53 protein-coding genes and 4 tRNA genes (1 of these 57 cut by a window edge) are annotated in these 56,509 nt (G+C 68.2%); 45 read left to right on the top strand and 12 right to left on the bottom strand.

Features of this window, described 5'->3' with window-relative positions:
• Positions 1–221: 221 nt before the first annotated feature.
• The gene (ruvX, locus tag PGN12_15190; GenBank protein ID MEH3105229.1) at positions 222–686 is read right to left on the bottom strand and encodes a Holliday junction resolvase RuvX; all 465 of its coding nucleotides are present in this window, start codon (positions 684–686) and stop codon (positions 222–224) included.
• 126 nt (positions 687–812) lie between these two features.
• Positions 813–1,916 carry a DUF3089 domain-containing protein gene (locus PGN12_15185; protein MEH3105228.1) on the bottom strand — a complete coding sequence of 368 codons (1,104 nt, stop codon included), beginning with the start codon at positions 1,914–1,916 and terminating at the stop codon, positions 813–815.
• 134 nt (positions 1,917–2,050) lie between these two features.
• Between PGN12_15185 and gatC the strand changes: the two genes are divergently transcribed.
• Both gatC and gatA read left to right on the top strand, forming a co-directional pair.
• Complete coding sequence (gene gatC / locus PGN12_15180) at positions 2,051–2,338, top strand: Asp-tRNA(Asn)/Glu-tRNA(Gln) amidotransferase subunit GatC (GenBank protein ID MEH3105227.1); 288 nt, start codon at positions 2,051–2,053, stop codon at positions 2,336–2,338.
• Positions 2,338–3,822: an Asp-tRNA(Asn)/Glu-tRNA(Gln) amidotransferase subunit GatA gene (gene gatA / locus PGN12_15175; protein MEH3105226.1), complete on the top strand. Its 1,485-nt coding sequence runs from the start codon at positions 2,338–2,340 to the stop codon at positions 3,820–3,822. Before gatC ends, gatA begins: the two co-directional genes overlap by 1 nt.
• 47 nt (positions 3,823–3,869) lie before the next feature.
• Here gatA and PGN12_15170 read toward each other — a convergent pair whose 3' ends face one another.
• On the bottom strand, positions 3,870–4,922 hold the full coding sequence (locus tag PGN12_15170; protein ID MEH3105225.1) for a glycosyltransferase family 61 protein: 1,053 nt from the start codon (positions 4,920–4,922) through the stop codon (positions 3,870–3,872).
• Positions 4,923–5,050: 128 nt separating this feature from the next.
• Here PGN12_15170 and gatB point away from each other — a divergent pair, with 128 nt between their 5' ends.
• Positions 5,051–6,508 (top strand): Asp-tRNA(Asn)/Glu-tRNA(Gln) amidotransferase subunit GatB, encoded by a 1,458-nt coding sequence (gatB, locus tag PGN12_15165; GenBank protein ID MEH3105224.1) that lies wholly within the window; start codon positions 5,051–5,053, stop codon positions 6,506–6,508.
• Entirely contained in the window at positions 6,505–6,918 is a 414-nt protein-coding gene (locus tag PGN12_15160; GenBank protein ID MEH3105223.1) for a GFA family protein, read from the top strand. Before gatB ends, PGN12_15160 begins: the two co-directional genes overlap by 4 nt.
• A 177-nt stretch (positions 6,919–7,095) precedes the next feature.
• On the opposite strand, the gene PGN12_15155 is transcribed toward PGN12_15160, so the two are convergent.
• Both PGN12_15155 and PGN12_15150 read right to left on the bottom strand, forming a co-directional pair.
• Complete coding sequence (locus tag PGN12_15155) at positions 7,096–7,296, bottom strand: hypothetical protein (protein ID MEH3105222.1); 201 nt, start codon at positions 7,294–7,296, stop codon at positions 7,096–7,098.
• Positions 7,297–7,309: 13 nt separating this feature from the next.
• Positions 7,310–7,471, bottom strand: coding sequence for a hypothetical protein (locus tag PGN12_15150; protein ID MEH3105221.1), 162 nt, complete (start codon positions 7,469–7,471; stop codon positions 7,310–7,312).
• Positions 7,472–7,577: 106 nt separating this feature from the next.
• Between PGN12_15150 and PGN12_15145 the strand changes: the two genes are divergently transcribed.
• The 7 genes from PGN12_15145 (at position 7,578) to PGN12_15115 (ending at position 15,717) form a co-directional block, all read left to right on the top strand.
• Positions 7,578–7,662, top strand: a tRNA-Leu gene (locus PGN12_15145).
• 58 nt (positions 7,663–7,720) lie between these two features.
• Positions 7,721–9,406 carry a trigger factor gene (gene tig / locus PGN12_15140; protein ID MEH3105220.1) on the top strand — a complete coding sequence of 562 codons (1,686 nt, stop codon included), beginning with the start codon at positions 7,721–7,723 and terminating at the stop codon, positions 9,404–9,406.
• 148 nt (positions 9,407–9,554) lie between these two features.
• On the top strand, positions 9,555–11,123 hold the full coding sequence (locus PGN12_15135) for a hypothetical protein (GenBank protein MEH3105219.1): 1,569 nt from the start codon (positions 9,555–9,557) through the stop codon (positions 11,121–11,123).
• Positions 11,123–12,064: a glycosyltransferase family 2 protein gene (locus PGN12_15130; protein ID MEH3105218.1), complete on the top strand. Its 942-nt coding sequence runs from the start codon at positions 11,123–11,125 to the stop codon at positions 12,062–12,064. The genes PGN12_15135 and PGN12_15130 overlap by 1 nt, the downstream gene beginning before the upstream one ends.
• Positions 12,065–12,120: 56 nt before the next feature.
• Complete coding sequence (clpP, locus tag PGN12_15125; GenBank protein ID MEH3105217.1) at positions 12,121–12,807, top strand: ATP-dependent Clp endopeptidase proteolytic subunit ClpP; 687 nt, start codon at positions 12,121–12,123, stop codon at positions 12,805–12,807.
• Positions 12,808–13,072: 265 nt separating this feature from the next.
• The gene (clpX, locus tag PGN12_15120) at positions 13,073–14,341 is read left to right on the top strand and encodes an ATP-dependent Clp protease ATP-binding subunit ClpX (GenBank protein ID MEH3105216.1); all 1,269 of its coding nucleotides are present in this window, start codon (positions 13,073–13,075) and stop codon (positions 14,339–14,341) included.
• A 251-nt stretch (positions 14,342–14,592) separates the two neighbouring features.
• Positions 14,593–15,717, top strand: coding sequence for an ionic transporter y4hA (locus PGN12_15115; protein ID MEH3105215.1), 1,125 nt, complete (start codon positions 14,593–14,595; stop codon positions 15,715–15,717).
• Positions 15,718–15,853: 136 nt separating this feature from the next.
• Here PGN12_15115 and PGN12_15110 read toward each other — a convergent pair whose 3' ends face one another.
• Both PGN12_15110 and PGN12_15105 read right to left on the bottom strand, forming a co-directional pair.
• Positions 15,854–16,099 carry a hypothetical protein gene (locus PGN12_15110; protein ID MEH3105214.1) on the bottom strand — a complete coding sequence of 82 codons (246 nt, stop codon included), beginning with the start codon at positions 16,097–16,099 and terminating at the stop codon, positions 15,854–15,856.
• On the bottom strand, positions 16,069–17,829 hold the full coding sequence (locus PGN12_15105) for a M1 family metallopeptidase (GenBank protein ID MEH3105213.1): 1,761 nt from the start codon (positions 17,827–17,829) through the stop codon (positions 16,069–16,071). Before PGN12_15105 ends, PGN12_15110 begins: the two co-directional genes overlap by 31 nt.
• Between PGN12_15105 and lon the strand changes: the two genes are divergently transcribed.
• The 6 genes from lon to PGN12_15075 all read left to right on the top strand — a co-directional run bounded on the left by lon (position 17,828) and on the right by PGN12_15075 (position 26,475).
• Complete coding sequence (lon, locus tag PGN12_15100) at positions 17,828–20,224, top strand: endopeptidase La (GenBank protein ID MEH3105212.1); 2,397 nt, start codon at positions 17,828–17,830, stop codon at positions 20,222–20,224. The two genes, PGN12_15105 and lon, sit on opposite strands and share 2 nt — an antisense overlap.
• A gap of 163 nt (positions 20,225–20,387) precedes the next feature.
• On the top strand, positions 20,388–20,660 hold the full coding sequence (locus PGN12_15095) for an HU family DNA-binding protein (protein ID MEH3105211.1): 273 nt from the start codon (positions 20,388–20,390) through the stop codon (positions 20,658–20,660).
• A gap of 61 nt (positions 20,661–20,721) precedes the next feature.
• A tRNA-Val gene (locus PGN12_15090) sits at positions 20,722–20,796 on the top strand.
• A 547-nt stretch (positions 20,797–21,343) separates the two neighbouring features.
• A complete protein-coding gene (locus PGN12_15085) occupies positions 21,344–21,664 on the top strand; it encodes a DUF5818 domain-containing protein (GenBank protein MEH3105210.1) in 321 nt (106 codons plus the stop codon).
• A gap of 209 nt (positions 21,665–21,873) precedes the next feature.
• The gene (locus PGN12_15080) at positions 21,874–23,553 is read left to right on the top strand and encodes a hypothetical protein (protein MEH3105209.1); all 1,680 of its coding nucleotides are present in this window, start codon (positions 21,874–21,876) and stop codon (positions 23,551–23,553) included.
• Positions 23,554–23,652: 99 nt separating this feature from the next.
• A complete protein-coding gene (locus tag PGN12_15075; GenBank protein MEH3105208.1) occupies positions 23,653–26,475 on the top strand; it encodes a TonB-dependent receptor in 2,823 nt (940 codons plus the stop codon).
• Between the two features lie 130 nt (positions 26,476–26,605).
• On the opposite strand, the gene PGN12_15070 is transcribed toward PGN12_15075, so the two are convergent.
• Positions 26,606–27,235 carry a 2OG-Fe(II) oxygenase gene (locus PGN12_15070; protein ID MEH3105207.1) on the bottom strand — a complete coding sequence of 210 codons (630 nt, stop codon included), beginning with the start codon at positions 27,233–27,235 and terminating at the stop codon, positions 26,606–26,608.
• Between the two features lie 117 nt (positions 27,236–27,352).
• On the opposite strand from PGN12_15070, the gene PGN12_15065 reads away from it, so the two are divergent.
• The 18 genes from PGN12_15065 to PGN12_14980 all read left to right on the top strand — a co-directional run bounded on the left by PGN12_15065 (position 27,353) and on the right by PGN12_14980 (position 42,016).
• Entirely contained in the window at positions 27,353–28,246 is an 894-nt protein-coding gene (locus PGN12_15065; GenBank protein ID MEH3105206.1) for a PDZ domain-containing protein, read from the top strand.
• Positions 28,243–30,462: a type II secretion system secretin GspD gene (gspD, locus tag PGN12_15060; GenBank protein ID MEH3105205.1), complete on the top strand. Its 2,220-nt coding sequence runs from the start codon at positions 28,243–28,245 to the stop codon at positions 30,460–30,462. The genes PGN12_15065 and gspD overlap by 4 nt, the downstream gene beginning before the upstream one ends.
• Before the next feature lie 68 nt (positions 30,463–30,530).
• Entirely contained in the window at positions 30,531–32,039 is a 1,509-nt protein-coding gene (locus PGN12_15055) for an ATPase, T2SS/T4P/T4SS family (GenBank protein MEH3105204.1), read from the top strand.
• Between the two features lie 146 nt (positions 32,040–32,185).
• Entirely contained in the window at positions 32,186–33,409 is a 1,224-nt protein-coding gene (gene gspF / locus PGN12_15050; protein ID MEH3105203.1) for a type II secretion system inner membrane protein GspF, read from the top strand.
• An 8-nt stretch (positions 33,410–33,417) separates the two neighbouring features.
• A complete protein-coding gene (gspG, locus tag PGN12_15045) occupies positions 33,418–33,858 on the top strand; it encodes a type II secretion system major pseudopilin GspG (GenBank protein MEH3105202.1) in 441 nt (146 codons plus the stop codon).
• Positions 33,833–34,309 carry a GspH/FimT family pseudopilin gene (locus PGN12_15040; GenBank protein MEH3105201.1) on the top strand — a complete coding sequence of 159 codons (477 nt, stop codon included), beginning with the start codon at positions 33,833–33,835 and terminating at the stop codon, positions 34,307–34,309. Before gspG ends, PGN12_15040 begins: the two co-directional genes overlap by 26 nt.
• Positions 34,296–34,697, top strand: coding sequence for a type II secretion system minor pseudopilin GspI (gspI, locus tag PGN12_15035; protein ID MEH3105200.1), 402 nt, complete (start codon positions 34,296–34,298; stop codon positions 34,695–34,697). The genes PGN12_15040 and gspI overlap by 14 nt, the downstream gene beginning before the upstream one ends.
• Positions 34,694–35,383 carry a type II secretion system minor pseudopilin GspJ gene (gene gspJ / locus PGN12_15030; GenBank protein MEH3105199.1) on the top strand — a complete coding sequence of 230 codons (690 nt, stop codon included), beginning with the start codon at positions 34,694–34,696 and terminating at the stop codon, positions 35,381–35,383. Before gspI ends, gspJ begins: the two co-directional genes overlap by 4 nt.
• On the top strand, positions 35,370–36,338 hold the full coding sequence (gene gspK, locus PGN12_15025) for a type II secretion system minor pseudopilin GspK (protein MEH3105198.1): 969 nt from the start codon (positions 35,370–35,372) through the stop codon (positions 36,336–36,338). Before gspJ ends, gspK begins: the two co-directional genes overlap by 14 nt.
• Positions 36,335–37,423: a type II secretion system protein GspL gene (gene gspL / locus PGN12_15020; GenBank protein ID MEH3105197.1), complete on the top strand. Its 1,089-nt coding sequence runs from the start codon at positions 36,335–36,337 to the stop codon at positions 37,421–37,423. Before gspK ends, gspL begins: the two co-directional genes overlap by 4 nt.
• Positions 37,420–37,893, top strand: coding sequence for a type II secretion system protein GspM (gene gspM / locus PGN12_15015; GenBank protein ID MEH3105196.1), 474 nt, complete (start codon positions 37,420–37,422; stop codon positions 37,891–37,893). The genes gspL and gspM overlap by 4 nt, the downstream gene beginning before the upstream one ends.
• A complete protein-coding gene (gene gspN, locus PGN12_15010; GenBank protein MEH3105195.1) occupies positions 37,893–38,612 on the top strand; it encodes a type II secretion system protein N in 720 nt (239 codons plus the stop codon). The genes gspM and gspN overlap by 1 nt, the downstream gene beginning before the upstream one ends.
• A 48-nt stretch (positions 38,613–38,660) precedes the next feature.
• Positions 38,661–38,737, top strand: a tRNA-His gene (locus PGN12_15005).
• A gap of 90 nt (positions 38,738–38,827) precedes the next feature.
• Positions 38,828–39,883 carry an amino acid dehydrogenase gene (locus PGN12_15000; GenBank protein MEH3105194.1) on the top strand — a complete coding sequence of 352 codons (1,056 nt, stop codon included), beginning with the start codon at positions 38,828–38,830 and terminating at the stop codon, positions 39,881–39,883.
• Positions 39,884–40,120: 237 nt separating this feature from the next.
• Positions 40,121–40,846, top strand: a complete 726-nt coding sequence (gene ccmC / locus PGN12_14995; protein ID MEH3105193.1) for a heme ABC transporter permease CcmC — start codon at positions 40,121–40,123, stop codon at positions 40,844–40,846.
• A complete protein-coding gene (ccmD, locus tag PGN12_14990) occupies positions 40,843–40,947 on the top strand; it encodes a heme exporter protein CcmD (protein MEH3105192.1) in 105 nt (34 codons plus the stop codon). The genes ccmC and ccmD overlap by 4 nt, the downstream gene beginning before the upstream one ends.
• Positions 40,944–41,384 (top strand): cytochrome c maturation protein CcmE, encoded by a 441-nt coding sequence (gene ccmE, locus PGN12_14985; GenBank protein MEH3105191.1) that lies wholly within the window; start codon positions 40,944–40,946, stop codon positions 41,382–41,384. The genes ccmD and ccmE overlap by 4 nt, the downstream gene beginning before the upstream one ends.
• Positions 41,384–42,016 carry a hypothetical protein gene (locus tag PGN12_14980; protein ID MEH3105190.1) on the top strand — a complete coding sequence of 211 codons (633 nt, stop codon included), beginning with the start codon at positions 41,384–41,386 and terminating at the stop codon, positions 42,014–42,016. Before ccmE ends, PGN12_14980 begins: the two co-directional genes overlap by 1 nt.
• A 10-nt stretch (positions 42,017–42,026) precedes the next feature.
• On the opposite strand, the gene PGN12_14975 is transcribed toward PGN12_14980, so the two are convergent.
• Positions 42,027–42,245, bottom strand: coding sequence for a DUF3072 domain-containing protein (locus PGN12_14975; GenBank protein ID MEH3105189.1), 219 nt, complete (start codon positions 42,243–42,245; stop codon positions 42,027–42,029).
• Positions 42,246–42,381: 136 nt separating this feature from the next.
• On the opposite strand from PGN12_14975, the gene PGN12_14970 reads away from it, so the two are divergent.
• The 5 genes from PGN12_14970 to lldD all read left to right on the top strand — a co-directional run bounded on the left by PGN12_14970 (position 42,382) and on the right by lldD (position 47,183).
• Positions 42,382–44,301: a potassium transporter Kup gene (locus PGN12_14970; protein MEH3105188.1), complete on the top strand. Its 1,920-nt coding sequence runs from the start codon at positions 42,382–42,384 to the stop codon at positions 44,299–44,301.
• On the top strand, positions 44,298–44,819 hold the full coding sequence (locus tag PGN12_14965; GenBank protein ID MEH3105187.1) for a 2'-5' RNA ligase family protein: 522 nt from the start codon (positions 44,298–44,300) through the stop codon (positions 44,817–44,819). Before PGN12_14970 ends, PGN12_14965 begins: the two co-directional genes overlap by 4 nt.
• Before the next feature lie 60 nt (positions 44,820–44,879).
• Positions 44,880–44,956: transfer RNA gene (locus PGN12_14960), tRNA-Met, on the top strand.
• A gap of 189 nt (positions 44,957–45,145) precedes the next feature.
• Positions 45,146–45,958 carry a hypothetical protein gene (locus tag PGN12_14955; GenBank protein ID MEH3105186.1) on the top strand — a complete coding sequence of 271 codons (813 nt, stop codon included), beginning with the start codon at positions 45,146–45,148 and terminating at the stop codon, positions 45,956–45,958.
• Between the two features lie 79 nt (positions 45,959–46,037).
• Positions 46,038–47,183: an FMN-dependent L-lactate dehydrogenase LldD gene (gene lldD / locus PGN12_14950; GenBank protein MEH3105185.1), complete on the top strand. Its 1,146-nt coding sequence runs from the start codon at positions 46,038–46,040 to the stop codon at positions 47,181–47,183.
• A gap of 99 nt (positions 47,184–47,282) precedes the next feature.
• On the opposite strand, the gene PGN12_14945 is transcribed toward lldD, so the two are convergent.
• The 3 genes from PGN12_14945 to PGN12_14935 are packed head-to-tail and all read right to left on the bottom strand — an operon-like array spanning position 47,283 to position 50,645.
• Positions 47,283–48,350 carry a copper resistance protein B gene (locus PGN12_14945; protein ID MEH3105184.1) on the bottom strand — a complete coding sequence of 356 codons (1,068 nt, stop codon included), beginning with the start codon at positions 48,348–48,350 and terminating at the stop codon, positions 47,283–47,285.
• Positions 48,347–50,170, bottom strand: coding sequence for a copper resistance system multicopper oxidase (locus tag PGN12_14940; protein ID MEH3105183.1), 1,824 nt, complete (start codon positions 50,168–50,170; stop codon positions 48,347–48,349). Before PGN12_14940 ends, PGN12_14945 begins: the two co-directional genes overlap by 4 nt.
• A 25-nt stretch (positions 50,171–50,195) precedes the next feature.
• A complete protein-coding gene (locus tag PGN12_14935) occupies positions 50,196–50,645 on the bottom strand; it encodes a DUF2721 domain-containing protein (protein ID MEH3105182.1) in 450 nt (149 codons plus the stop codon).
• A gap of 154 nt (positions 50,646–50,799) precedes the next feature.
• Here PGN12_14935 and PGN12_14930 point away from each other — a divergent pair, with 154 nt between their 5' ends.
• The 5 genes from PGN12_14930 to PGN12_14910 form a co-directional block, all read left to right on the top strand.
• The gene (locus PGN12_14930; protein ID MEH3105181.1) at positions 50,800–51,246 is read left to right on the top strand and encodes a hypothetical protein; all 447 of its coding nucleotides are present in this window, start codon (positions 50,800–50,802) and stop codon (positions 51,244–51,246) included.
• Positions 51,247–51,253: 7 nt separating this feature from the next.
• A complete protein-coding gene (locus PGN12_14925; protein MEH3105180.1) occupies positions 51,254–51,979 on the top strand; it encodes a hypothetical protein in 726 nt (241 codons plus the stop codon).
• Between the two features lie 202 nt (positions 51,980–52,181).
• A complete protein-coding gene (locus tag PGN12_14920) occupies positions 52,182–53,318 on the top strand; it encodes a thiolase family protein (GenBank protein MEH3105179.1) in 1,137 nt (378 codons plus the stop codon).
• Positions 53,318–55,675: a 3-hydroxyacyl-CoA dehydrogenase NAD-binding domain-containing protein gene (locus tag PGN12_14915; protein MEH3105178.1), complete on the top strand. Its 2,358-nt coding sequence runs from the start codon at positions 53,318–53,320 to the stop codon at positions 55,673–55,675. The genes PGN12_14920 and PGN12_14915 overlap by 1 nt, the downstream gene beginning before the upstream one ends.
• Positions 55,676–55,782: 107 nt before the next feature.
• Positions 55,783–56,509, top strand: partial view of an outer membrane protein transport protein gene (locus PGN12_14910; protein ID MEH3105177.1) — the 5' portion only. 575 nt of this gene lie beyond the right edge of the window; 727 of the gene's 1,302 nt are visible here — the first part of the coding sequence; it begins with the start codon at positions 55,783–55,785; the stop codon falls past the right edge of the window.

Raw genomic sequence — 56,509 nt, 5'->3', positions numbered from 1 at the left:
TCGATGCGTCTGAGGTTCTGGATTCCCGCCGTCGCGGGAATGACGTTGGTTGCTGTGGGAACGGTGAGCGAAAAGAAGGCGTGATCGACGCGCCGGTTTGTGACCTGCCCCGTCCGTCATCCTCGCGGAGGCGGGGATCCAGACGCGCAGGTCTTCGCAAGGGTCGATGCGTCGGAGGTTCTGGATTTCCGCCGTCGCGGGAATGACGATCAGGGCAATACTCAGCCCACCGCCACCAGTGCGTCGATCGCCGCCTGCAGAATATGCGCCGCGGCGTGATTATCGATCCGCTCGGCGCGCTTGGCGCGGCTGAAGTCCTGCTCGATCAGCGCGCGCTCCGCCGCGACCGTCGACCAGCGCTCGTCCCACAACAGGATCGGCAACCCGGTGTCGCGGCAATTGCGCGCGAACGCCCGCGTCGACTGGGTGCGCGGGCTCTCGGTCCCGTCCAGATTGAGCGGCAGCCCGATCACCCAGCCGCGCACCTGCTGCGCCTGCGACAGTGCAACCAGCGCCGCCTTGTCGACCGTGAACTTCGCACGCCGGATCAACTGTGCCGGGCTCGCGAAGCTCCACCCCGCATCGCACAGCGCGGTGCCGACCGTCTTGGTCCCCACATCCAGCCCCAGCAACCGCCCGCCCTCGGGAAGCATCGCCCGAAACGCCGCCGCTTCGGTGACGATCACCTTAGATCACTCAACGTGCGCTTGGACACACACCCCACGTTCGTGCTGAGCCTGTCGAAGCACGTGCTCCTGACACGCCCTTTGACAAGCTCAGGGCGAACGGATCGTGCCCAACAAACGCTCAACTTACGCCGCCCCCGCCAGCCGCCGCGCCGCATCGGCGCGGACGTTCGCCCAGAACAGGCTGTAATCATAGACGTGATAATTATTGCCCGGCAGCGTGTATGGCCCGACATCCGGTGGCGAACCGATCAGCAACAACCCGCGCCCGCCGCACGTCGCGCCGATCCGCCCCGCCTCGATCCGCGCCTCGCTCATCGCCGCATTCGGAAACAGCGTCCCCAGATTGGCGCTGGCCGGCGCCGTCGAGTTCGGCGTACCCGTCAGCGGGTTGGTGCACAGCATCTGCGTGCCGCGCCGCGGCTTGCCGTCGAACCCGGTCGAGCGGTCGTAATTGTCGAGGATCAGCGACGGATCGGCAGGTTCGGCGAACGTCTGCCACGACAGCACGCACCCGCGCTGGTCGGCGCGCGCGCACGCCGGGAGCCCGAGCGCGGGCAGATCGTTGCTGACCGACACCGGCCAGCCGACGACATAGGCCGCGACGATCCGCTTCGCGAGCGGCGTGCCGGCGACGCGATCCTTGAGCAGATGCGTCAGGTGCAGCGCGCCCTGGCTATGCCCGGCAAGGATGATCGGGCGCGTCGGCCCGGCCTCCGCCAGAAAGGCATCGAACGCGGCAAGGATGTCGCCGTACGCCAGCGCCAGCGCCTGTTCGGCGGCGCGCTGGTCGGTCAGGAACGCGCCGAACGTCGCCTGACGATAGCGAGGCGCCCAAATCTCGCCCGCCGCGTTGAACGCGCTGGCCTGTCCGCGCAGGAACAAAGCGGCGCGATTGTTCGCCTCCGCGTCGGTCAGCGGCGCGTTCCAGTGCGCGCGATTGAGGTACGAGGTCGGGTGAATGAAGAACACCGCCGCGCCGCCGGGGGCGTTGCGCGGTGCATAGCCGGGCGGCGTCCACAAGGCCGGATTGCGCGCCAGCGCCGGCCGCGCCAGCCACATCGAATCAGGTGCATAATCCTTCTTGGTCAGGCGGTTCTGATTTCGGAACGACTCGCCCGGCACCATCGCCATCCGCATCATTCCGACGCCCCACAGGCGATAGGCAAAGGCAGCCGCGGTCGCCAGCACGATCAGCGCGACGACGACATAGAGGAATTTGCGGGCCAAATGTGCGTCACCATTGTGCGGTGCAGCAAAAGCGCCGGGTCCGCAACCGCAAAGCTGGTGCCCCAGGAATGCGCCATGCGCAACCGTGTCAGGCGTGTTGCAAGATCGGGGCGACGGGTGGTAGCGGCGGCGGCATGTCCGTTGACACCGCAACCGTCAGGCGCATCGCCGGCCTCGCCCGCATCGCCATCACCGACGACGAAGCCGCCCGGCTCGCGCCCGAACTCGGCAACATCCTCGACTGGATCGAGCAACTCGGCGAGGTCGACACCGCCGGGGTCGAGCCGATGACCGCCGTGATCCCCAACCATCTGCGGCTGCGCGACGATGTCGTCACCGATGGTGGCGTCCGCGACAAGGTGCTCGCCAACGCACCGCAGGCCGAACATGGCTTCTTCACTGTGCCCAAGGTGATCGAATAATGACCGCACTCACCGATCTGGGCATCGCCGCGATCCGCAACGGCGTCCGCGACGGCGACTTTTCCGCGCGCGAGGTGGCCGAGGCGTTCAACGCCGCGGTCGCCGCGGCAAAGCCGCTCAACGCCTTTCTCGTCGAGACGCCCGAGCATGCGCTCGCCGCCGCCGACGCCGCCGACAAGGCGCGCGCGGCGGGCGAGGCCCTCAAGCCGATGGCCGGCGTGCCGATCGGCATGAAGGACCTGTTCTGCACGAAGGGCGTCCCGACCACCGCGGCCAGCCACATCCTCGAAGGCTTCACGCCCGAATATGAATCGACCGTTTCGCAGAACCTGTGGAACGCCGGCGCGGGGATGCTCGGCAAGCTGAACCTCGACCAGTTCGCGATGGGTTCATCGAACGAGACCAGCTATTTCGGCAATGTCATCAGCCCGTGGCGGCGCAACGACGGCGGCAACGCCCCGCTCGCGCCGGGTGGGTCGTCGGGTGGCTCGTCCTCGGCGGTCGCCGCGCGACTTGCGCCGGGCGCGACGGGCACGGACACCGGCGGCTCGATCCGCCAGCCGGCGGCGTTCGTCGGCATCTCGGGGATCAAGCCGACCTACGGCCGCTGCTCGCGCTGGGGGACGATCGCCTTCGCTTCGTCGCTCGATCAGGCCGGGCCGATGGCGCGCGACGTCCGCGACTGCGCGATCATGCTGGAGGCGATGGCCGGCTTCGACGCCAAGGACGCCACCTCGCTCGACCTGCCCGTGCCGAACTGGGAAGGGCAGCTGAACGCCTCGCTGGCCGGCAAGCGCGTCGGCATCCCCAAGGAGTATCGCGTCGACGGCATGCCCGCCGAGATCGAGGCGCTCTGGCAGCAGGGGATCGCGTGGCTGAAGGACGCCGGCGCGGAGATCGTCGACGTCTCGCTGCCGCACACCAAATACGCGCTGCCCGCCTATTACATCATTGCACCCGCCGAAGCCTCGTCGAACCTCGCGCGCTACGATGGGGTCCGTTACGGGCTCCGCGACCTGCCGGACGGGGCCAATTTGCAGGAATTGTACGCACGGACGCGCGCCGAAGGCTTCGGCGACGAGGTCAAGCGCCGCATCCTGATCGGCACCTACGTCCTCTCCGCCGGCTTCTACGACGCTTACTACACGCAGGCGCAGAAGGTCCGCACGCTGATCGCGCGCGATTTCGAGCGTGCGTGGGACGTCTGCGACGTGCTGCTGACCCCCACCGCCCCCTCGGCGGCGTTCGCGCTCGGCGAGAAGTCGGCCGATCCTTTGGCCATGTATCTCAATGACGTGTTCACCGTTCCTTCCAGCCTCGCCGGCCTGCCGGCGATGAGCGTGCCGGGCGGCGTCGACGCGGCGGGGCTGCCGCTCGGTCTACAGGTGATCGGCAAGCCGCTCGACGAACAGGGCGTCCTCAACGCCGCACTGGCGATCGAGGAACGCGCGGGCTTCACCGCGCGCCCGACCAGGTGGTGGTGAGAATCAACACTGTCGTGGGCGCCCTCTAAGCGCCTGTACCGGCTGGATTAACGCATCGCGGCCTCAACCATGTCGATCGCGCGCGACAGGCGCTCGACCGGCATGGTGAAGTCGTCGCCCGCCGCCGGATCGCCGACCGAAAAGGCGAAGCGCAACCCCGCATCGGCGGTGGCAAGCCGGTGGATGGTGTTGAACGACGTCGGTGACTGGATCGCGAACACGCACGCGCCGGGGTCGAGCACGGCATTGGCGTGCGACAGCGCCGATCCCTCCACCCCGACGACGATGCGCGCGTCGCGCAGCGTGGCGGCGACCTCCGCCGCGGGCATGGTATCGGGCGCGATGATCGTGAATCCGCGCCCCGCCAGCGCAGCGATCACCTCCGCCTCGTTGCACAAGGTGCGGCCCGCCGCTTGCCCACCGCGCCGGATGAATATCGCGCCGGGGCCCCCACGGCCAGCCAGTGCCGCCCGCAATCGCGCCCGCACGCGCCTGAACCGCTCCATCCGCGCGGGATTGTAGCCGCGATCGTCGATCAGCCACAGCCGCCGCACCCGCGTGTCCGCGAGGCGGTGCGCGGGAAGGTCGATGAGCGCCCGGTAACCCTCACTATGCCCAAAGCGCGCCGGATCGAGCACCATCGGCACCATCCCGCGATCGATCGCGAGTTGCTCGCGCGACCAGCCGTCGGCGATCCAGTGTCCGAAATAGCGATCGATCACATAATCGGCGCACAGCATCGCTTCGGGCAGCGTCGAGAACCCGCCGCGCAGCACCTTTCGCTTGCCCGGTCCCGGCCGGATCACCTGCACCCCGCCGTGGCGTAGCAGCGTCCCGTCGGCGACGATGACGTCCGGCACCAAGCGTGCGGTCGTCGCAGGCTCGACCCTGTTGGTGTGCAGCAGCCGGTCGAGATCATCCTTCGGTGTAACTCCCGGATAGTGCGCGACGATCCGGTCGAGTTCATCCGGAAGGAAAAAGGCCGGCGCGCGCTCGACCCGGCCGGCGGGATCGATGTCGACCGTCTCCGCGCCCCGCCAGAATCCCTCCGCATCCAGCGGGCGCATGATCCGCGCGGTGAGCGGACGAAGGCTGAACATGACGTTGGTTCCCCACGATAGTGCCGCGGTTGGACGGCGCACCGCGGCCCAAGTCAAGCCGCGCGGACATTGCCAGCACGCGGTGCGTATCCTAGAGCGACACGCTTCCAGCAAGGAGCGGAAATACGGTGACCGCGAGCGCGTATCGAGTGAAGGGTAGCACGGGCGACTGGGAAGTCGTGATCGGGCTGGAGGTTCATGCCCAGGTGACCAGCAACGCCAAATTGTTCTCGGGCGCGGCGACCGCCTTCGGTGCCGAGCCGAACACGCAGGTGTCGCTGGTCGACGCGGCGATGCCGGGGATGCTGCCGGTCCCGAACCGCGAGTGCATCCGGCAGGCAGTGCGCACCGGCATGGCGATCGACGCGCAGATCAACACATGGTCGCGGTTCGATCGCAAGAACTATTTCTACGCCGATCTGCCGCAGGGCTATCAGATCAGCCAGCTTTATCATCCGCTGGTCGGCGAGGGCGCGATCGAGATCGAGGTCGGCGACGACACCAAGACGATCGGGGTCGAGCGCATCCATGTCGAGCAGGACGCCGGCAAGCTGATGCACGACCAGCATCCGACCCGCTCCTATGTCGACCTCAACCGCTCGGGCGTCGCGCTGATGGAGATCGTCAGTCGCCCCGACATGCGCTCGCCGGCCGAGGCCGGTGCGTATCTGACCAAGCTGCGCTCGATCCTGCGCTATGTCGGGTCGTGCGACGGCAATATGGACCAGGGCTCGATGCGCGCCGACGTCAACGTCTCGGTGCGCAAGCCCGGCGACGAATTCGGCACCCGCACCGAGACCAAGAACGTCAACTCGATCCGCTTCGTCATGCAGGCGATCGAGCATGAGGCCGCGCGACAGGTCGACGTGCTGGAGGCCGGCGGCACGATCGTGCAGGAAACGCGGCTGTTCAATCCGGACAGCGGCACGACCCGTTCGATGCGCTCGAAGGAAGACGCGCACGATTACCGCTACTTCCCCGATCCCGATCTGCTGCCGCTCGAACTGGACGAAACATTCCTCGACGAATGTCGCGCCAGCCTGCCCGAACTGCCCGACGCGAAGCGCGCGCGCTACGAGGGGCTGGGGATCACGCCGTACAATGCGCAGGTGCTGACCGCCGAGGTCGAGAGCGCGCGCTGGTTCGACGCGCTGCTGGAGGCTGGTGCGAAGCCGGTCGCCGCCGCCAATTGGGTGACGAGCGAGCTGTTCGGCGCGCTCAACCGGCTCGGCACGTCGATCGGCGACAGCCCGGTCACGCCCGGTCAGGCCGCCGAGCTGCTGGCGCTGGTCGCCGACGGCACGCTGTCGGGCAGCCTCGCCAAGCAGGTGTTCGAGGCGATGCTCGAAACCGGCGATGCGCCGGGCAAGATCGTCGAGGAGCGCGGACTCAAGCAGACCAGCGACACCGGCGCGATCGAGGCGGTGATCGCTGACGTGCTGGCGAAGAACCCCGGGCAGCTCGAACAATATTGCGGCGGCAAGGTCGCGCTGTTCGGCTTTTTCGTCGGTCAGACGATGAAAGCGATGGGCGGCAAGGCCAATCCGGCGGTGGTCAATGACTTGTTGAAGAAGGCGCTGGGGTGACGATCGTGCGGCGCGCGCGGTGCCGGTGTGGTCAGCTGATCGCGACCTGCAGCGGCGCACCGGTTCGCGTGTCGGCGTGTCACTGCCGGGCCTGCCAGCGCCGTACCGGTGGTCCGTTCTCAGCGCAGGCACGGTTTCCGATCGATCAGGTGACGATCGCGGGCGAGTTTCGCGTCTGGGAGCGGGTGGCCGATAGCGGTCGTCGCGCGTGGTATCGCTGGTGCGGCGACTGCGGTGGAACGATCGCCTATACGAACGAGGGCATGGAGGGGCTGATCGCGATTCCGATCGGCGCCTTCGCCGACGATGCCACCGGGACGGAACTGCCGGCGCTTACGGCATCGGTGTTCGAGCAGTATAAGCAGCCGTGGGTCAGGATCGAAGGCGAGGGCATCTCGCACGAAGACTGAAATCGATTAGTCGGTTCGTCCGATAATCGCCGCACCACCATTCTCTCACGTCATCCCGGACTCGATCCGGGATCCCGCTTGCACGGCGCGTCGGAAAAAGCGGGGCCCCGGATCAAGTCCGGGGCGATCAAAGAATATCCTCGTCAGATATGGATGGGACGCAGCTTGAATGCCGCCTTATTGCTGCGTCAGATCCTGGTTCTTCACCTCGCCGCCGGTGCCGCTGTTGCCGTCGAACTCGCCGGTGTCGGTGAAGCGCGCCGGCTCCTTGCCGCCTTCGCCGCGTGCCACCGCGTCGCTGCGCGCCTCGACCGCCTGCTGGATATCGGGCCGCTCGTCATCGCGGTTGGGGATCGGATCGATCGTCTTCTCGGTCATGGCCTCAGTTTCCTCAAATGCTCGGATTGGTCGGCGGCGTCCCAGCCGGGGTGCCGGGCGCCGGAACATCGATGTCGGGGCCGGGTGGGGTGATTTCGGGCGGCGGGGTGTCGGGCGTGGCCGGCTGCGTGGGCTGCGGCACGTCGGCCGGCAGGTCTCCGGGGTTCGTGGCCATGGCATTTTTCTCCTTCCCCCGACAAACGCGCCGTCGAAGCGCGGGTTGCCCGCTTGCCCCATCGCGCGCGTCGGTATAGATGCCGCCGACCGGCGGTGTCCGACTAGCGGGCGTGGCGGAACTGGTAGACGCGCCAGATTTAGGTTCTGGTATCGCAAGATGTGGGGGTTCGATTCCCTTCGCCCGCACCAGTCCCCGCGCAAGCGGGGTTGGCCACCACTCACGAAATTCTTCTGACGAAAGCGGCCAATGCAGACTGTCGAGACCCTGAACGAGGGCCTGAAGCGCGCCTTCACCCTGACGATCCCCGCCGGCGACATCGCCAAGCGGGTCGATGCCGAGCTGAAGCGCGTCGCGCCGCAGATCAAGATGCCGGGCTTCCGCCCCGGCAAGGTGCCGACCAATCTGGTCAAGAAGATGCACGGCCCGGCGATCGAGCAGGACGCGCTGAACACCTCGATCCAGGAAGGCATCCAGGCGCTGATCGCCGAGAAGCAGCTGCGTCCGGCGATGCAGCCGAGCGTCGAGCTGGTCGAGGGCTATGAGTCGGGCAAGGACGCCGAGCTGAAGGTCGAGCTGGAAGTGCTCCCGCAGGTGCCGGCGCCCGCGATCGAGGGTCTGAAGCTCGAGCGGCTGACCGTGCCGGTCGACGAATCGGCGATCGACGAGCAGCTCAAGCGTTTCGCCGACGGTGCCAAGCGCTGGGAAGACGCGGGCGACAAGGCCGCCGAAACCGGCGACCAGGTCGTCATGGACTTCGTCGGCAAGACGATGGACGGCGTGGCGTTCGACGGCGGTACTGGCACCGATATGGCGGTCGAGATCGGCGCGGGCCGCCTGATCCCCGGTTTCGAGGAACAGGTCGTCGGCGCGAAGGCCGGCGAGGAGCGCCAGATCAAGGTGACCTTCCCCGCGGATTACGGCGCGAAGGAACTGGCCGGCAAGGACGCGACCTTCGACCTGACGATCAAGTCGGTGAAGACCGCGGGCGAGAGCCAGATCGACGACGAGATGGCCAAGAGCCTCGGTCTAGAGAGCCTCGAGCAGCTGCGCGGGCTGGTGAAGGGCCAGTTCGAGCAGGAGAATAACGGCCTGACGCGCACCTATATGAAGCGCAAGCTGCTCGATCAGCTGGCCGAGGGGCATGACTTCGATGTGCCGCCGTCGATGGTCGAGGCTGAGTTCAACCAGATCTGGCAGCAGCTCCAGCACGAAGCGACGCACGAGCCCGATCCGCAGGCCGCGCTCGACGAGATGGAGAAGGAGCGCGACGATTATCGCAAGATCGCCGAGCGCCGCGTCCGTCTCGGGCTGTTGCTGAGCGAGATCGGTCAGGCGAACGGCGTCGAGGTGACCCAGGCGGAGATGCAGCGGTTGCTGTCGCAGGCGGCACAGCAATACGGCCCCGAGGATCGCCAGCGCTTTATCCAGTACGTCCAGCAGGACCCGATGGCCGCCGCGCAGCTGCGCGCCCCGCTGTACGAGGACAAGGTCGTCGACTTCCTGTTCGACAAGGCCGAGATCACCGACCGCGAGACGACCAAGGAAGAGCTGGAAGCCGCGATCGAGAGCGAGGACGGTTTCGCGACCGGCACGCACAGCCACGATCACGACAACCACAAGCCGAAGCAGACCCGCGGCAAGAAAAAGGCCGAGCCGGCTGCCGAGGGTGAGGCCGCCGAGGCGAAGCCCGCCAAGAAGGCCGCCGCCAAGAAGCCGGTCGCCAAGGGCGAGGACGCCGGTGCGGTGACCGAGCCGGCCGCCGAGGCCGAGGCTGCTCCCGCGAAGAAGCCGCGCGCCAAGAAGGCCGCTGCGCCGGTCGAGGCGGAAACGCAGGTCGCCGAGTCGTCGCCGGAGGCCGCCGAGACGGCCGAGGGCACGCAGGCCGCCGACGCCGCCCCGGCGAAGAAGCCGCGCGCGAAAAAGGCCCAGTAAGATCGGTTTGCGCATGATCCTCGCGGCGGCGACGCGGGCGGGGATCATGCGTCGCCGACTGTCCCATGGCGGCGGGACGAAGGTGCGTGACGCCCTTCTTTCCGACTGTTAGACGCGGCCGCTGAGGGCGTGGGCAAGGGGGCTTGCGATGGATGTGGCGGTGGGTGGTGAACGCAGGCGGCGGAACGTCGCCGCGCACGGCAGCCGTATGCGCGCGCTCGACATCGTCCGGCACATCGTCTGCATCCTGGCGCTGATGTGGACCGGGCTCGTCAATGGCCAGCCCTTCTTCTTCCCCGACAGCACCAATTACATCCGCGCCGCCGATCTGGCGGTGCATCTCGCGTCGGGTCGGACGGTGTCGACGGTCTGGACCGCGCGCTACGCCCATGAACTGCCGGCGGTGCGGCCTTCGGCGGTGACGCCGCCGTCTGCCCGCCCGGCCAGCCCGGAGGCCGTGCACCGCACGACCGCGAACGACCTGAAGAGCGGGCTGGTGATGAGCGGGCGTTCGCCGTACATCGGCGCGCTGATCTATGCCGGCTGGGTGCTCGGGTGGTTCTGGCCGTTCGTGCTGTTGCAGGCGGTGATCGCCTACCTGCTCATCATCATGGTGCTGCGCCGCTTCGATCTGGCGCGTGCCGGCATCGTGACGCTGGTGACGCTCGTCCTCGCGCTCACCACCAGCCTGCCGACCTACAACAGCATGTTGCTCGCGGATGGTTTTGCGTCGTTCGGGATGCTCGCGCTCGCGCTGCTCGCGCTGCCTGGTCGGCTGACGCGATGGGAGGTGGCGTTCCTCGTCGCGGTGATGGTGATGTCGGCGATCGCGCATCTCACCCACCTGACGATGCTGCTCGGGATGACCGGCGCGCTGGTGCTGTTGCGGTTGCTCGGCTGGCTGCGCGTTCCGCCCCGCGCGTGGTTTGCCGCGGTCGGGACGATCCTTGTCGCGGTGCTGGCGTTGCAGGCGACCACCTTCGCTACCCGGATGGCGGTCGGCCGCGCGCCGCAATTGTTGCCGTTGCTCACCTCACGCTTCTACGCCGACGGGCCGGGACAGAAGTTCATCGAGGCCGGCTGTGACGGCAACCGCTTCGAGGCGTGCCGCATCCCGATGGGCAAGCCGTATAACAATACCGCGTGGCTGTTCTCGGACGAGCCGCGGTATGGCGCCTATATGCTCGCGACCCCGGCGCAGCGCCGGATCATGGGCGAGGAGGACGTCGCCTTCGCTCTCGCGGTGCTTCGCTCCTATCCGGTCGAGCAGATCACCGCATCGGCACGCAATACGATCCAGCAATTGCTGTGGATCGATTATGATGCGCTCAATCAAGGTTGCGGCACCGCACCGGAATGCTGGGAGAGCCTGCCGCCGGTCGTTCGTGCGCGCTTCCTGCACAGCCTGTCGGGACGCAATGCGTGGCCGCGCGACCTGATGAACGGCGTGCTCTACGCCGCGGTGATCGCGTCGCTGCTCGCGCTGGCGGTGACGCTGCCGATGCTCGCGCGGCGGGATCGCGGCGCGTTCGTGTCGATGCGCAACCTGCTGGTGATAACCGGAGTCGGGATGCTGGTTTGCTGCTTCTTCGGCGGTGCGGTCGCCGATCCGCAATATCGTTATCAGGGTCGGTTGATCTGGCTGCCGGTGTTCTTCGCGCTGGTGGCGGTGCTGCGGACGCTGCAGACGCCAACCGGCGAGGATGCGCGACGGTGATCGCGGGTCCGCGGATCGCAGTGCTGTTGCCGTGCTATAACGAAGAGGCGGCGATCGCGCAGACGGTTGCGTCGTTCCGCGCCGCGCTGCCCGATGCCACGATCTACGTCTACGACAACAACAGCCGCGACCAGACCCGTGCGCGCGCCACGGCGGCCGGCGCGGTCGTCCGTACCGAGCGCATCCAGGGCAAGGGCGCAGTGGTGCGCCGGATGTTCGCCGACGTCGACGCCGATATCTATGTGATGGCCGACGGCGATGCGACCTATGACGCCAGCGCCGCGCCTGCTTTGGTCGCGCGGATGCTCGACGAGCAGCTCGACATGGTGGTCGGCTGCCGCATCGGCGAGGCGGCGGCTGCCTATCGCCGCGGACACCGGCTCGGCAATGCGCTGCTGACGGGGATGCTGACGCGGCTGTTCGGGCGCAGCTTCACCGATATCCTGACCGGCTACCGCGTCTTCTCGCGCCGGTTCGTCAAGAGCTTCCCAGTGCTGTCGGTCGGGTTCGAGATCGAAACCGAGATCAGCGTCCATGCGCTCGAACTCAAGATGCCGGTCGGCGAACTCGACACGCCTTATTTCGCGCGTCCCGAAGGATCGGTGTCGAAGCTGAGCACCTATCGCGATGGGTGGCGAATCGTCGGCACGATCGCGACGCTTTACCGGATCGAGCGGCCCTTGTGGTTCTTCGGCGCGGTCGGTGGGTTGCTCGCGCTGCTCGCGGTGATCCTCGCGGTGCCGCTGGTCGTCACCTACATGCACACCGGGCTGGTGCCGCGCTTCCCGACCGCGATCCTGACGACCGGGCTCATCATCCTCGCCGCCTTGTGCTTCTTCGCCGGGCTGATCCTCGACACCGTGGTGCGCGGCCGACGCGAGGTGCGACGGCTCGCCTATCTGCAACTGCCGGCGCCGGGACGGGTAAGCGAAGGGGCTTGAACCGTTTCGCGGAAGCACCGATGTTGCGGCTCTTCCTAAGCGAAAAGAGAGTTTCCATGCACAATCCGTTCGACACCGGCGATTTCGCGGGCAAGCTGGCGAGCGCCGGGCTCGGGCTGCATCAGACCCAGGCCGGGCTGGTGCCGATCGTGATCGAGCAGTCGAACCGCGGCGAGCGGTCGTTCGACATCTTCTCGCGGCTGCTGCGCGAGCGGATCGTGTTCGTGACCGGCGGGGTGGAGGACGGCATGGCCAGCCTCATCACCGCGCAGCTGCTGTTCCTCGAGTCGGAAAATCCGAAGAAGGACATCTACATGTATATAAACTCGCCGGGCGGTGTTGTCACGGCGGGCATGGCGATCCACGACACGATGCAGTACATCCGCCCGCGCGTCGGCACGGTCTGCATCGGTCAGGCCGCGTCGATGGGAAGCTTCCTGCTCGCCAGCGGTGAGCCGGGGATGCGCGTCGCTCTGACCAACAGCCGCATCATGATCCACCAGCCGTCGGGCGGTGCGCAGGGCATGGCCGCGGACATCGAGATTCAGGCGCGCGAGATCCTGCGGATGCGCCACTTCCTCAACACGCTCTACGCCAAGTACACCGGCAAGCCGCTCGAGGAGATCGAGCGCGCGATGGACCGCGACAAGTTCATGAGCGCGGAGGAGGCGAAGGAGTTCGGCTTGATCGACCAGGTGTTCGACAAGCGCCCGCAGCCGGCCGAGGACGCCGCGGCGGCCTGAGCCGGAAAGCGACGCGCGCGGACAGCGCGCGTCGATACCAATTGCTTACGCCTGTTTGCTATGACCGTCGCGCGACGAACCGCGCCGGGCCTGCCCTTGAAGCCCGTCGCGGGACGTTCGATATAGGGCGCTGCGCCGGCGTGAAGCGGGACCTTCGCGCCGCGCGGCGGCCAACGACGCTTTGTACGTTGTTGCTTAAGCAGCGGTGCGTTAGCTTGCGCCGCGCACAGGGCGGATCGACGATCCGCGACGAAGGATGGACTGAATGACGAAACTTAGTGGCGGCGATAGCAAGAGCACCCTCTATTGCTCGTTCTGCGGCAAGTCGCAGCACGAGGTGCGCAAGCTGATCGCCGGACCCACCGTCTTCATCTGTGACGAATGCGTCGAGCTGTGCAACGACATCATTCGCGAGGAGACGAAGTCCGCGCTGGTCGCCAAGAAGGACGGCGGCGTGCCGACGCCGCAGGAAATCTGCGACGTGCTCGACGATTATGTCATCGGACAGAAGCAGGCGAAGCGCGTGCTGTCGGTGGCAGTCCACAATCACTACAAGCGGCTGAACCACGGCGCCAAGGGTGCCGATGTCGAGCTGGCGAAGAGCAACATCCTGCTCGTCGGTCCCACCGGCTGCGGCAAGACGCTGCTCGCACAGACGCTGGCGCGCATCCTCGACGTGCCGTTCACGATGGCCGACGCCACGACGCTCACCGAGGCCGGTTACGTCGGTGAGGATGTCGAGAACATCATCCTGAAGCTGCTCCAGGCGTCGGATTACAACGTCGAGCGTGCGCAGCGCGGCATCGTCTACATCGACGAGATCGATAAGATCAGCCGCAAGGCCGAAAACCCCTCGATCACCCGCGACGTGTCGGGCGAGGGCGTCCAGCAGGCGCTGCTCAAGCTGATGGAGGGCACCACCGCCAGTGTGCCGCCGCAGGGCGGGCGCAAGCATCCGCAGCAGGAGTTCCTGCAGGTCGACACGACGAACATCCTGTTCATCTGCGGCGGCGCCTTCTCGGGGCTCGAGAAGATCATCGGCGACCGGTTGCAGGGCAAGTCGATCGGCTTCGGCGCCTATGTCGCGACCCCGGAGGAGCGTCGCACCGGCGAGGTGCTGCGCCAGACCGAGCCCGAGGATCTGCTCAAGTTCGGGCTGATTCCCGAGTTCGTCGGCCGTCTGCCGGTGATCGCGACGCTTGAGGATCTCGACATCCCGGCGCTGGTCAAGATCCTCGCCGAGCCGAAGAACGCGCTGGTCAAGCAATATCAGAAGCTGTTCGAGATGGAGGAGGTCAAGCTCGGCTTCACCGACGACGCGCTGACGACGGTCGCCAAGAAGGCGATCGAGCGCAAGACTGGTGCGCGCGGGCTTCGCTCGATCCTCGAGGGCATTTTGCTCGACACGATGTTCGACCTTCCGGGGATGGACTCGGTCGACGAGGTGATGATCGACAAGGACGTGGTCGAGGGCCGCAAGGACCCGGTCCGCGTCTATGCCGAGAAGAGCAAGAAGGCCGGCGAGGTCGCGTAACGCGGTCCGCCGCCTGACCATCGTCGCCCCGGACTTGATCCGTGGGCCCGCTTCATTGGCAACCGCGGTAGAAGCGGGATCCCGGATCAAGTCCGGGATGACGGAAGTGCGGGGGTGATCGGCAAAATCGAAGGCGCTTAGAAACAGCGCGCTCCCGCCCGGCACAACCACCGGCACCTTCCCAATCGTTACACCCGCGGATCAAGTCCGCGCCTCATGCATTGGTCGGGAAAAGGGAGCCCGCCGATCGCATGACCCTCGAAGACGACGCCTTGCCGCCCGCCGACGTGCGCCGTTCGCTGCTCCACCGGCTCGACCTGCCGCTCTGGACGCTGGCGATGCCGCCGCTCGGGCTGGTGACCGTGTTGCTGTCGCTCTATGCGCTCGGCGCGGCCGGGACGATCGGCGCGACGATCGTGCTGTTCGGCTGCGTGCTCGCCGCGGTCCACCATGCCGAGGTCGTCGCGCACCGCGTCGGTGAGCCGTTCGGTACGCTCGTGCTCGCGATCGCGGTGACCGTCATTGAGGTATCGCTGATCGTCTCGCTGATGCTCTCCGACGCCGGCGACGCCTCCGCGCTGGCGCGCGACACCGTGTTCGCGGCGATCATGATCATCCTCAACGGCATCATCGGGCTGTGCCTGCTGGTTGGCGGCCTGCAGCATGGCGAGCAGCGCTTCACGCTGCGTGGGGTCAGCGCAGCGCTCTGCACGCTCGCCGCGCTCGCGGTGCTGACGCTGGTGCTCCCCAATTACACGCTCACCACACCGGGGCCCTATTACGCGACCTCGCAGCTGGTGCTGGTCGCGGTGGTCAGCCTGTTCCTGTACGGCGTGTTCGTGATGGTGCAGACGTTGCGCCACCGCGAGTATTTTCTCCCCGAACAGGGCGACGAGGACGGCCATGCCGCGATGCCGAGCCGTGCGACCACCGGCGTCGCGTTCGGCACGTTGCTGGTCGCGCTGGTCGCAGTGGTGCTGCTCGCCAAGGCGCTGTCGCAGACCGTCGAGGAAGCGGTGCTCGGCGCCGGGCTGCCGCTCGCGGTGGTCGGCGTTGTGATCGCGGCGCTGGTGCTCGCCCCCGAAAGCCTCGCCGCCTATCGTGCCGCGGCGCGCAACCGCATCCAGACCAGCCTCAACCTCGCGCTCGGCTCGGCGCTGGCGACAATCGGCCTCACGATCCCGGCGGTCGCGATCGTCAGCCTGGTGCTCGACCTGCCGCTCGCGCTCGGGCTGAGCGCGATGAAGATCATCCTGCTCGCGCTGTCGCTGTTCATCGCGACGATCTCGCTCGGCACCGGGCGGACCACCGTGCTGCAAGGCGCGGTGCATCTGGTGATCTTCGCGGTGTACCTGTTCACGACGGTGGTGCCGTAAACGGCGCACCGTTCGTTTCGAGTAGCCGTCGAGCGCAGCCGAGACGGCGTATCGAGAAAGGCTCCGGAGGCGGACCTCTCGATACGCGCTCTCGGCTACGCTCGATCGCTACTCGAGGCGAACGGTTGAAGAAGGATCACCCACGCTGCCGCGCCGCGAGCGCCAGCCCCGCCGCGATCTGCACCAGCGCATACAACCGTCGCCGTCCCGGCCGCCCGACGAACGGCTGCACCGTCCGCTCCGCGCCCAGCGCGCGCTCCTTCCACAAATCGGTGTGCCGCACGGTCTGCGTCAGCCCGAGCAGCCCGTCGCCGATCATGAACACCGCCGCCATCTCGATCACACGCGCGGTCAGCGGGACTTTTGCTGCTGCTGTCGCCATGACTGATATTCCTCCACCGCGACCGAGCGGCGCAGGATGCGCGCCGCCGGATCGATCACCACATGCGCCCCGGCGGGCACCGCGACCGTCGCCGTGCCGCCGGGCATCGCGACACGCCGCGCCGCGCCATCGACGGTCAGCTCGACCGGCATCGCGAACACGCGCGCGCGCTCCGTTCGCCAGGCGAGCCGCAGCGTATCGCCGTCCCGCGTCGTCACCAGCTCCGGCAACGCGCGATCGCGCAGATAGGTGTCGAAGAACCACGACAAATCGCGCCCGCTTTCCTCGCGCACGATCGTCTCGAACTCGCGGGTCGAGCCGTAGCGTGGCGCGAAATTGCCCGGCGTCGGATCGCGCCGCCCATAGACCATCCGCCGCACCGCATCGAAGAACGCCCGGTCGCCGATCAGCCAGCGCAAGGTGTGGAGCGTCCACGATCCCTTGTAATAGATGTCGGTGCCCGCACCGCCCTTGCTCGGCTCGTAGACCTCTTCCTCGGTCAGCACGCGGTCGCGGACGATCGGGGCGCGGTTGACGATCTGGTTGCGCTGCACCTCCAGCATCACCGCGTAACGCGCGTCGCCCTCGCGCCACTGGCCGTAGAGCGGCTGCATGTAGCTGCCGAACCCCTCGTGCAGCCAGTAATCGTCCCAATTGGCGGCAGTCAGCTGGTTGGCGAACCATTCATGGCTGAATTCGTGATGGAACAGCCAGTCGAATCCTTCCGGCGCCTTGGCATAGCCATTGCCGTAAGCGTTGATCGTCTGGTGCTCCATGCCCTTGTGCGGCGTCTCGACCACGCCCAGCTTCTCGTCGCCGAACGGATAGGGGCCGATGACGCTTTCGAAGAAGTCGAGCGTCGGCGCGAATTCGTCGAACAGCGTCTTCGCCTGCGCGCCCTCGCCGGGCAGATGCCAGTAATAGAGCGGGATCGTGTTACCGTAGCGGCTCTTGTAGCTGCCCTCGATCACCTCATAGGGCCCGATATTGATCGCGATGGCGTAGGTGTTGGGCTGGCGGGCGCGCCAGTGCCAGACGCTGCGCCCGTCGGGCAACGTGTCCACGCCCAGCAACCGCCCGTTCGATGGCGCCTTCAGCCCCTTGGGCGCGGTGATGTGGAGCGTCGCCACCTCCGGCTCGCCGGTCGGGAAGTCGAGGCACGGCCACAGCAGGTCGCAGCCATAGCCCTCGGTCGTGCTCGCGATCCACGGCTGACCATCGGGCGTCTGCGACCACACCATCCCGTCGTCCCACGGCGCGTTGACCGCGACGTGCGGGGTGCCGTCATAGGCGATCGCGATCGTCACCTGCTTTCCCCGTGCCAGCGCGCGCGGCACGACGATCCGCCCGTCCGGCCGCGCCGCGCGTACCGGCTTGCCGTCGGCCGTCACCGATCGCACCTGATAGTTCGAATCGAGATCGAGCGTGATCGCCGCCACATCGCGCTTCGCCGTGACGACCAGCGTCGCGCGCGCGACCATCCGCCGCGTGACCGGATCGGGGGCGAACACGAGATCGGCGGACTTAAGCCCTAGGTCGGCCTGTCCATTGGGCCGCACCCCGCCCGAAAGCTGCGTCTGCTCGCTGATCGGCGGCTCGCCCTTGCCGGGCAGTTGCGCGGCGGCGAGCGGGGCGGGCAGGGCCAGCGCGAGCAGAAGATTGATGCCGCGCGCGAACGCACCATATAAAGAAGGTAGGCCGCCCCCGATCGGCGGCACCGGAGTATCCATGACGTCTGCTTTCCCCGTTCTGCCGCTTCGCGACATCGTCGTCTTCCCGCATATGATCGTGCCGCTGTTCGTCGGGCGCGACAAGTCGGTCGCCGCGCTGGAAGCCGCGATGGCCGCCGACAAGGAGATTTTCCTCGTCGCGCAGCTCGACCCGGCCGAGGACGATCCCGCGCGCGACGATCTCTATTCGATGGGCGTCACCGCGACGGTGCTGCAATTGCTCAAGCTGCCCGACGGCACGGTGCGCGTGCTGGTCGAGGGCAAGGCGCGCGCGACGCTGGAGACGCTGGAGGAAAGCGGCGAGTATCTGACCGCGACGGTCGCGCCGGTCGCCGATGCCGACGCCGAGGGGCCGGAGGCGGCTGCGCTGATGCGCTCGGTCGTCGACCAGTTCGAGAATTACGCCAAGCTCAACCGCAAGCTTCCCGCCGAACTCGCCGCGCAGCTTGCTGAAATCGATGCCGCCGGTCGACTGTCGGATACGGTCGCGGGCAACATCCAGGTCAAGGTCGCCGAGAAGCAGGCGTTGCTGATGGAGGCCGATCCGCTCAAGCGGCTTGAGATGGCCTATGCGCTGATGGAGGGCGAGCTTGGCGTCCTGCAGGTCGAGAAGAAGATCAAGAGCCGCGTCAAGCGCCAGATGGAGAAGACGCAGCGCGAATATTACCTCAACGAACAGCTCAAGGCGATCCAGCGCGAGCTGGGCAACGAGGGCGAGGAAGGCGAGGGCGACGAGATCGCCGAGCTGACCCAGAAGATCGCCACGCTCAAGCTGTCGAAGGAGGCGCGCACCAAGGCGACCGCCGAGCTGAAGAAGCTCAAGACCATGGCGCCGATGAGCGCCGAGGCGACGGTGGTGCGCAATTATCTCGACGTGCTGCTCGGGCTGCCGTGGGGCAAGAAGAGCAAGATCAAGAAGGACATTCCCGCCGCCGAGGCGATCCTCAACGAGGATCATTACGCGCTGGAGAAGGTCAAGGACCGGATCGTCGAATACCTCGCGGTGCAGGCGCGCACCAACAAGCTGAAGGGCCCGATCCTGTGCCTCGTCGGCCCGCCGGGCGTCGGCAAGACCTCGCTGGGCAAGTCGATCGCCAAGGCGACCGGGCGCGAGTTCATCCGCCAGTCGCTGGGCGGCGTGCGCGACGAGGCCGAGATCCGCGGCCACCGCCGCACCTATATCGGCTCGCTGCCGGGCAAGGTGGTGACCAACCTCAAGAAGGCCGGCGCCAGCAACCCGCTGTTCCTGCTCGACGAGATCGACAAGCTCGGACAGGACTTCCGCGGCGATCCCGCCTCGGCGCTGCTGGAGGTGCTCGACCCGGAGCAGAACGCGAAGTTCAACGACCATTATCTCGAGATCGACATCGATCTCTCGGACGTGATGTTCGTCTGCACGGCCAATTCGCTCAACCTGCCGCAGCCGCTGCTCGACCGTATGGAGATCATCCGGCTCGAGGGGTACACCGAGGACGAGAAGGTCGAGATCGCCGAGCGGCATCTGGTCGACAAGCAGATCGAGGCGCACGGGCTCAAGCCGGGTGAGTTCACGCTCACCAACGAGGGGTTGCGCGCGCTGATCCAGCGCTACACCCGCGAGGCGGGCGTCCGCACGCTGGAACGCGAGATCGCCAAGCTGTGTCGCAAGGCGCTGCGCCAGATCCTCGAGGGCAAGGCGGAGCGCGTGACGATCACGCCCGACAATCTGTCGGACTATGCCGGCGTGCTGAAGTTCCGCCACGGCCTGTCCGAAACCGAGGATCAGATCGGCGCGGTCACCGGGCTGGCGTGGACCGAGGTCGGCGGCGAATTGTTGACGATCGAAAGCGTCACCGTTCCCGGAAAGGGACAGGCGAAGGTCACCGGCAAGCTGGGCGACGTGATGAAGGAATCGGTGCAGGCCGCCTTCTCGTTCGTCCAGGCGCGCTCGCCATCGTTCGGGATCAAGCCGAGCCTGTTCCACCGCAAGGACATCCACATCCACTTGCCGGAGGGCGCGGTGCCCAAGGACGGTCCCTCGGCCGGCATCGGGCTGGTCACCTCGATCGTCTCGACGCTGACCGGCATTCCGGTGCGCAAGGAAGTGGCGATGACCGGCGAGGTGACGCTGCGCGGGCGCGTGCTGCCGATCGGCGGGCTCAAGGAGAAGCTGCTCGCCGCCCTGCGCGGCGGGATCGAGACGGTGCTGATCCCCAAGGAGAATGAGAAGGATCTCGCCGAAATCCCGCAGAACATCCGCGACGGGCTCAAGATCGTGCCGGTCTCGCACGTCGACGAGGTGCTCCGGCTCGCGCTGGTCCGCCCGCTGGAAGCGATCGACTGGACCGAGGCCGACGAACTCGCGGCGCTTCCCCCGGCGCCGATCGCACCGGTCGGCGGAGAGCTTCACCACTAATTTAACTAGCTTTTCGGGTCGTAAACTCCGCCGTACCGTTGATCCGGTACGGCGGATTCGTTTGACTCGGCGGCGTCGGCGCGCGTTAATGGGACGGTGCGGGCTTCGATCCGCGAATCCATTCCATCGCTGTAACGATATTTCTGAAAGTGGGGTTTTGCGGATGAACAAGCAGGAACTGATCGCGCAGGTAGCGACGGTCGCCGGACTGGGGAAGAACGAGGCGAGCCGCGCGGTCGAGGCGGTGTTCGACACCATCTCGGGATGCCTGAAGAAGGGGGACGAGGTGCGCCTCGTCGGCTTCGGTACCTTCGCGGTCAGCAAGCGCAAGGCGTCGACCGGACGCAATCCGCGCACCGGGGAGCCGATGACGATCAAGGCGTCGAGCCAGCCGAAGTTCAAGGCCGGCAAGGTGCTCAAGGATTCGCTCAACTAAGACGGATTTGCTCTGGACAGGGCGGAGGGGCTTGCGTAATTGCGCCGCTCCGCCAACGGATGGGCGCGTAGCTCAGCGGTAGAGCACACCCTTCACACGGGTGGGGTCACAGGTTCAATCCCTGTCGCGCCCACCATCCACGGCCTGAAAGCCCCGCCCGGTCATGACGATCCGGCGGGGCTTTTCGCGTCCGGGCGATGGCATCCGCCTCGATGCCAGCATAGCGCCCCGGATCGTGATGATCGCGCAGACGGAAATCCGGACGCGCAGATTTACGGCTGAGCCGCGATGGTCGGGCTTCTGGATTTCCGTCTGCGCGGGCATGACGATGGGGCTGCTGCCCGTTTCGCACTCTCGCCCAAGTACATGTCACCAACCGGAACCACCTGGCGTCGCCCGCGCGCGGTTGCGCCCGAAGGTGCAATATTCGATATAAGTCCCGGAGCTGCCACGCACGGCTCTGGGGATTAGTACCCCCGGCAGAAGCGGTAGATGCTGACCGTAACAGCGTCACACTTCCTGACCCTTATGGTCGGGGAGCCTGCGGCGCATGTCCAAGGCTTTCAGCCCAAAGGCCGCGGGGCCGACTTTTGCCGGTGTACTAACTCCCCGATCACCAAGGGATCAGATGTGAGGTCCAGGGCGGGGGCGTACCGCGTCGGACTTCCCGGGAGAACGGGGTGATGCCACGAGCCACCCGGCATATTCTCATCGGCACGTTGCGACGGACGCGATCCGGTTATGCGCTCGAAAAGGATCGTGGCGTGGTCTGGCAACTCGATGTGGACTGGTTGGCCGCAAGACGCCTTTGCGGGCGGCGCGTCAGGATCGAGGGCAAGCGACTGGGCTTCGACCTGATCGACGTGCGCCGCATGACGCCAGCAAAGGAGCCGGCCCCGAACCAACCGGATCGGCGGCAGCGAGCGGCGGAGGTGCCGAACAGGATGAGGACGATTTTCGCCAAACTGGCGCGTCCAGCTTCCCGCGGGCGGGGGGAGTGTTGACGTAAGTGCTTGAAAGGCGGGAGTAGCTAACCGGTCCCATCTCCGCACATGTCACGTAACCGTAACCGCAGCGTCACTCAACCGTCTCCGGAATCGCATTCAGCTGTCATCCTCACCGCCTAGCGGCGCTCTCGACGATCGAGCGGACAGTCAGGTCCGACTCGGATCGGGGTCTTGGGACAGGCCCGAATCTCGAAGGGAGTGAGTTCATGGTCAGCTTCAGCCGCCGCAGCCACATGCTGCTGGCATCCAGTGCCGCCCTGTTCCTTGCGTCGTGCGGTGCGGACGATGTGGCGTCGCCTGGCGCGGGCAGCGTGCCCGTCACGATCAATCAGCCCGCCCCGACGCCGACTCCCACCGGCACCGCGACGCCGACCCCGCTGACCGCCGCGCAATTCGCCGCGGCCACCACGCAATCGGGCGTCACGATCACCGCGGACGAGCAACTCGCGATCATCAACGCCGGGCAGAACAACAACGTCAACGGCTTCGGCACGACGCTGAACGGTGTCTATCCGGTCAGCGGCGCCTCGCTGACCACCGCCAGCAACCCGCAGACGGTGCTGGGCGAGAACGCGTTCATCCAGAACACCAGCTTCGTCGGCGCGCTCAGCGGCCCGAACGACAATGCCTTCTCGGGCTGGACCTGCAATTCGTCGAGCGCCACGTTCCTCAACAGCAGCGCGTGCGCCGCGGTGCCGTCGATCGGTAACGGCCCGGCCGCGTCCTGTCCGACCGGCCTGACCGACGACGGCACCAACGAAATCCGCAACGAGGCGGGCGCGATCACCTCCGCCGCCACGCTTCGCTATTGCCGTCTGCCGTCGATCATCACCGCCGACCTGACGCTCGCCAAGGTGGCGGGCCTCGTCTATCGCTTCCGCGGCTTGACCGAAGTCGGCGTCGACGGCGGCGCGGCGGCGACGCTGACGATCCAGCCGGGCGTGGTGCTGGCGGCGGACGCGACCGAAACCTCGAACGACGTCGTGCTCGTCAACCGCGGCAGCAAGATCAACGCGGTCGGCACCGCCGACGCGCCGATCATCTTCACCGCGCAGCAGAACCTGCGGAGCAACGGCGTGTCGGACTCGTCGCAGGGTCTGTGGGGCGGGGTGATCCTGCTCGGCAAGGCGCCGACCGCGGTCTGCGCCACCGGCACCGGCCCGAACACCGCCGACGGCACCTCGGCAGGCGCCGCCGCGCCGTGCCAGCAGCAGATCGAGGGTGTGACCGGTCGCCTGTACGGCGGCACCAACGCCGCCGACAGTTCGGGCACGATGCAATACGTCCAAATCCGCTACACCGGCATCGCGATCAGCGAGGGCAACGAGTTGCAAGGCCTGACGCTGGGCGGCACCGGCTCGGGCACGACGATCGACCACGTGCAGAGCCACAATTCGGCCGACGACGGCATCGAGATCTTCGGCGGCACGACCAACCTGAAATATTTCGTCGTCACCGGCGCGGATGACGATGGCTTCGACGTCGACAACGGCTGGCGCGGGTTCATGCAGTTCATCATCGCCGCGCAGAAGGCCAATGGCGCCACCAACGACTCCTTCGCGACCGAGATCGACTCGAATGGCGCCGAGGATCTGCTGCCGCGTACCTACGGTCGCTACGCCAACTTCACCTTCATCCAGACCGCTTCGACGCAGAACCCGGTCGCTGCGATCCGGCTGCGGGGTGGTGCGGACTTCGCGTTCGTCAACGGCGTGGTGAAGACGCCGTCGGGCGAGGCGTGCGTCAACATCATCGCCGGCAACCAGGTCAACGGCGCGGCCGCGACCGGCAACGATCGCTCGACGATCCGCCCGGCGAACAGCGCGTTGCAGGACGTCGGTCCGCCGACCTTCAACTCGGTCTACTTCCAGTGCCAGGGCCGCTGAGGCGCTCCTAGCCCCTCGTGATGCTCGGCGGAGCCCGGGGAGCGCCTGATCGCGCCACCCCGGGCACGCTTTTATGACCTCCGATCGGAACACCCGACCATGCGCCAGCGCAACCTCGCCACGCTTCTTCTCCTGACGACCACGCTGGTCGCCCCCGCGGCGCTGGCGCAGGTCGCTCCCGCTCCTGCGGCGCCGGCCGGCCCGCCGCAGACCAGCACCACCTCGCCCGGTCCGGCGACGTCCGCCGACCGGCAGGCCGAGGCGACGCAGGACGCCGTCCCCGGCGGTGCGGACGACCAGGCCGAAATCTCCGCCCCCGGCGTCGATGCCGGCACTGCCGGCGACATCGTCGTCGTCGGGCGCAATATCCCCAACGCGGTCCGCGCCACCGCGCAGGTCGTCAACGTGCTGTCGACCGCCGATATCGCGCGGACCGGCGAGGGCGACATCGCAGGCGCGCTGACGCGCGTCACCGGCCTGTCGGTGGTCGGCAACGGCTATGTCTTCGTGCGCGGGCTCGGCGATCGCTATTCGTCGGCGCTGCTCAACGGATCGCCGCTGCCCAGCCCCGAGCCGCTGCGCCGTACCGTCCCGCTCGACATCTTCCCGACCACGGTCGTCGGCTCGGCACTGGTCCAGAAGACCTATTCGGTGAACTATCCCGGCGAGTTCGGCGGCGGCGTCATCAACCTGACGACCAAGGCGATCCCGGACGAGAATTTCTTCACCGTCGGCGCGTCGGGCGGGATCGACACCGAGACGACGGGGAAGCTCGGCTATACCTATTTCGGGTCGAAGACCGACTGGCTCGGCTATGACGGTGGCGAGCGCAACGTTCCGGACTTCATCAAGCAGGCGCCGACCGGCAACGGCGTGATCCCCGCCGCGCAGGTGTTGCAGCTGTCGAACGCGCGCACGACGCTGCTCCAGCGCAACGGCGACATTCCCGCCAATTATTCCGGCAGCCTCGACCTCGGCGTCACCGGCGATATCGGCGGCACGCGCGTCGGCCTGATCGGCAGCGTCGGCGTGTCGAACAACTGGCGCACCCGCGACGCGGTGCAGCAGGACACCGTCAGCAACGACGGCACGATCCGCAATGATTTCCGCACCGTCATCACCGACAATCGTGCGGTGGTGAACGGGTTGCTCGGCTTCGGCGCGGAGTTCGGCGAGAACAAGATCCGCTGGACCAACGTCTACATCCACGACACGCTCAAGCAGGGGCGCGCCTCGGCGGCGACCGTCTACAACAATTCGAGTGGTAACCCGCTGTTCCAGCAGAACACCAGCTGGTTCGAGCGCAAGCTGATCGAGACGCAGCTCGTCGGCGAGTTCAAGCCGGTGCAGGACCTGTCGATCGACCTGCGCGGCGCCTATGCCAATTCGCAGCGCAACTCGCCGTACGAGCGGCAGTTCATCTACAATTGCAACACCTCGCTGAACGTCGATCTCAGCAACGCGCCCGTCAGCGACACCGGGGTGAGCTGCCCGGGCGTGTGGCAGGCGACCAACGCCTTCGACCGTTTCGCGACGGTGGTGTTCAGCGAGCTGAACGAGAACCTCTATTCGGGGCAGGCCGACGTCGCCTACAAGTTCCAGGGCGAGCGCCCGATGACCTTGTCGGCGGGCTATTATTATTCGGAGAACGAGCGCACCTCGACGCGTCTGCCGTTCACCTATCAAACGGTGGCGGGCGGGGCGATCCCGTTTCCGTGCAACCTGTTCCGTCCCGACTATCTGCTGTCGCCCGATGTGGTGAACGGCTGCCCGGTGCCGGGTGCGGGCAATCCGTCCGACACCGCGGTGCAAATGCGCTTCGACGCCGGCCAGAACGGCTCCTACGCCTATGACGCCTTGCTGCGCGTCCACGCCGGTTACGCGCAGGCCGAAGCCGAGGCGTTCGACGGCGTCCGCGCGATCGTCGGCGTCCGCTACGAAACCGCCACGCAGCGCGTCACGCCGGTCAACGCCACCGGCACGCGACTGAAGAACGATTACTTCCTGCCCGGCGCGACGCTGACGTGGAACTTCGCGCAGGACATGCAGCTGCGCCTCGCCGCGTCGAAGACGATCGCCCGCCCGCAGTTCCGCGAGCTGGCCCCGCAGGCGTTCCGCGACTTCGAATCGGACCGCCTGTTCTTCGGCAACCCGCGGCTGAAGGACTCGGAGCTCTACAATCTCGAGGCGCGCTACGAATGGTTCTTCGCGCGTGACCAGCGCATCACGCTGGCCGGCTTCTACAAGCGCATCGACAATCCGATCGAGCAGGTCGGCTTCTTCCCGACCCCCGACGCGCGGCTGCAGACCGGCTTCACCAACCTGCCGCGCGCCAAATTGTACGGCGCGGAGATCGAGGCGCAGAAGTACATCCCGCTCGACTTCATCTCCGAAGGCATGGCGGGCAAGCGCGCGGTGGTGATCGCCAATTACACCTGGACGCATTCGGCGCTCACCGCCGACCGCACCTGCGTGCCCGGCGTGCTCGAGGGGACGACGCTCGGCGGCTGCCCGACCAACTTCGCCCCGGCCGCCAGCCTGTTCCGCGACGGCGCGCCGCTGACCGGCCAATCCGATCACCTCGTCAACCTCCAGCTGGGCTATGAGGACAAGGACAATGGCACGCAGGCGACGCTGCTGTTCAACTACGCCAGCGAGCGCGTGACGAACCGCGGCCCGTCGCTGCTGGGGGGTGCCGGCTTCCAGCCGGACATCATCGAGAAGCCGGGCATCCGCCTCGACTTCGTCGCGCGTCAGACGGTCGATTTCATGACCAAGAAGGTCGAGATCAAGGCCGAGATGCGCAACCTGACCGGCACGCGCTATCAGGAATTCCAGACCTTCGATGGCGGCAACCGCGTCGACATCAACAACTACCGCCTCGGCCGGCTGTTCACGCTGGGGGCGAGCGTGACGTTCTGACCCGAAGGGGCAGCGTCTGCCATACCGTCATCCCGGACGTGATCCGGGATCCCGCTTCTACCCTCGCGAAGAAGAAGCGGGGCCCCGGATCAGGTCCGGGGCGACGGGCTGGGCGCACGACAGCGCGCGCTCACCACCCCCAGGCGCGCTCGCGATACCATTTCGTGATGATATACTTCGTCCCGGCGCGCACCTTCATCCCGTGGTGGATCGTCGCCGGGTTGAGCGTCCCGTCGGGGCGGCAATTGTTCCAGCAGACCAGCTTGCCCAGCTCGGGCTGGATCGTCTTGTCGACCGCCTTGAAGCGCGTCGCCCCGCCCGCGTCGGGCTCGTTCAGATAGATCATCGCGGTCCAGGTGCGATTGCCCGCGACGCTGCAATAGCGTGCGAAGTCCGCACCGTTCGGCTCGAAATAATCGGTATGCGCCTTGAACTCCTGCCCGATCGCATAGCGCTGCCCCTGGATCGGCTCGCCGTGCAGCGGGTCGAGCCCGGTCGCCGCCGCCAGCGCCGCGTCGACTTCCGCCACCACCGGTTCGGTCGCGGGCAGATCGCAGGTCTCGCTGGTGCGGAACGCCGTGTCGCCGTTCGGGTCGGCGATCGTCGACGGCCGGCGACCGAGGTCGATCAGGTCGACCAGCTGCGCGCACACCTCGGGGGACAGGAATGCGCGCTTGATGAACAGCGTCAGCTTGGGGCTCGGCAGCCGCTGGAAACCGGGCGAGGCGGCAAGCCGGGCGGCGATCGGGTCGGTGGCCATCGCAGGTTTGTGCCACAGGTGAAGGTCCGTGCCCAAGCACAGAAATATTACACAAAGCCGCAATACCCACGTAATAAGGTTTACCTAGCGGCCGTTCGCGGGGAGTTGGCCTGGCCGATGCGATTGAAGTTCGATGCCCGTGCACGGGCGATCCTGCGGCGGCTGCCCGTGGTCAATATCTACTCCGCGGCCGAATTGGCGCTGCTCGCGGTGCTGGCGGTGCAATGCGCACGACTGGCGTGGGTGCTGCTGACTCCGGTGGCCCCGCTCGGCGCCTGGGTGCCCGCCGGACCGACGGTCCCGGCCGATGCCGCGGGCGTGCTCGCCGGCTTCGATCCCTTCTACCGCGTCAGCGGCGCAGCGCAGGCGCAGGGGCCGAGCGCGGTGACCTCGCTCCAGCTCACGCTCTACGGCACCCGCATGGACAATGCACAGGCGCGCGGCGCGGCGATCATCGCCGGCCCGGACGGCGTCCAGAAGAGCATCGCGGTGGGTGAGGAGGTCGCGCCCGGCGTCACGCTCAAGGCGGTCGCCTTCGATCATGTCACGCTCGATCGCGGCGGTCGCAGCGAGGATCTGTTCCTCGACCAATCGGGCAGCAGCGGCATCGTCACCGCACCGTCCGGCGACGCCGCGCAGAACCCGCCGCCGCCGGGGCCGCCGCCCGGTGCCCCGGGCCAGGCCGCGCCGCTCGAAACGCCGAGCGGCGGGCCGGTCGCGCCGGGGGCGGCCACCGTCTCGCCGCAGCAGCTTCGTCAGGAGATCAATGCGATTCCGCGGATCGAAAGCGGCAAGGTGACCGGCGTCACCGTGCGCGGGCAGGGCGGGACGGCGTTCCGCGCCGCCGGGCTGCGCGACGGCGACGTCATCACCACCGTCGCGGGTCGCCCGATCAGTGGCCCGTCCGATCTCGAAATGCTCACCCGCGCCCGCGCGTCGGGCGGCACCCTGTCCCTCACGGTCGAACGCGGCGGTCAGCCGCTGCCGCTCACCATTCCGGTAACACGATGAAGCGCACCGCCACTCTCCTGACTCCCCTCGCGTTGGTCGCGGCCGCGCAGCCCGCGCTGGCGCAGACCACGCTCAACGTGCGCGACGCCGATATCCGCGCGTTCATCGCCGATGCCGCCAAGGTGACCGGGCGCACCTTCATCATCGACAATCGCGTGCAGGGGAAGGTGACCGTCGTCACCGACCGCCCGCTGTCGCGCAGCGAGTATCTGGAGGTGTTCCTCTCGACGCTGCGCGCCAATGCGCTGGTCGCGGTGCCGACCGCCAATGGCGCGTTCCGCGTCCAGCCGATCGACAATGCCGCCAGCCAGCCGGGCCGGATCGGCCTTGCGGGCGCGGCGCGCAACCAGCTCGTCACCGAGATCATCCGGCTGCGCTCGGTCGATGCCGCGCAGGCGGTCGACACCGTGCGGCCGCTGGTCAGCGCGCAGGGCTCGGTCACCGCCAACCGCGGCGGCAACAGCCTCGTCGTCGTCGACTTCGCCGACAACGTCCGCCGCGTTCGTGAAGTGGTGCGACGGATCGACGCCGACACCTCGGCGACGCGGATCATCGCGCTCAAGAACGCGCGCGCCAGCGAGGTCGCGACCGCGCTGACCGGCTTGCTGGGCGGCGGCGCGCAAGGCGGCGCGGCGGCGGCGACCGGCGGCGCCTCGGCGGTCGCGATCGAGAGCAGCAATGCGGTGGCGCTGCGCGGCGATCCGCAGACCGTCGCGCGGCTCGCCGGGCTGGCGCGCGAGCTCGACCAGAGCGCGCGCAACGCCACCGAAATCCGCGTCGTCTTCCTCGAGAACGCCGACGCCAATCAGTTGCTGCCCGTGCTCCAGCAGCTTGTCGGTCAGGCGCCCGACACGATCCAGGAACAAGGGCTCAGCCGCACCGGGCTCAGCACGACGAGCACCGGCGCGACCGGCGTAGGCGCGACCCCGCAGCCCGCGACGCGCAGCCAGTCGCAGCAGACCACGACGCAGCAATCGGGCAGCCAGCCGCAACAGGCCGCGATCCGCGGAGAGGGCGCGCGCACCGCGGCGGTGGTGACGCGCTATGCCGGCGCCAACGCGATCGTCGTCGCCGCGCCCGCCGACGTCCAGCGCCAGCTCGCCGACGTGATCCGCAAGCTCGACCAGCGCCGCCAGCAGGTGCTGGTCGAGGCGATCGTCGCCGAGGTATCGGACAGCACCGTCAACCGGCTCGGCGCGCAGTTCCTGCTCGGCAACATCGACGGCGGCGCGTTCGCGGCGTCGACGTTCAGCAATTCCGCGCCGAACATCCTCCAGATCGCGGGCGCGGTCGGTGCGCAGTCGCTGGGATCGACCCGCACCGTCGTCACCGCCGCTGATGGGACGCGGACCGAGACGACGACCAACAACACCGCGTCGAACACGCTCACGCAATCGGCGATCAGCTCGATCATCGGCTCGCAGGGCGGGTTCGGCGGGTTCGGCGGGAAGATCGGCAGCACGGTCTTCGGCGCGATCATCAATGCCGTGAAGAGCGATACGCAATCCAACCTGCTGCAAGTCCCGCAAATCATGACGCTCGACAATCAGGAAGCGCATACGCTGGTCGGGCAGGAAATCCCGATCACCACCGGCGAGGCGCTATCGAACAATTTCGACAATGCCTTCCGCACGACGCAGCGCCAGAATGTCGGCATCGGGCTCGACGTCCGCCCGCAGGTCAATTCCTCGGGCACGATCAAGATGAACCTCCATCTGGAGGTCAGCTCGATCGCCGGCCCGGTCAGCAGCAGCAATTCGGACCTTATCCTCAACAAGCGCGAGGTCGAGACGGTGCTGACTGTCGACGATGGTGCGATCGGGGTGATCGGCGGGCTGCTCAGCGACGAGGAACGCCGCACGATCGAGAAGATCCCGTTCCTCGGCGACATCCCGATCCTCGGCAATCTGTTCAAGAGCAAGGCCAAGACCCGCGCCAAGTCGAACCTGATGATCTTCATTCGCCCGACCGTGATCCGCTCGGCCGAGGAGAACCGCCGCGTCACCGAGCGGCGTTACGGCTATCTGCGGCTTCAGCAGGGCTTGCAGGACCCCGCCGCCGAACCGTCGATCGACGAGCTGGTCCGCGATTATATGGGCGCGACCCCGCCGCTGCCCGCGCCGGGCGAGCCGGGCAGCATCGAGGACCCGCGCGTCGGCGTGCCGGTCTATCGCAACTCGACCAGCGTCATCACCGGCAAGGGTAAGCGCAAATGATCCTGCGTACCGGCGCGGAGATCGACGCGGCCGCCGCGCCGCTGCCGCCCGCCCCGGACGGCGCGACAATGCTCTCCGACGCCGTGCCGGTCGTCCCCCCGGTCGCCTTGCCTTATGCCTTCGCGCGCAAGTTCGGCGTCGTGCTCGATGGCGACGGGGTGGCACTGCGCGAGGGCAGCGACCCGCGCGCGTTGATCGAGGTGCGGCGCGTGCTCGGGCGCGCGTTCGACGTCGCGGTGGTCGCGCCCGCCGCGTTCGACCGTTTGCTCAGCGACAATTATGCAATGGACGGGCAGGCGACCGCTGCCGCCGCGGTCGGGATGGGCGACGAACTCGACCTGCTCGCCGAAGGGCTGCCGACCGCCGAGGATCTGCTCGACACCGCCGACGACGCGCCCGCGATCCGGCTCATCAACGGCATCATCGCCGACGCGGCGCGCAACGGCGTGTCGGACATCCATATCGAGCCCTATGAGACCGGCCTCGTCGTGCGGATGCGCATCGACGGCGTGCTGCGCGAGACGCTGCGGATGCCACCGCACGTCGCCCCGGTCGTGGTCAGCCGTATCAAGGTGATGGCGCGGCTCGACATCGCCGAGCGGCGCGTGCCGCAGGACGGGCGCATGGGGCTGACGCTCGGCGGCAAGCTGCTCGACGTGCGCGTCTCGACCTTGCCGAGCCGCGCGGGCGAGCGCGTCGTGCTGCGTATTCTCGACAAGGAGAATGCCGGCATGGACCTCGACGCGCTCGGGATGAGCGCGCCGATGTACGCGCTGCTGCGCGAGGCGATCGCCGAGCCGAACGGCATCGTGCTGGTGACCGGCCCGACCGGCAGCGGCAAGACGACGACGCTCTACGCCGCGCTGCGGCTGCTCAACGACGGCAGCCGCAACATCCTGACCGTCGAGGACCCGGTCGAATATGCGGTCGAGGGTGTCGGGCAGACGCAGGTCAACGCCAAGGTCGGGCTGACCTTCGCCGCCGGGCTGCGCGCGATCCTGCGTCAGGACCCAGACACGGTGATGATCGGCGAAATCCGCGACCGCGAGACCGCCGAGATCGCGGTGCAGGCGTCGCTGACCGGGCACCTCGTGCTGTCGACCGTCCACACCAACGACGCGGTCGGCGCGATCACGCGGATGCGCGACATGAAGGTCGAGCCGTTCCTGCTCGCCTCGACGTTGCGGGCGGTGATCGCGCAGCGCCTTGTGCGACGCTTGTGCAAACATTGCGCGCGTCCGGTGCCAGCGTCGGAGACGGTGGCGCCGCTGCTCGGGATCGATCCGGCAACGACCGTCTACGAGGCGGTCGGCTGCGAGCATTGCAACCGAACCGGCTTCCGCGGCCGGATCGGCGTCTACGAGGCGGTGCGCGTCGACTCGACCGTCCGTCGCCTCATCAACGAGGGCGGCGACGAAGATGCCATCGCGCGCCACACCTTCGCCAACAACGACACGCTCGCCACCGCCGCACGGCGCTTGGTGGAGAGCGGGCAGACCACGGCGGAAGAAGCGATTCGCGTCTCCCGCAGCGAAAACGCCGATGCGGCGGAAGTAGCGATAGCCGATGCGCATTAAGCCTCAACTTGCCCCCCTCCCTCTCAGGGAGGGGCTGGGGGAGGGTAGCGTGCTCGTGGTACGTCCAAACAGGCGCTGGCGGCTCCGTACCACCCGGACGCGACCCACCCCCGCCCCCTCCCTGACAGGGAGGGGAGGGTAAGGTCATGGCTGACTTCGACTATCTCGCGATCGACACCCGCGGCAACGAGACACGCGGCCATGTCAGCGCCACCGACATGGACGCCGCGCGCGCCGCGCTCGACCGCAAGCGGCTGTACGTCGTTCGCCTCGAACCCGGCAGCACCCCGCAGGCGCGCAGCCGTCCGCTGTTCGGGCTCGAACTCGGCCGCGCGAAGATGTCGGGCAAGCAATTGACTTTGTTCACCCGCCAGTTGGCCACGCTCAACCGCGTCTCTCCGCTGGAGGAGTCGCTCCGCACGATCACCCGCCAGACCGAGCAGGAAAGCGTCCGCGCAATCGTCCAGACCGTCCACAGCGCGGTCGTCGAGGGCCGCCGCCTCGCCGATGCGATGGCGCGCGAGCCAAAGAGCTTCCCGCCGCTCTACCGCGCGATGGTCGCGGCGGGCGAAAGCTCGGGCACGCTGCCGCAGATCATGGAGCGGCTGTCGACCCTGCTCGAACGCCAGGCCGAAATCCGCGGCAAGTTGCTGACCGCGATGGCCTATCCTTCGGTGCTCGCCGCCGTGGCGCTCGGCGTCGTGCTGGCGCTGATGACCTTCGTCGTCCCGCAGGTGGTCGAGCAATTCGATACCGTCGGTCAGGAACTTCCGCTGCTGACGCGGCTGGTGATCGGCCTGTCCGACATGTTGGTCGGCTGGTGGTGGTTGATGCTGCTGGTGCTGGTCGGGCTCGGCTGCGCGGCATGGGCGGCGCTGCGCCAGCCGCCGATCCGGCTCGCCTTCGACAGCTGGCTGCTGCGCGTGCCGCTGCTCGGTCGGCTGCTCCGCGACCTGCACGCGGCGCGGATGGCGCGGACGCTCTCGACGATGGTCGCCAGCCGGCTCCCGCTATTGGAAGGGCTTAGCCTCACCGCGGGAACGATCCACAACCGCCGGCTGAAGGCCGCGTCGGACGAGATCACCGAGTCGATCCGCGGCGGCGGCAGCCTGTCGGCGGCGATGCGCCGCGCGGGGGTCTTCCCCCCGCTGCTCGTCTATCTCGCGGCGAGCGGCGAGGCGGCGGGGCGGCTCGACGAGATGCTGGAGCGCGCGGCGGATTATCTGGAGCGCGAGTTCGACCGCTTCACCGCCACCGCGATGTCGCTGCTCGAACCGTTCATCATCGTCATCATGGGCGCGATCGTCGCAACGATCGTGCTATCGATCCTGCTCCCCATCCTTCAGCTCAACACGCTGGCCGGACAATGAGAATGCCTATGTCGACCGAACAGAAGAACCGCCGCCGGAAGCGCAACGGCTTCACGCTCGTGGAGCTGATGGTGGTGATCGTCATCATCGGCCTGCTCGCGACGATCGTCGCGCTCAACGTGCTGCCCTCGGGCGACACCGCGCGCATCCAGAAGGCCAAGGCCGATATCGCGACGATCGAACAGGGCCTCGAACTCTACCGGTTGCAGATGGGCAATTACCCGACGACGACGCAGGGCTTGCAGGCTTTGGTCACCCCGCCGGCAGGGGCGGACGCCGCGCGCTATCAGGCCGGCGGCTATATTAAGCGCCTGCCGCAGGACCCGTGGAACCGCCCGTACCTCTACGCCTCGCCCGGTCAGCACGGCGCGGCGGACGTCTGGACGCTGGGGGCCGACGGCAAGGACGGCGGGCAGGGGATCGATGCCGATATCGGATCCTGGCAGTAAGGCGCGGTCGCCGCGCGGGCTGCGCCAGCGCGGCTTCACGCTGATCGAGCTGATGGTGGTCATCACCGTCATCGGGCTCGCGTCGGCGGCGGCGGTGCTGATGATGCCCGACACGCGCGGCCGGCTGATGGACGAGGCGACGCGCTTCGCGGTGCGTACCCGCGCCGCGCACGATGCGGCGATCGTCGAGGCGCGCCCCGTCAGCCTGTGGGTGACGCCCGGCGGCTATGGCTTCGACCAATGGCGCGGCGGTGCGTGGACCCCGCTCGACGGCGCGCTGAAGGTCGAGCGCTGGAAGCCCGGCACCGCGACCACCGGCCCCGCCCGCGACCGGCTGACCTTCGACACCACCGGGCTCGCCGATCGCGCGATGACCGTGACGCTGACGCGCGAGGGGATGCGCACCGATGTGGTGATCGATGCCGACGGGACCGTCCGTGTCGCCGGCTGACCCGCGCGCGCGTGGGTTCACTTTGGTCGAGATCATGGTCGCGCTGGTCGTGTTCAGCCTCGCCGCGCTCGCGCTGATCCGGCTGGAGGGGCAGACGATCCGCTCGACCGGCTTCGTTTCCGCGACCCTGCTCGCACAGATCGTCGCCCGCAACGTCGCGATCGAGGCGGTCACCGACGCGCAGCCGCCGACGCGCGGCCGTGCGAGCGGGGTCGAGCAGGCCGGCGGGCGCAGCTGGACATGGGTGCGCGATACCCAGCCGCTCGGTGATGGCGACGTGCAGCGGATCGACGTCGCGGTCAGCGATGCGGGCGGCGCGGTGCTGGGCCGCGCGACGATGGTCCGCCCGCCCCCCGCACCGATCGCGCAGACTCGGGTCGGGCCGTGACGCGCCGGACCCGCCACGAAGCGGGCTTCACCCTCGTCGAGGTGATGATCGCGCTGATGATCTTCGGGATGATCGCCGCGGCGGGGGTCGCGCTGCTGGCGTTCAGCGTCCGCGCGCAGGGCGCGACCGGCGCCGCGCTCGACGACAATGCCGCGCTCAACCGCTTGGTGTCGATCATGACCGCTGACATGGCGCAGGCGCAGGATCGCCCGACCCGCGACGCCGCGGGGACGCTGCTCCCGGCCTTTTCTGGCGACCGCAGCGCGCAGCCCATCCTGCGTTTCGTGCGCGGCGGCTGGGCGAACCCCGATCAGGCCCCGCGCGCCACCGTGCAGAAGGTCGAATACCGCCTGACCGCCGACGGGATCGAGCGCGTCGCCTATCCGGCGCTCGACGGCGCTGCCCCACTGCCCGCGGCGTTGCTGGTCGACCGCGTGCAGGAGGTGCGCGTCCGCTTCCGCTATGCCGGGGCGTGGAGCGACACCTGGCAGGGCGACGAACGCGCGTCCTTGCCGCAGGCGATGGAACTGACGCTCGTACGCGCCGGCGGGCAATCCTACCGGCTGCTGTTCCTCGTCGGCACCGGCGCGCCGCGCGCCATCGACGATACCAACAACGGCCAGCAGGGGCCCGGTTCCGGCGCCCCGGCCGGCACTCCGACAGGCGCGATCGATGCGCCGCGCTAGACCCGGCGAGCGCGGGGCCGCGCTGCTCACCGTGCTGCTGCTCGTCGCGGTGATCGCGGTGATGGCGGCGACCGCGCTGGAGCGGTTGCGGCTGTCGACGCGGCTCGCCGCCAATGCCGTCGCGCTCGATGCCGCGCGCGGTTATGCCTATGCCGCCGAGACACTGGCGACCCGCCGCGTCTCCACCTTGCTGCAACAGAGCCGCGACCGTGTCGCGCTGACCGGCGGGTGGAGCGGGCGGCCGTTCGGCTTGCCGATCCCCGGCGGCACGGCGACCGCGCGCGTCACCGACGGCGGCAATTGCTTCAACCTCAACGGGCTGGTCACCTTCGGCTTCGGCGACGCCTATCTCGTCAACCCGCAGGCGCTGACGCGTTTCCAGCGGCTGTTGCGGCTGCTGCGCGTGCCGGATGGCGATGCGATTGCGACGGCGACCGCCGACTGGCTCGACAGCGACGACGATCCGCTGCCTGGCGGGGCGGAGAACAACGATTACCGCGGCTATCGCACCGCCGGCACGTTGATGGCCGATGTCAGCGAGTTGCGCGCCGTGAAGGGCGTCACGCCCGAGGCGTACGCGCTGATCCGGCCATGGGTGTGCACGCTCCCGATCGCGCGCCAGTCCGTGCTCAACGTCAACACCCTGCTCCCCGAACAGGCGCCGTTGCTCGCGATGCTGCTCCCCGACACGATGGGCGTGGCGCAGGCGCAGGGGCTGCTGCTGCGCCGCCCGCCGGGCGGCTATGCGCAGGCCGGGCAGTTTTGGGCGCAACTGGCGAGCGCGGGCGGCGCGACCGACATCGGCGCTCAGTCGCAGACCGCCGTCACCACCAAATGGTTCGCGCTGCGCATCGACGTGGCCAATGGCGGCGCCGAATTGCACGAGGAAGGGCTGATCGACGCGCGGACCCTTCCCGTCCGGCTCGTGACGCGGCAATGGGGGGATGTACCATGACCGCAGCGACGCTCCTCTTCCTGCCCCCCAATGATTCGCAGCCATGGCGCTGGTGGCGGATCCGCGACGACGCGGTCGAGCGCGAGGGCGAGGGGCTGCCCGAGGTGACGGCGGAGGATCGCGTCGTCGCGGTCGCACCCGCCGACGCGGTGACGTTGCATTGGGCGACGCTGCCCGCGCGCTCCCCGGCACAGGCGCTGGCGGCGGCGCGCGTCGTGGTCAGCGACGCGACTGCCGAGCCCGCGCACGACCTGCATGTCGCGGTCGGGCGCGAACGTGACGGCGAGCGCGCGATCGCGGTCGTTGCCCCGGCGCGGATGGCGGGGTGGCTCGCGGCGCTGGCGCGCGGCGGGGTCGATCCGGCCGCGGTCGTCCCCGCGCCGCTACTGCTCCCGGAGCCCGAGGAAGGCTATGTCCGCGCCGACCTCGGCGGGCAGGTGGTGGCGCGCGGTCGCACCACCGGCTGGGCCGATGAGCCGGTGCTCACCGGGCTGGTCACCCGCGGCGAGACCCCGCGCCTGCTCGACCGCGCCGCACTCCGCGCCGCCGCGATCGACGCGGTCGCCGCGCCGGTGATCGACCTGCGGCAAGGCGCCTTCGCGCGCCGTCGCCGCCGGACCGCGATCGACTGGGGGCTGGTGCGGCGGCTGGCGGTGCTCGCCGGGCTGATCCTGCTCGCGACACTCGCGATCGATGTCGTGCGGATCATGCGCTATTCGTTCGGGGCGGATACGATCGAACAGCGCGCCGCGACGATCGCGCGGCAGGGCCTTCCCCGGGGCACCGGCGCGGGCGACGAAACCCGGATGCTCGGCGAGCGGCTGTCGGCGCTGCGCGGGCCGGGGCAGGGCTTCACCCGCACTGCCGCGGCGATCTACGCGATCGTCGAGGCGGTGCCCGATACCGAGATCACCGCGCTGCAGTTCGAGCCGAACGGCGCGCTGCGCGTCTCGCTGTCGCTGGCGGGCGAGGCGCAGGCGAATACGGTCAAGTCGCGACTCGCCGATGCCGGCTTCTCCGTCGAATCGAGCGTCTTCCAGCAATCGGCCGGTCGGCTGACCGGCGACATGACGGTGCGGCCATGACGGCGTTGAAGACGTGGTTCGACGGACGCTCGCTGCGTGAGCGGCGGCTGTTGCTGGTGATGGTCGCGCTGGCCGCCGTCACTTTGGTGTGGGGCGCGGTGATCCGCCCGGTTCGCGACGGCCTGTCGTCCTCGCGTGAGCGTTACACCGATGCGGTGATCCGGCTCGGCACCGCGCAGGCCGGGCTCCGGCAGGTCAAGGCGTTGCAACGGCGTGCGACTCCGCTGTCCGCGCCGCTCGCCGACATCGTCCGCGCCCGCGCCGACGCTGCGGGGTTCACGCTCGCCAGCCTCGATGTCGAGGCGCCCGACCGCATCCGCACCGCGATCGCCACCGCGCGCGCCGGCGCGTTGATGCAATGGATCAGCGGGCTTGAAGCGGAAGGCGTGCTCGTCGATTCGCTCAGCGTCTCCGGCAACGGCGCGGGCAGCGTGACCGCGACCATGACGCTGCGCGCGCGGGGGGTCTGATGCGTATCCCGCTCACCACCGGCCGCCGCACCTTGTTCCTCGCGCTGTTCGCGGCGGCGATGCTCGCCTTCCTCCCGTTGCGGCTCGCGCTCGGCTGGACCGGGCTCGACGGACAGGGGTTCGCCGCGCGCGAAGTGACCGGCAGCCTGTGGTCCGGCCGGCTGGTCGAGGCACGGTTCGGCGAGATCGCCTTGGGCGACCTCGATGCCGGCCTGTCGCCGTTCGCTTTGCTGATCGGCCGCGCGCATATCGCCCTGGCAAGCGAGTCGACCGACCCGGCGCAGCGGCTGGCGGGCGTGGTCGAGATCGGGCGCAACCGCGCGGCGGTGATCGACGCCAACGGACCATTGTCGCCCGGCAACGCCTTCGCCCCGCTGCCCGTCTCCGCGCTCAACCTCGATGGCGTCACCGTGCGCTTCGTCGATGGCACATGCCAGGCCGCCGAGGGCCGCGTCCGCGCGACGCTCGCCGGGGCATTCCTCGGCCAGCCGCTGCCCGGCGCGCTCAGCGGCAGCGCGCGCTGCGACGCCGGCGCGTTGCTGCTGCCGCTCACCAGCGGCGCGGGCGAGGGCGTCAACCTGCGTCTATGGCCCGACGGCCGCTATCGCGCCGACCTGACGCTGATCCCGACCGATCCGACGATCGCGGCGCGGCTCGATGGCGCGGGATTCGCGGTCAGCGGCGCGGCCCGCACCTTCTCGGTCGACGGACGCTTCTGAACCGCTTGACGAACCGGGCGCGGTGCCGCTAGGGGCACGGCCTTCGCGGCGATCGTAGCTCAGTTGGTTAGAGCATCGGTTTGTGGTACCGAGGGTCGCGGGTTCAAGTCCCGTCGATCGCCCCATCCCTTCGTTTCTGTTTCTTGCTGGCGTTTTTCGCTCGACAAGATTATTGCGTCCGCCGGTAATTTAACGTCGGTCGCACTGGAGAGACGATGACCTCGGTCTGGGACTATCCCGATTTCGACAGCCATGAAGGGCTGCATCTGTTCACCGACCCGGCTTCGGGGCTGAAGGCGGTGATCGCGGTTCACTCCACGACGCTCGGACCGGCGGCGGGCGGGGTGCGCTTCTGGCACTATGTCGATGATTCCCGGGCGATTACCGATGCGCTGCGGCTCTCGCGCGGCATGAGCTACAAGAATGCGATGGCCGGGCTCGATCTGGGCGGCGGCAAGGGCGTCGTGCTCGCGGACCAGCCGGGCGCGACGATCAGCGACGAACAGCTGGTGGCGTTCGGCCGCGCGGTCGAGTCGCTGGGCGGCCGCTACGTCACCGCCGAGGACGTCGGCATGTCCGAGGCGCGCATGAAGGTGATCGCGGGCGAGACGCGCTACGTCTCCGGCCTGCCGGTCGCGCAGGGTGCGGCGGGCGGCGATCCCGGGCCGTACACCGCGCACGGCGTCTATCTGGGCGCCCGCGCCGCGGCGAAGCGCGGGCTCGGCAGCGACGACATGAAGGGCGTGCGCGTCGCGATCCAGGGGCTCGGCTCGGTCGGCGGCGGGCTTGCGCGGTTGCTGGCGAAGGACGGCGCGGTGCTGACGCTCGCCGACGTCGATCAGGCGCGCGCCGAGCGGATGGCGGCGGAGCTGGGCGCGACCATCGTCGCACCGGACGCGATCCTGTCGGCGGACGTCGATATCGTCAGCCCCAATGCGCTGGGCGCGATCCTCACCGAACGCTCGATCCCGACGCTCAAGGCGAAGATCGTCGCGGGCGGCGCGAACAACCAGCTCGAGGCGCGCGCCGACGGCCAGCGGTTGCACGACGCCGGGATCGTCTATGCGCCCGATTACGTCATCAACGCCGGCGGCATCATCAACGTCGGTTTGGAATATCTTGGCCATGGCGACGAGGCCGAGGTGATGGCGCGGATCGCGCAGATCCCCGGTCGGCTTGATCAGGTGTGGGATGAGGCCGCCGCCTCGGGCGATCCGACCGCCGAGGTCGCCGACCGGATCGCGCGCCGGCTGATCGGCCGGGCGGCTTGATGGCGTTTTGACACACTGTCGCCGCGTTCGACGGTGACGGTACGCGAGATGAAGCAGACATGGGCCCCTGCCTTCGCAGGGGCGACGGTTGATCGATCCCCGTCGCCCCTGCGAAGGCAGGGGCCCATGTCTGTCAAATCCGCTGCTACGCTCGCCGCGGGGCACGCCACCATTGTGTCCCCATCCACTAAACGCCCGGGGGGTGACGACCGCCCCCTGTTCGCCTATCCCGGCGCCGTGCCTTCGCTCCATGCCTTTGCCAACCCGGCCCGTTTCCTGAAGATCGCGCGACCGCTGACTCCCATTCTGTTCTGGGCGGGGGTGGTGTTGATCGCGATCGGCTGCTGGGCGGGGCTGACGCAGACCCCGGCGGATTACTTGCAGGGCGAAACGGTCCGCATCCTCTACATCCACGTTCCCGCTGCCTGGCTCGGGATGGGCGGGTGGAGCAGCATCGCGATAGCCAGCATCGTCTTCCTCGTCTGGCGGCATCCGCTCGCCATGATCGCCGCGCGCGCGACCGCCGCGCCGGGCGCGATCTTCGCTGCGCTCTGCCTCGTCACCGGCGCGATCTGGGGCCGGCCGACCTGGGGGACGTGGTGGCAATGGGACGGGCGGCTGACGTCGATGCTGCTGTTGTTCTTCGTCTATCTCGGCTTCATCGCACTGGCGCAGGCCGATCGCGAGCGTGACGGTGACGGGCGCATCCCCGCGCTCTACGGCATTGCCGGCACCGTGCTGCTCCCGATCATCCGCTATTCGGTCGTGTGGTGGAACACGCTGCATCAGGGGCCGAGCATCGGGCTGACGGGTTCCAGCATCGACCGCTCGCTGCTCTGGCCGCTGCCGATCATGCTGGCGGGCTTCTCGTTCTTCTTCGGTGCGGTGGTGCTGATGCGGATGCGGACGATGCTGGCGCGCGAAAAGGCCGAGGCGCGACTGCGGCGGCGGGCACGCGCATGAACCCGTGGCCGTTCGTCACCGGCGCCTATGCGCTGACTCTCATTGCTGCCGCAGCGCTCGCGTGGTGGAGCTGGCGCCAGATGCGGGACGCCGAGAAGTGACGCGCAAGAATCAACGGCTGATGCTGGTGCTGCTCGGGCTCGGCGCGATCGCCGCGGCGGCGTTGCTGGCCTTGTCGGGGCTGCGCGATCAGGCGGCGTTCTTCTACGCGCCCGCCGACGTGGCAGGTAACCTGCCGCCGCCCGACAAGGCAGTCCGGCTCGGTGGCATGGTCGAGCGCGGCTCGATCAGGCGCGCGGCGGACGGCGTCTCGATCGACTTCGTCGTCACCGATGGCAAGGCGACCACGCCGGTGCGGTTCAGCGGAATCGCCCCGGACCTGTTCCGCGAAGGCTCCGGCGTGGTGGCGGAGGGCCATTTCCGCCCCGACGCCTCGTTCGTCGCCACCAACCTGCTCGCCAAGCATGACGAGAAATACATGCCGCCGCAGATGGCGGGTAAGATGCATGAAACCCGCACGCTCGAGGAGCAGCGCTGATGGGCTTCGTCGCGCTTCTGGTGCTGGCCGCGGCGGCGTTTGCGGCGATGGCGTTGTGGCTGCGCGTCGATCGGCTGTTGTGGTCGATGATCGGCGCGGCGCTCTGTCTCGGTGGGGTCGGCTATGCGTGGCAGGGACGGCCGACGCTCGGCGCGGCCGCGCCGCAGCGGACCACGACGGTTCCGCCGGTCGACATTGAAGAGACGCAGCTGCGCGACAGCATGTTCGGCCGCTTCAACGCCGACACCGCCTATCTGATCGCCGCGGATGCGATGACGCGCAGCGGCAACGACGATGCGGCGGCACGGGTCATCCTCGGCGGGCTGTCGAAGCTGCCGCGGAGCTTCATCCTCTGGACCTGGGCGGGCGTGACGCTTTCTGCCGAAGCCGGTCACCGCGTGTCACCGCCCGCGCTTATTGCGTTCCGACAGGCGGCGCGACTGGCACCGGAGCACCCAGCACCGCCTTATTATCTCGGCTTTGCGTATCTGGAAGCCGGCGATATCGCCAAAACGCGCGCCCTGTGGACACGCGCCGTCCAGCTGTCACCGGACGGCACCCCCTACCGCATCGAGATCGCGCGCCGGCTGGCGTTGCTCGACCGGCTGATCGCCGCCAACGACGCGCGCTGACCGGCGCGGGCTATTTGCCGCGTCCGGTCTGTTCCTGAAGCGCGTCGATCCGCTTGGAGGCATCGGCCTTGGTCAGCGATTCGTCGAACGCCTCGCCGGCCTCTTCGCTCAACGTTCTCAGATAGCTCGCCTGTGCCCCGGTCATCGGCTCGTCACCGGTGGTCCAGTCGTCCGGGTCCTTTTCGGCGTTGGAAAAGGGTTCGCTCTTCGGGTTGTGGGTATCGGCCATGTTCGCAAGGTCCTTTCGCTGAACAGAACATTTATGTTCGCTCCCTGTTCCGCGTTGCGGGCGCATCGGCCGCGTGCTAGGCGCGCCAGCTTATGGCCACCAATGCGGACGACCTCTCGATAGCGGTGGCCAGCGCATGAGCGTCAGCACCGTCGACCCTGCCATCCGCGCACAGGCGGCGGCCGGGCATCATCAGCACAGCGGCAGCCTCGCCAAGCTCGCGCTCGGCGCGATCGGCGTCGTTTACGGCGACATCGGCACCAGCCCGCTCTACGCGATGAAGGAGGTGTTCGTCGGGCACCATCCGCTCGCGGTCGACCCACTGCACGTCTTCGGCGTCATCAGCCTCGTCTTTTGGTCGCTGATGCTGATCGTGACGCTCAAATACGTGCTGATCGTGCTGCGCGCCGACAACAATGGCGAGGGTGGCAGCCTCGCCTTGCTCGCACTGATCCAGCGGCGCTCGGGCGCGGGGAAGAAATGGGGGTCGAGCCTCGTCATCCTCGGCGTGCTCGCCACCGCCTTGTTCTTCGGCGATTGCATGATCACCCCGGCGATTTCGGTGCTGTCGGCGGTCGAGGGGTTGGCGACGGTCGAACAGGGCTTCGACTCGTTCGTGCTGCCGATTGCGGTGACGATCCTGATCGCGCTGTTCTACATGCAGTCGATCGGCACCGAGAAGGTCGGGCGGCTGTTCGGCCCGATCATGGCGGTCTATTTCGTGGTGCTGGCGGTGATGGGCATATCGCACATCATCCAGCGTCCCGACATTCTGTTCGCGCTCAACCCGATCTATGCGGTGCGCTTCGCGATGAACGACGGCGGGCTGGCGTTCCTCGCGCTCGGCTCGGTGGTGCTGGCGGTGACCGGTGCGGAGGCGCTTTATGCCGACATGGGGCATTTCGGTCGCCGCCCGATCGAGCTGGCATGGCTGGCGTTCGTCCTGCCGGCGTTGATGGTCAACTATCTGGGGCAGGGGGCATTGTTGCTCCAGAACCCGGCCGCCGCGGAAAATCCGTTCTTCCTGATGGCGCCCGAGAACTGGCGTCTCCCGCTCGTCATTCTCGCCACGATGGCGACGGTGATCGCCAGCCAGGCGGTCATTACCGGCGCCTATTCGGTCGTGCAGCAGGCGGTGCAGCTCGGGCTGATGCCCCGCATCCGCATCACCCACACCAGCGCGTCAGAGGCGGGGCAGATCTACATCCCCGCCGCCAATTGGGCGCTGATGGTGATGGTGCTGCTGCTCGTCTTCGGCTTCGGCGAATCGTCGAATCTCGCTGCCGCCTATGGCATTGCGGTGACGGGGACGATGTTCATCTCGACCTGCATGATCGGCGTGCTGATCCGCCGCGTGTGGCATTGGCCGCTCTGGGCAACCGCGCTGTTCGAGATCGTCTTCCTGTCGATCGACGGCCTGTATTTCGCGTCGAACCTCACCAAAGTGCCCGACGGCGGCTGGTTCCCGCTGCTGGTTGCGGTGATTGTCTTCGTGCTGCTCACCACCTGGTCGCAGGGGCGCAAGCTGATGATCGAACGGATGCGCGAGGCGGCGATGCCGATCAGGATCTTCATCGATTCGGCGGCGACCTCGGCGACGCGCGTCTCGGGCACCGCGGTGTTCATGACCTCGACCCCCGAGGGCGTGCCCCACGCCTTGCTCCACAATCTCAAGCACAATCGCGTCCTGCACGAACGCGTCATCCTGCTGACCGTGCGCGTCACCGACATGCCCTATTTTCCCGAGGAAGATCGGTTCCTCCACGAGGATCTGGGGCAGGGCTTCCACCGCGTCATCCTGCGCTATGGCTTCATGGAGGAGCCCGACGTGCCCGCGCATCTCAAGACCTTCGACGGCTGCGGCGCGGCGTTCCGGATGATGGACACCAGCTTCTTTCTCAGCCGCCAGACGTTGCTCGCCTCGGAGCGCCCCGGCATGGCGATCTGGCGCGAAAAATTGTTCAGCTGGATGCTGCGCAACGCGGAAAGCGCGATGGAGTTCTTCCGCCTGCCCACCAACCGCGTCGTGGAGCTGGGCAGCCAGATCGAGATTTGACCGCCGCGTTCGAGCCTGCGCCGATCATCGTCACCGCGCTGTTCGGGCGGGAGGATCAGGCGTTCTTCGATGCAGAGCGCAGCGCTTATTTCCCCCCCGAGCGCAACCAGCTCGCCGCGCATCTGACGATGTTCCACCATCTCCCGCCGTCCCTCGCGCCGGAGCTGAAGCAGCGGCTGGTCGCGGAGACGCGCGGCGTACCGGCACCAAACGCGCGGATTGCGGACGTGATCTCGCTCGGCCGCGGGGTCGCCTACCGCATCGACTGCGAAGCGCTCGCCGCGATCCGTGCGCGTCTCGCCGCGGCCTTCGCCGGGCTGCTGACCCCGCAGGATGCCGGCGGCTGGCGCGCGCATGTAACCGTGCAGAACAAGGTCGAGCCGGCGGTGGCGACGGCGCTGCTGGCGGACCTTCGCGCGCCGTTCCGGCCGCGCCCGGTTGCGATCGCCGGGCTGGCGGCCTATTGGTATCGGGGCGGGCCGTGGGAATTGTTGTCGAAGCATTCTTTCGCGGCTTGACCGCTTTGGTTCGGCTGCTATAGCCCGCGCCTCACGAGCGCTGGTTCCCTCGCTTGACGGGGCGGAGTAGCTCAGCTGGTTAGAGCAGCGGAATCATAATCCGCGTGTCGGGGGTTCAAGTCCCTCCTCCGCTACCATCCCTCTCATGGGCTGGAATGGCGATCAGGCGTTCGTGAGTGTTCCTTTTCCTGCCGACGCTGAACCCAAGCGGCGTTGCATCAGCGCCCTGCCGCGACGCAACCCGCTGGATCGCGTGGCAATCTGCTATATAGCATCGCTGCGGGCCGGCCGGGACGTGGCGTCCGCGTTTTCCCCGGAGTCCTCCCATGCCGCCGAACACCGCGCTCAGCGCCTTCGGATTCACCGATCTCGAATCGTCGCTCTACACCGAGCTGCTGCGGCAGGCGCCCGCCACCGGCTACCGGCTGTCGCAGCGCGTCGGCAAGGCGCCCGCCAACGTTTATCAGGCGTTGAAGGTCATGGAGCAGAAGGGTGTTCTGCTCGCCAGCAACAGCAGCGACCCGGTCACCTACACGCCGATCCCGCCGGCCGAGCTGTTCGCGTCGCTCAAGCGCGATTTCGATCGCCGCCATACCGAGGCGCTGTCGTCGCTCAGTGCCGTCTACCAGCCGACCCGCGCCGAGGAATTCTTCCAGTTGCGCTCGGTCGCGCATGTCGTCGAGCGCGTTCGGGCAATGATCGCGGAAGCGCGGGAGATTGTGCTCTTCGATCTGTTTCCGGCGGTCTTCGATCTTTTCGCGGAGGACATGGAGGCTGCCCGCGCGCGTGGCGTGACGGTGGCGGGGATCGCGTATCGTGAGGAACATGCCGGGCCGACCGTTCCGTTCAACCGCGAGGCGGCGGCGTTCGTCGGCGAAGGCTGGCCCGGAGTCGGCGTGCTGGTCGTCGCCGACGGCGCGCAACAGTTGATGGCGCAACTCTCGCTCGACATGGAGCATGTGCTCAACGGCTTGTGGAGCGACAGCATCTTCCAGAGCTGCTTCCTGCATTCCTATGTCGCGGCGCATATCCGCCTCGTCGCCTACCGCGCCGATCCGTCCGACCCGCTGCGCGAATTGTCGTTGCAACAGGCGCAGCCGCCGGGATTGCAGATGTTGATGGCGCAGCGCGACACCTGATCGCGCACATACCAGGGGTGGCATCGTTCCGCGCCTCGGCTAGGTAGACCCGGGATCATGGCGGAGGACGCGGCAGGACATGGCGAAGGCGGCATCGGCACTCGACTATCGCGAGCTGGCGCGACGGCGGCTGCCGCGGTTCCTGTTCGAATATATCGACGGCGGCAGCTATGCCGAGGCGACGCTACGCCGCAACGTCGACGATCTCGCCGAGATTGCGCTGCGACAGCGCGTGCTGACCGACGTCTCGACGCTCGACCTTTCCACGGAATTGTTCGGGCGGCGGCAGGCGTTGCCGGTCGCACTCGCCCCGATCGGGCTGGCGGGGATGAACGCGCGACGCGGGGAGGTGCAGGCGGCGCGCGCGGCGAACAAGGCCGGGGTGCCGTTCTGCCTGTCGACCGTCTCGGCCTGCCCGATCGGCGAGGTCTCGGCGCAGAGCGACGCGCCCTTCTGGTTCCAGCTCTACATGATCCGCGACCGCGCCTTCATGAAGGACCTGCTCGCGCAGGCGCGCGCCGCGGGGTGCAGCGCGTTGATCTTCACCGTCGACATGCCGGTGCCGGGCTCGCGCTATCGCGACTATCGCAGCGGGCTGGCGGGCGCGCCGGGGCTGGCGGGGGCGATGCGGCGGACATGGCAGTCGATCCTGCGCCCGCACTGGGCTTGGGACGTCGGGGTGCGCGGGCGGCCGCACCAGTTGGGCAACGTCGCGCCGGTGCTGGGGCGCAACACCGGGTTGGAGGATTTCTTCGCCTGGATGCGCAACAATTTCGACCCGACGGTTTCGTGGCGCGACCTCGAGTTCATTCGGGAAAGCTGGGACGGCCCGCTGGTCATCAAGGGCATCCTCGACCGCGAGGATGCGCTGGCCGCCGCCCAGCTAGGCGCGGACGGGATCGTGGTGTCCAACCACGGCGGGCGACAGCTCGACGGCGTGCCGTCGACCGCGCGCGCTTTGCCCGCGATCGCCGCGGCGGTGCGCGACCGGGTGACGGTGCTGGCGGACGGCGGGGTGCGCTCGGGACTCGACGTGGTGCGGATGCTGGCGCTGGGCGCACACGGCGTGTTGCTCGGGCGCGCGTGGGTCTATGCGCTGGCGGCGCGCGGCGAGGCGGGGGTGAGCCACATGCTGCAACTCGTCGAGGCCGAGATGCGCGTCGCGATGGCGCTGACCAGCTGCACCAGCATCGATAAGATCACGGGCGACGCGCTGGTGCGATAAACCGTTTTCGTCGCCCCGGACTTGATCCGGGGCCCCGCTCTTTCTGCGCTGTTGGAAAAAGAAGCGGGATTCCGGATCACGTCCGGGATGACGGCTTGCTCAGAACCACGCCCGCACGCCCAGCGCCACCACCGCGCCGCCACTACCACCACGCAGCCGCCGCGTCGCGCCGAACGCGCGTTCCCATGAGACGCCGACATAGGGCGCGAACTCACGGCGCAGCTCGTAACGCAGCCGCAGCCCCAGCTCGGCATCGACCAGCCCCGCACCGATCCGGTCGCGCGCAACATCCTGCGCCGAGAGGTTCAGCTCGGCGCGCGGTTGCAGGATCAGCCGCTGAGTGATCCGCTGGTCGTACGTGCCCTCGACGCGCGCCAGCACGTCGCCGCGGTCGGAGAGGAAGGCGGTTGCCTCGACATCGAACCAATAAGGCGCAAGCCCCTCGACGCCCGCGACGGCATAGCGGCGATCGACGCCGATTTCCTGCCGGATGCCGCCCTGCACGTTGAAATAGGGACCGATCGCACGGCTGTAGAGCGCCTGCACCTCGCCGCCCACGCGAGCGCCGAAGCGGCCATCACCCTCGCTCTTGACCACTAGCCGGTCGACGTCACCGCCGAACCACGCCTCGCCGTCCCAACGATAGCCATCGCGCCCGGCGCGCGGTTGCAGCTCGGCGATGTTGAGCATCACCTGCGTGAAGGTCATCCCGCCATGTTCGTGGCGCAATCGCGCCCGCGCCGGGGCCATCGCGCCCGCACCCCAGACGCGGTCGGCATAGGTTGGGGCCGGCGCGGCCGGGGCGGGGGCGTCGCCGGCGGGAAGCGCCGTGCCGCTCGCCGCCGCATCGCCCGGCGCGGCGGTGCAATGGCCCATCGCGGCATGTTCGGGGGGACACGGTTCGGACGGGCCGGTCGCCGGGATAGCCGCAGGAGCCTCGCAATGCCCCATCGCCGCATGTTCGGGTGAGCAGGCCGCGACCTCTGGCATCGGCATCGCCGCCGCCGCCCTGTGCCGCGCCGGGCGCTTCACGGTACGCGGCTTCGGCTTCGGCGTCGCCGCCGGCTTGGGCATCGGCATCGGCATCGTCATGCCCGGCCTGTGCCCGGCATGATCCATCCCCTGCATCTGCGCCGCGGCGAGCGCGATTATCAGTACCACGCTCATGCCGCACCCTCGCCGCGTGGGCGGACGGTGACGACCTGCATCATCCCGGCGTGCATGTGGTACAGCATGTGGCAGTGGAACGCCCAGTCGCCGACCGCATCGGCGGTCAGGTCGAAGGTGACGGTGCCGCCGGGCTGGACCTGCACGGTATGCTTGCGCGGGGCGTGGTCGCCATGCCCGGTGACCAGCTCGAAATAATGGCCGTGCAGGTGAATGGGGTGGCCCATCATCGTGTCGTTGACGAGCGTGACGCGCACGCGCTCATTCTCGAGGAACGCGAAGGGCGCGGTGACCTCGTTCAGCTTCTCGCCGTCGAACGCCCACATATAGCGTTCCATGTTGCCGGTCAGATGGATGCGCAGCGCGCGGTCGGGGGCGCGCACGTCGGGGTTGCGCGACGCGGCGACGAGGTCGCGATAGGTCAGCACGCGATGCCCCACATCGGCCAGCCCCTGGCCGGGCTCTCCGGTGCGGTCGACCGGCATCGGCGCGATCGTCTGAACGGTCGGCGTGCGCTTCACCTCTGGCGCGTTGGCGAAGTTGCGCATCGAATCGTTCATCGCGGCCATGTCATGTCCGGGCGCAGCGTTGCCGGGCATGTCGTGGCCGCTCATCTGGTGCCCCGCCATGTCGTGACCCGCCATGTCGTGCGCGCTCATGTCATGCGGCGCCATGGCGCCGTCGTCGCCCATCGGCCCCATCGCGCCCATCCCCATGTCCTTCATGCTCGCGAGCGGGCGGGGGCGCAGCGGCGGCGCGGCGGCGCGCATTCCGACGCGCGGCGCGAGCGTGGCAAGCGCCATGCCCGATCGATCGACGCTCTCCGCGACCAGCGCATAGGCACGGTCGTCCGACGGCGTGACGATCACGTCATAGGTTTCGGCGACCGCGACCTGAAGTTCGTCGATCGTCACCGGGCGTACCGCCAGCCCGTCTGCCTCGACCACCGTCATCGCCAGTCCCGGCAGTCGCACGTTGAAGGTCGTCATCGCCGAGGCGTTGATGAGCCGCAGCCGCACGCGCTCGCCCGGCGCGAACAGCCCGGTCCACTGGTCGCGCGGGCCGTGGCCGTTGACCAGATAGGTATAGGTCGATGCGGTCACGTCGGCGATATCGGCCGGGTCCATCCGCATCTTGCCCCATTCGATCCGTTCGCCCGCGCGCTGATCGCGTCCAGCGAGCAGCCCGGCCAGCGTCTGCTTCTGGTAATTGAAATAGCCGCCCTGCTGCTTGAGCTTGCGGAAGATCGCGTGCGGGTGGCGCTGGCTGTGGTCGGACAGCAGGATCACATGCTCGCGCGCCGGCCCGGCCGGATCTGGCATGGCAGGGTCGATCACGATCGGGCCGTATAGCCCCATCTGCTCCTGCAACCCCGAATGGCTGTGATACCAATAGGTGCCGGCCTGCCGGACCGGAAATTCGTAGGTGAAGGTCGATCGCGGCGCGATACCGGGAAAGCTGACGCCCGGCACGCCGTCCATGTGGAAGGGCACGAGCAGCCCGTGCCAGTGGATCGAGCTTTCCTCGTCGAGCGCATTCTCGACGTGCAACCGCACGGTCTGCCCCTCGCGCAGCCGGATCAGCGGCGCGGGGACACTGCCGTTGATGCCGATCGCATGGCTGCGGTGCCCGTCGATCGTCATCATCTGATGCGCGATGCGCAGGTGGATGTCGTTGCCCGACACTTCCGGTCGCGCGGCGATCCCGGCGCTGCCGCCTTGCGCCCAGGCCGGCGCGCAGGCACCCGCCGCCAACATCCCGCCGGCACGCAGAAGGTTGCGGCGACCGAAGCGGGTCGCCGTGTCATGATCGCTCGTCATTTGCGTCATATAGGACGTCGGTGCGTCAATGCAGCAGTTCGTCGCGCACGCGGATCGCCTGGCTCGACAGGCGCACCTCGATCATGAACGCGACGAACGCCGCAATCAGCAGCGACATCGCCAGGATGAAGCTGACCGCGACATACGGGCCGATATGGCTGTGCGTCAGCGCGCCCATGAACAGCAGCGCGACCACGATACAGGTCGCCACCGCGCTGGCCACCGCAAGGAACAGCGCGAAGTTGATGACGCTCATCCGCTTGGCCAGCCGGCGCAATTCCCACACCAGCCGCGCGCGTTCGTCGATGCCGATCTGCGGATGGCGTTCCTCCAGCACCCGCACGCGGTCGATCACGCGCGACAGCCGGCCGGTCAGCACGTTGAGCAGCGCGCCGATCCCGGTCAGCACGAATACCGGGCTCAGCGAGGCCTGGATCGCCTCGGCGATGGTGGGCAGGGCGGGGGCGTAAGGCATTGCGGTATGTTGTGGCGTGTCGTGGCGCGATCGACAACGTCGGATGACAAATTGTTACGGACGCGACCGGATCGTTGAAGCGGCGCGGTGCGTACGTATCTCGGGATACGGTCACCGGGCAGCATGGTCCGGGGCCGACGCAAGGAGAAACGCCATGATCGTCTCGATCGTCGCCGGGCTGTTGCTCGGCACCCCCTTCGCCCCCGCCTCTGCCGACGCGGCGCACCGCGTGCAGATGGACCATCGCGGGCAGCAGGTCGACGTCACTTACCGCAGCGAGATCGACGTCACGCACAAGCAGGTCGGCGCGGTCGGCGCACCGGGTCGCCCGAGCGCGCTGCGCTGCGCCTGGACCGCCTCGGTCGACGTCCACCGCGAGGCGCGCCACGCCGCCGGGCATGTGATGGCGCGCACGATCAGCGCCGACACAGCCCTGACCGGCAGCCGCCCGGGCTGGTGCGCGACGCAGCGCGACGCGATCGCGCAGGATGTCGCGGCACGCAGCGGCAAGGTCCGCGACCATCTGCTCGCGGTCGCCGCGCGCGATCAGGACGCGCTGGTCGCCGAACTCGACGCCGCGCACGACCGGGTCCGCGGCTAAGGTGCGGATGCGTTACGTGATCGCCGCCATGCTCTCGGGCGTGGCGGCACTCCCCGCCGCGGCGCAGGTGCAGGCCGGCGTCGAACTCGCCACCGACGAGCGCCGCCGCGGGATCAGCTGGAGCGACGGCAAGGCCGCACCGTCAGCCTATGCGCGCATCGACCTGCCCGCCGGGTTCGACCTCGGCGCGCGCGTGCTCGCGACACGCGGCGACGCGCGCCATGACGGCGCGGACGGCGTGATCGAGCCGACGCTCGGCTATTCACGCGACCTTGCCGGCTTCCGCCTCGATGCGTTCGCGACCGGGCATTTCTTCACCGGCGCGCGCGGGCGGATGGATTATGGCGAGCTGGGCGCGGGGCTCAATTACTCGCTTGGTCCGGCGCAGGCCGGGGTCGAGGCCCGCTACGCCCCGTCGCAGAGCGCGATCGGCGGCGACAATCTCTATCTCGGCGTGCGCGGGCGGGTCGGTATCCCGGCGACGCCATGGACCGTGACCGCCAGCGCCGGGCGTTCGTCGGGCAGCATCGACGACGCGACCCGCGCGGCGCGGCTGCGCCCGGACGGGACCTATCACGACTGGTCGCTGGGCGTGCAGCATATCACCGGGCCGCTGACCGTGGCGCTGGAATATACCGGCACCGACATCCGCGATCAGCCCGACCCGTCGCGCTTCGCGGTGCGCGAACATGCAGGCGACCGGCTGGCGGCGCGGATCTCGCTGGGGATTTGAGGACCCTTCGTCATTCCCGCGAAGGCGGGAATCCAGAACCTCTGACCTCTCGCCTCTATTCACGGACCTGCGCGTCTGGATTCCCGCCTGTGCGGGAATGACGGTGGTTGGTAGCTGCGACGATCTCCCACCAAAACCCCCTTGAGCCTACACTGACGTTGACGTAAACGGTAGGCAACATATCGCATCGAGAGGGTTACCGATGACCGACGTCGTGATTGCCGGCTATGCCCGGTCGCCGTTCCATTTGGCGGGCAAGGGCGCGCTGGCGCGGGTCCGGCCCGACGACCTCGCCGCGCAGACGATCCGCGGCCTGATCGAGAAGACCGGCGTCGACGCGTCGTTGATCGAGGATATCGTGCTCGGCTGCGCCTTCCCCGAGGGCGAGCAGGGGCTGAACGTCGCGCGCATGATCGGCCTGCTCGCCGATCTGCCGCTGTCGGTCGGCGGGATGACCGTCAATCGCTTCTGCGGCTCGTCGATGAGCGCGATCCACATCGCGATGGGGCAGATCGCGGTCGGGGCGGGCGAGGCGTATATCTGCGCCGGGCTGGAATCGATGAGCCGCGTGCCGATGGGCGGCTACAACCCGCTCCCCAATCCGGAACTCGCCGCCAAGAGCGCCGGCGCGTACATGGGCATGGGGCAGACCGCCGAGAACGTCGCGCAGAAGTACCAGATCACCCGCACCGAGCAGGAAGCCTTCGCGGTCAAGAGCCAGCAGAAGGCCGCCGCCGCGCGCGAGGACGGCCGCCTGTCCGACGAGATCGTCGCGATCAAGACCAAGGCCGGCGCGGTCGATCAGGACGGTACGCTCCGCCCCGACACCACCGCCGAGGCGCTTGCCGGGCTCAAGCCGGCCTTCTCGGCAGAAGGTTCGGTGACCGCCGGCACCTCCTCGCCGCTCACCGATGGCGCGAGCGCGGTGCTCGTCACCTCGGAAGCGTTCGCCAAACAGCACAACCTGCCGATCCTCGCGAAGATCAAGGCGATCAGCGTCTCGGGCTGCGATCCCGAGACGATGGGGCTCGGCCCGATCGGCGCGTCGAAGAAGGCGCTGGAGCGCGCCGGCATCTCGTCGAACGACCTTGACATCGTCGAGATCAACGAGGCGTTCGCGAGCCAGGCGATCGCCTGCATCCGCGACCTCGGGCTGAAGGAAGAGACGATCAACCTCGACGGCGGCGCGATCGCGATCGGCCACCCGCTCGGCGCGACCGGCGCGCGGATCGTCGGCAAGGCCGCCGCTTTGCTCGCGCGCGAGGGCAAGCGCTACGCGCTCGCCACGCAGTGCATCGGCGGCGGGCAGGGCATCGCCACCGTGCTGGAGCGCGTGTGATGAGCGACGGGATCAAGCCGGAGGGCGTCACGCCCGAGTCGATCAAAAAGGTCTGCGTGATCGGCGCGGGCGTGATGGGGGCAGGGATCGCCGCGCAGGTCGCCAATGCCGGCGTGCCGGTGCTGCTGCTCGACATTCCTGCCAAGCAGGGCGACGACCGCGACGCGGTCGCCAAGGGCGCGGTCGCGAAGATGCTCAAGACCGAGCCCGCCCCCTTCATGTCGCAAGCGGCAGCGAAGCTGGTCGAAACCGGCAACATCGACGACCATCTGGAGCGCGTCGCCGAATGCGACTGGATCGTCGAGGCGATCGTCGAGCGGCTCGACATCAAGCAATCGCTCTACGCCAAGCTGGAACAGTTGAAGCGTCCCGGCGCCGCGGTGTCGTCGAACACCTCGACGATCCCGCTCGAACGGCTGGTCGAGGGGCGCAGCGAGCAGTTCCGCCGCGACTTCCTCATCACGCACTTCTTCAACCCGCCACGCTACATGCGGCTGGTCGAGATCGTCCGCGGCACCGAGACCGATGCCGGCACCGCGGGCAAGGTCGAGGAGTTCGTCGACCGCTTCATGGGCAAGCGGATCGTCCGCGCCAAGGACACGCCGGGCTTCATCGCCAACCGCATCGGCACCTATTGGCTGGCGGTCGCGGTCAATGCCGCGATCGACCAGGGGCTGACCGTCGAGGAAGCCGACCAGATCGGCGGGCGCCCGATGGGCGTGCCCAAGACCGGCATCTTCGCGCTGATCGACCTCGTCGGGGTCGACCTGATGCCGCTGCTCGCCAAGAGCCTGTCGGACACGCTGCCGCAGGGCGATCCCTATTTCGCCACCGTCCGCCCGCTGCCGCTGGTCGACCGGATGATCGCCGAGGGCTTCACCGGCCGCAAGGGCAAGGGCGGCTTCTACCGGCTCGACAAGGGCACTGGTGGCAAGCGCATCAAGCTGGCGATCGACCTCACCTCGGGCGAATACCGCCCCGAGGCCAAGCCCGAGGCGCTGCCCGCCGCCGCCGAGAAGGACCTCGCCGCGCTCGTCACCGTCCCCGGCAAGGTCGGCGATTATGCGTGGACGATCCTCGGCAACGTGCTGAGCTATGCCGCGATGCTGGTCGGCGAGGCCGCCGACGACGTCGTCGCGATCGATGACGCGATGAAGCTCGGCTATAACTGGAAGTTCGGCCCGTTCGAGCTGATCGACCGGCTGGGGCCGGGCAAGCTTGCCGAGCGTCTCCGCGCCGCGGGCCGCGCCGTGCCCGCGATCCTCGACACCGCCGGCGACCGCCCGTTCTACCGCGTCGAGGGCGGGGTGCGGCAATATCTCGGCAGCGACGGTGTCTATCACGACGTGCCGCGTGCCGAAGGCGTGGTGCTGCTCGAGGACATCAAGCGCCGCGCGCAGCCGGTGGCGAAAAGCGCATCCGCCGCGCTGTGGGACGTCGGCGACGGTGTGCTGTGCCTCGAATTCACCGCGAAGATGAATGCGCTCGACGGCGAGGTCGCCAGCCTGATCCAGCAGGCGATCCCGCTCGTGCAGGAGCGGTTCAAGGCGCTGGTGATCTATAACGAGGGCAGCAACTTCTCGGCTGGGGCGAACCTCGGGCTCGCGCTCTTCGCGGTGAAAGCCGGGGCATGGGGCGAGATTGAAAAGCTGATCGTCGGCGGGCAGCAGGCGTTCAAGGCGCTGAAATACGCGCCCTTCCCGGTGGTCAGCGCGCCCGCGGGCATGGCGCTGGGCGGCGGGTGCGAGGTGCTGCTCCACTCCGACGCGGTGCAGGCGCATGCCGAAAGCTATATCGGGCTGGTCGAGGCCGGGGTCGGGCTGGTGCCGGGCTGGGGCGGGCATGGCGAATTGCTCGACCGGCTCACCAAATCGAAGGGCATGCCGCGCGGGCCGATGCCGGCCGTCATGAAGGCGTTCGAGCTGATCTCGACCGCGCAGGTATCGCGTTCGGCGGCGCAGGCAAAGGAGATGGCGTTCCTGCGTCCCTCCGACGGCGTCACGATGAACCGCGATCGGTTGTTGGCGGATGCCAAGGCGAAGGCACTGGCGCTGGTCGACGGCTACACGCCGCCCGAGCCGCCGACCTTCCGCCTGCCGGGTGCCAGCGGGCGCACTGGGCTGGCGGGCGCCGTCGCCGATTTTCGTCGCAAGGGCGTCGCCACCGCCTATGACGAGGTCGTCGCCGGGCGGCTCGCCAACGTGCTGACCGGCGGCGAGGCCGATCTGGTCGACACCGTCACCGAGCAGCAATTGCTCGATCTGGAGCGCGAGGCCTTCATGGAAAGCGCGCACGACGAGCGGACCCATGCCCGCGTCGAAAGCATGTTGATGACCGGCAAACCGTTGCGCAATTGACGCAATCCTCCCCCGTCGGCCCGGGCGGGGGAGAGGGTTAATCCTGCGTTCAATGGAACAGGACGCAGGAACACCGGGCCCAGACACAAAAAGACATGAGGATCGCCATGAACACCCGTCACCGCATCATCGCCTCGCTGGCCGTGCTCGCCGGTTCGTCCGCGCTCGCCGGCGTCGCGCACGCGCAGGCCTTCTACCTTCAGGAGCAGGCGGCGCGTGGCGCCGGCCGCGCCTTCTCGGGCGAAGCCGCCGACACCGGCGCGGCGTCCTTGTGGTGGAACCCGGCGGCGATCGCCGGGATCGAGCGCGCGGAGGCGACCGTCAGCGCCTCGGTGATCCTTCCCAAGGGTGACGTGGTCGACAATGGCACCGTGATCCGCCGCCCCGGCGGCACCTTCGCGCCGGTCGGCGGCGCGTCGTCGTCGAGCGACCCGATCAACAAGGGCGTGCTGCCCTCCGGTGCGGTGGCGGTGCCGCTCGGAGACCGGTTGGCGGTCGGGCTCGCGGTGACCTCGCCGTACAGTTTCACGACCGACTATGACAACAACAGCTGGGCTCGTTACAGCGCCGACCGCACCTATCTGCGCACGTTCGACATCCAGCCGTCCGTCGCGGTTGCGGTCACCGACTGGTTGCGCGTCGGCGGGGCCGCCAACATCGAACATACCGAAGCCAGCCTGACGAACGCACTGCCCAACCTGTCGGCCTCGCTTGCCGACGGTAGTCAGAAGCTGGCCGGCGGCGGCTGGGACGTGGGCTGGACCGCCGGCTTCCAGATGCACAACGACTGGGCGACGGTCGGCGTCAGCTACAAGTCGGCGATCAAGCACAATC

Source organism: Sphingomonas phyllosphaerae (genome assembly GCA_036946405.1).
Taxonomy (GTDB): domain Bacteria; phylum Pseudomonadota; class Alphaproteobacteria; order Sphingomonadales; family Sphingomonadaceae; genus Sphingomonas; species Sphingomonas phyllosphaerae_D.
Note: the sequence above shows the minus strand (reverse complement) of the source record. Positions and strands in the feature narration are given on the sequence as shown.

What these genes read in the sequence shown, in the direction of transcription:
- PGN12_15065 (MEH3105206.1), top strand. Translation starts at nt 27,353, where the DNA reads ATGCGATTGAAGTTCGATGCCCGTGCACGGGCGATCCTGCGGCGGCTG.
- PGN12_14945 (MEH3105184.1), bottom strand. Translation starts at nt 48,350, where the DNA reads ATGAGCGTGGTACTGATAATCGCGCTCGCCGCGGCGCAGATGCAGGGG.
- ccmD (MEH3105192.1), top strand. Translation starts at nt 40,843, where the DNA reads ATGAACCCGTGGCCGTTCGTCACCGGCGCCTATGCGCTGACTCTCATT.
- PGN12_14930 (MEH3105181.1), top strand. Translation starts at nt 50,800, where the DNA reads ATGATCGTCTCGATCGTCGCCGGGCTGTTGCTCGGCACCCCCTTCGCC.
- PGN12_15105 (MEH3105213.1), bottom strand. Translation starts at nt 17,829, where the DNA reads ATGGATACTCCGGTGCCGCCGATCGGGGGCGGCCTACCTTCTTTATAT.
- PGN12_14920 (MEH3105179.1), top strand. Translation starts at nt 52,182, where the DNA reads ATGACCGACGTCGTGATTGCCGGCTATGCCCGGTCGCCGTTCCATTTG.
- PGN12_15170 (MEH3105225.1), bottom strand. Translation starts at nt 4,922, where the DNA reads ATGTTCAGCCTTCGTCCGCTCACCGCGCGGATCATGCGCCCGCTGGAT.
- clpX (MEH3105216.1), top strand. Translation starts at nt 13,073, where the DNA reads ATGACGAAACTTAGTGGCGGCGATAGCAAGAGCACCCTCTATTGCTCG.
- gspF (MEH3105203.1), top strand. Translation starts at nt 32,186, where the DNA reads ATGGCTGACTTCGACTATCTCGCGATCGACACCCGCGGCAACGAGACA.
- PGN12_15155 (MEH3105222.1), bottom strand. Translation starts at nt 7,296, where the DNA reads ATGACCGAGAAGACGATCGATCCGATCCCCAACCGCGATGACGAGCGG.
- lon (MEH3105212.1), top strand. Translation starts at nt 17,828, where the DNA reads ATGACGTCTGCTTTCCCCGTTCTGCCGCTTCGCGACATCGTCGTCTTC.
- PGN12_15085 (MEH3105210.1), top strand. Translation starts at nt 21,344, where the DNA reads ATGCCACGAGCCACCCGGCATATTCTCATCGGCACGTTGCGACGGACG.
- PGN12_14975 (MEH3105189.1), bottom strand. Translation starts at nt 42,245, where the DNA reads ATGGCCGATACCCACAACCCGAAGAGCGAACCCTTTTCCAACGCCGAA.
- gspG (MEH3105202.1), top strand. Translation starts at nt 33,418, where the DNA reads ATGTCGACCGAACAGAAGAACCGCCGCCGGAAGCGCAACGGCTTCACG.
- PGN12_15115 (MEH3105215.1), top strand. Translation starts at nt 14,593, where the DNA reads ATGACCCTCGAAGACGACGCCTTGCCGCCCGCCGACGTGCGCCGTTCG.
- PGN12_15040 (MEH3105201.1), top strand. Translation starts at nt 33,833, where the DNA reads ATGCCGATATCGGATCCTGGCAGTAAGGCGCGGTCGCCGCGCGGGCTG.
- PGN12_14915 (MEH3105178.1), top strand. Translation starts at nt 53,318, where the DNA reads ATGAGCGACGGGATCAAGCCGGAGGGCGTCACGCCCGAGTCGATCAAA.
- PGN12_15000 (MEH3105194.1), top strand. Translation starts at nt 38,828, where the DNA reads ATGACCTCGGTCTGGGACTATCCCGATTTCGACAGCCATGAAGGGCTG.
- gspN (MEH3105195.1), top strand. Translation starts at nt 37,893, where the DNA reads ATGCGTATCCCGCTCACCACCGGCCGCCGCACCTTGTTCCTCGCGCTG.
- gspD (MEH3105205.1), top strand. Translation starts at nt 28,243, where the DNA reads ATGAAGCGCACCGCCACTCTCCTGACTCCCCTCGCGTTGGTCGCGGCC.
- PGN12_15110 (MEH3105214.1), bottom strand. Translation starts at nt 16,099, where the DNA reads ATGGCGACAGCAGCAGCAAAAGTCCCGCTGACCGCGCGTGTGATCGAG.
- gspK (MEH3105198.1), top strand. Translation starts at nt 35,370, where the DNA reads ATGCGCCGCGCTAGACCCGGCGAGCGCGGGGCCGCGCTGCTCACCGTG.
- gspL (MEH3105197.1), top strand. Translation starts at nt 36,335, where the DNA reads ATGACCGCAGCGACGCTCCTCTTCCTGCCCCCCAATGATTCGCAGCCA.
- PGN12_15095 (MEH3105211.1), top strand. Translation starts at nt 20,388, where the DNA reads ATGAACAAGCAGGAACTGATCGCGCAGGTAGCGACGGTCGCCGGACTG.
- PGN12_14940 (MEH3105183.1), bottom strand. Translation starts at nt 50,170, where the DNA reads ATGACGAGCGATCATGACACGGCGACCCGCTTCGGTCGCCGCAACCTT.
- PGN12_14980 (MEH3105190.1), top strand. Translation starts at nt 41,384, where the DNA reads ATGGGCTTCGTCGCGCTTCTGGTGCTGGCCGCGGCGGCGTTTGCGGCG.
- PGN12_15150 (MEH3105221.1), bottom strand. Translation starts at nt 7,471, where the DNA reads ATGGCCACGAACCCCGGAGACCTGCCGGCCGACGTGCCGCAGCCCACG.
- PGN12_14970 (MEH3105188.1), top strand. Translation starts at nt 42,382, where the DNA reads ATGAGCGTCAGCACCGTCGACCCTGCCATCCGCGCACAGGCGGCGGCC.
- gatC (MEH3105227.1), top strand. Translation starts at nt 2,051, where the DNA reads ATGTCCGTTGACACCGCAACCGTCAGGCGCATCGCCGGCCTCGCCCGC.
- gspM (MEH3105196.1), top strand. Translation starts at nt 37,420, where the DNA reads ATGACGGCGTTGAAGACGTGGTTCGACGGACGCTCGCTGCGTGAGCGG.
- PGN12_15055 (MEH3105204.1), top strand. Translation starts at nt 30,531, where the DNA reads ATGCTCTCCGACGCCGTGCCGGTCGTCCCCCCGGTCGCCTTGCCTTAT.
- PGN12_15135 (MEH3105219.1), top strand. Translation starts at nt 9,555, where the DNA reads ATGGATGTGGCGGTGGGTGGTGAACGCAGGCGGCGGAACGTCGCCGCG.
- PGN12_15070 (MEH3105207.1), bottom strand. Translation starts at nt 27,235, where the DNA reads ATGGCCACCGACCCGATCGCCGCCCGGCTTGCCGCCTCGCCCGGTTTC.
- gatA (MEH3105226.1), top strand. Translation starts at nt 2,338, where the DNA reads ATGACCGCACTCACCGATCTGGGCATCGCCGCGATCCGCAACGGCGTC.
- PGN12_15080 (MEH3105209.1), top strand. Translation starts at nt 21,874, where the DNA reads ATGGTCAGCTTCAGCCGCCGCAGCCACATGCTGCTGGCATCCAGTGCC.
- PGN12_14955 (MEH3105186.1), top strand. Translation starts at nt 45,146, where the DNA reads ATGCCGCCGAACACCGCGCTCAGCGCCTTCGGATTCACCGATCTCGAA.
- PGN12_14925 (MEH3105180.1), top strand. Translation starts at nt 51,254, where the DNA reads ATGCGTTACGTGATCGCCGCCATGCTCTCGGGCGTGGCGGCACTCCCC.
- tig (MEH3105220.1), top strand. Translation starts at nt 7,721, where the DNA reads ATGCAGACTGTCGAGACCCTGAACGAGGGCCTGAAGCGCGCCTTCACC.
- lldD (MEH3105185.1), top strand. Translation starts at nt 46,038, where the DNA reads ATGGCGAAGGCGGCATCGGCACTCGACTATCGCGAGCTGGCGCGACGG.
- PGN12_15075 (MEH3105208.1), top strand. Translation starts at nt 23,653, where the DNA reads ATGCGCCAGCGCAACCTCGCCACGCTTCTTCTCCTGACGACCACGCTG.
- clpP (MEH3105217.1), top strand. Translation starts at nt 12,121, where the DNA reads ATGCACAATCCGTTCGACACCGGCGATTTCGCGGGCAAGCTGGCGAGC.
- PGN12_14935 (MEH3105182.1), bottom strand. Translation starts at nt 50,645, where the DNA reads ATGCCTTACGCCCCCGCCCTGCCCACCATCGCCGAGGCGATCCAGGCC.